We start from the raw sequence: 56255 nt of genomic DNA on the forward strand, positions 1-56255 counted from the left end.
ATGGGAATACTGCACGATCCTCGAAGGTCATGCGATCGTGACGGAAGATGGCCAACCACCGGTGACTCTGAAAGCCGGAGACCACATCGTTTTCCGCAATGGCTACCAGGGACAGTGGCAGGTAATTGAGCCGGTCTTGAAGACCTTCGTGATCATTCTGCCGTAGCGACCCGGCGCTTCATCAGCACCGACGGCGAGAAACCGGTGATCAGGGCGGTGCCGGTAATGATCAGCAATCCGCCGATGACGCTGATCCAGCCGACATGTTCATGCAGGATCAGGCTACCCCACAGGACACCGAACACCGGCACCAGGAAGGTGACGGTCGTGGCCGGCGCGGCGCCGATTTCGTCGATCAGCTTGAAATAAAGCACATAGGCGATGCCGCTGCACAGGATTCCGAGCATCAGGACACAGATGACCACCCAGATATTGGCTGCCGAAGCCGCCGGAAAGAACGGCGTGGCCGGGGCCACCATCAGCGTGGCGGCCCACATGCTGCCGTGAGCATTGGAAAAGGCATCAACGCTTTTCGCCACCTTGGAATAAAGCGCGGCTATGGCATAACAGGCCGCGGCTATCAGACCGGCACCGACACCCAGCAGGGCCGTAGGTGATAAATGGCCGCCGTCAAGCCCGACCAGAACCGCTACGCCTGTGATGCCCAGGCTCAGGCCGGCAATGGTTTTCACCGACAGGCGGTTACGCAGCCAGATTGCGCCAAGGACCGCGCCCCAGATCGGCGTGGTGGCGTTAAGGACCGACATCAGCGAGGCCGGCAGGCTCTTGGCCGCCCAGGCGAACAACAGGAAGGGTATGGCCGTATTGAACAGGCCGAGGATCAGAAAGTGCCTCCAGTCGGATTTGAGATCGAGCTTTTTCTTCGAGAGAAAAGCCAGGCCAAGCAGGAAAACCGCCGCCAGCGCCACGCGCAACTGGATCAGCAGGACAGGCCCCAGCACTGGCGCGGCGATGCGCATGAACAGGAACGACCCGCCCCAGATCGCCGCCAGTCCAATCAGTTTGGCAAGGCTGGATAAGGGCATGGCAAAACTCCTGAAGATTATGGCGGCGATATGCCATGAGATGGGGACGGAGTCCCTCCGCTTCTTGCGCGCCGGACCAATTTGTCAGGATCGTTGCGTCATTTGGCGGTTTCCCTGCCTACTCCCAGAATTCCGGCTGTTCGGGGATGCGGTTGAAGGCGATCTTGGCGCCGACAAAACCGTGCATCTTCGTGCGTGGTCCAATCGTTATCGCATCCTTGCCAAACTTTTGATTGAGCGCATCCAGTGCCGACAACAGGCTCATATGGCGGCCATCCTCCTCGCCGTCCGGTGTCCAGCCGAACAGGTCGGGCTTGGCCCCGGCCTCGATCAGATGCAGGCAGGTGACGACGATCTGCTTTACGCGCGGCGCCTTCAGCCTGCGCGCACACTGCGCCCAAAGATCGTCTGAGGCTTCGAGCATCCGAAAACTGTCCGACGTCACGGCAAAGCGGGTGGCCGCCTCCAGCCGCTCGCCGCCAGCGCCGCGCAGGTAAAGATGTAAGCCCCCGCATTTATAACCCATGCGCCGCAGCCGCGAGCCGCACTTGGCCGTCAGCCGCCGAGCCACGCCTCGCGCATGTTCCGCCGGCCTCAGCTCCTGCGCCAGGACGTGACCATGAGTGATGCTGGCGCGATGTGTCTCTATCTCCAGTGGATCGGTGCCGTGCAGCGCATACCAGAAGTTTTCCCCCATGATGCCACGCCATATCTGACGCATCCGCGATGGCGACAACTCCCATAATTGCCGGACGGTCTCAACCCCGGCCGCATTCAGCCGCGCCTTCATCGAACGCCCAATGCCGGCAAACTCATCAATCTCCAGCTCCAGCAGCGCGCCGGGCAATTCATCCTGGCGCAGCACGGTCAGGCCCAGCGGTTTTTTCATATCGGCCGCCGTCTTGGCCAGCAGGCGCGACGGGGCGATACCGATGGAGGCGGTCAGGCATTCGCCGACATTTTCCAGAATGCGCCGCTGGATGCGATGCCCCAGGGCCCGCGCCGGCGCCTCCAGTTGCTGCGGCCCCATCAGCCGGCACGCCACCTCGTCGATCGAGCAGACCTTCTCGACCGGGATGACATGATCGATCTGCGCCAGTATCTGGTTATGCAGGTCGACATAGCGATCGGGCCGCGCCTCACGAATAACCAGGCCGGGGATGCGCTCCCGCGCCTCCTTCACCTGCGTGCCCGTCTTGACGCCCAGCGCCTTGGCTTCCTTGCTGGCCGCTATGGCGCAGGTGTAATCCGACATCACCGGCACCACGATTACGGGGCGGTTGCGGATCGCCGGCTCGTCCTGCTGGGCGCAACTGGCGAAGTAGCTGTTCATGTCGAGATAGAGCCAGCGCAGGTCGCCGCCATCGCGCCAGCGGGGGTCTAGCTCCTTCATGTCAGCATTCTGCGCCATAAACAGAACATAACAAGAACAAAATTGCAGAGTCAAGCCGGGAAATCGGCGGTGATCACCACTGATAGCGCGGATCGTTTGGCGGCTCCGTGGAAGACCGCCTCGACATTGTGACCATCCGGATCGAGAAGAAAGGCACCGTAATAGCCGGGATGGTAATCACGCAGGCCCGGCGCGCCATTATCACGCCCCCCGGCCGCCAGTCCGGCTTCGTAAAAACGCTTCACGGCGGCCTCGTCCTTTGCCTGAAAGGCAATATGGACATGCGATACCGGCCCGTCGGCCGCGCTGATATAAAGCTCGTCCGCCGAAAAGGAATGCGGCGTTTTGCGAAAGGCGACATCCGGATTAACCGCGCCGATCACCGCGCGATAAAAACGTTCGCTGGCCGCCATGTCAGCGACGCGCAGATGGACATGGTCGAACAGACGACCGAGATGAAGTTGCATGGACCGGCTCCTGTAAGCCGCCTCCCCGCCTCTGCATATACCTTAACCGGCCCATTTCCGGCAGCAGGAACTTCACGCAGTTGCGATAAAGAAACTGTCGCAATCGATGGCAAATCATTTATAACCGCCGTCATGGCCAAACCCGATACCCGCATTGCGTCCACGGACGAGTCCCTACTGTCCGAACCGGATGACCTGCGCCCCGCCGAGGAAGACGCCAAAGAAGATGAGCGCGATACGCGCACCTTTTTCCGTGGCCGCCTGCTGGGCAAGGTGCGCGCCTTTCTGAACGAGAATGGCCCCCTGGCCGCCATGTTCGCTGTGGTGTTCGTCAATCTGGTCGGGTTCGGCATCGTCGTGCCGCTGATGCCCTTCTTCGCCCAGAGCCTGGAGGCGCAGGCGTGGCAGGTGACTCTGATGTTCACCACCTATTCGCTCGGCCAGTTCTTCGCCGAACCCTATTTCGGAAGGCTTTCCGACCGCATCGGCCGCAAGCCGATCCTGATCATCACCACGGCGCTCAGTGTTCTCTTCTATGTCTTGCTGGCCTTTTCACCAAATATCTGGATCGCCATCCTGATCCGCTTCTTCAGCGGGCTCAGTTCCGGCAATATCTCCACCATCCAGGGCTATGTGTCGGATGTGTCACCGCCGGAAAAACGTTCCGGTCGAATGAGTCTGATCGGCGGCGCCTTCTCGCTGGGCTTCATTATCGGCCCCTTCATCGGCGGCATACTGAGCCACGAGACCGCCGCCGGCGGCAACCAGTTCCGCCTGCCCCTGATGGGCGCCGCGCTTCTGTCGGCGCTCGCCTGCCTGGGCGTCATGTTGTTCATCCGCGAAAGCCGCGAGCGCCGCACCAAGGTTGAGGCCGCGCAACCGCACATCCTGAAGACCGCGCAGGAGGCCCTGCAAAGCCCGGTCCTCGTGCGCCTGATTCTCTCCACACTCTGCTACATGATGGCTTTCGCCGGTCTGGAATCGACCTTCGGCCTGTGGGCGGAGGCGCGCTTTCACTGGGGGCCGAAGGAGATCGGCGCTATCTTCCTGCCACTCGGTATCGCCGCCGCCCTGATGCAGATGGTCTTCATGCGGCCGCTCACCCGCCGCTATGGTGAAAGTAAGGTGCTGGCCGCGGGGCTGTTCGTCTTCGGATTGAGTTTTGTGCTCCAGGGCATGAACCATATCGGCTGGCTGATCACCCCTATCATCATGCTGGGGGCGCTCGGCCAGGCGGTGATCTTCTCCTCGATCTGCGCCATTATCTCGCTGTCGACCTCGCCGGACAAGCAGGGCGCCATGCTGGGCCTCAACATGTCGACCGGCGCCATCGCCCGCATCACCGGCCCGATGATCGCCGGCTATGTCTTCAGCCTGTTCGGGCCGGATGCCTCCGTGTGGATGGGGGCGGTGACCACCCTGCCCGCGGCCCTGCTGGCCCTGCAACTCGGCAAGTATCAGAAGCGGAAAGCGCATGGATAAAGTGGTTTTTCAGGCCGACTGGCGGCGATTTCACGCCAATACCCAGCCTGTCGGCCACCTGCTGCGCGAGGCCGAGGGCTGGAACCTGACGCGCTTCCACTTCCTGCCGAATGACCGCCGCCTGGCCGCCGATCATGATGAACTGCGCAGCCTTCTGGAACGCTATAACCGGGTGGCGACCGCCACGCTGGGTGAAGACGCCTCCTGCTGGCTGATCATCCTGCAATCGCCCAACCAGGACCGCCGGTTGGGTCAGCGTCTGGAGCGCATCAAGTCGCGCTACGGCCTCCAGCCCGGCTGGTCGTTCTTCAATGCCACCGACAACCTCAGCTATCAGGTCTGCGCCGGTGAAGTCACCTGGCGGACGGACAGCTTCAACCGCCTGCTGCTGAATGTCTATCAGACAGAACTGTGGGATGTGTTGTGGATGAACCGGGAAACCGGCGCGGTCTTCCGGCCCTATGATGCCGGCGCCGACATCTCGCAACCAACGCCGAATGACTTGATCGCGCGTATTTCCAGCTTCTATGGCTGGATGCCGACCAATGGCCACGGCTTCATCCATTTCAATGCCGCACAGATGGCGACGGCGAAGTTCCAGGTCACAAAGCCCTGCGCCGAAGCGATCCAGAAGGTTATCGCGGCGGAGAAGAAATAAAGACTCCGCTTGCACTTGCAGGCCATTTCCTGTAGTGCTCCGCCTTCCTACCGACCCGACGGGCCAAAAGGCATGCCTTGGCGGGTCTTAATCCTTATAGAGGGCGGCTTTAATCCAGCCGTACATGAAATGCCCAAGCTGAAGACCAAGTCGGGCGCCAAGAAGCGCTTCCGCATCACTGCCTCTGGCAAGGTGAAGGCCGGCGTCGCCGGCAAGCGTCACCGTTTGATCTCGCACAACGCGAAGTACATCCGCCAAAACCGGGGTACTGAAGTGATGTCCAAGCCGGACATCATCAAGATCAAATCCTACATGCCCTACGCCTAAGGAGACTGTGAACAATGGCTCGCGTTAAAAGAGGCGTAACTTCCCACGCCAAGCACAAGAAGGTTTTGAAGCTCGCCAAGGGTTTCTATGGCCGTCGCAAGAACACCATCCGCACCGCCAAGGCGGCCGTCGACAAGGCCGGCCAGTACGCTTACCGTGACCGCAAGGTCAACAAGCGTAACTTCCGCGCCCTGTGGATTCAGCGCATCAATGCCGCTGCCCGCCTGGAAGGCTTCACCTATTCGCAATTCATCCACGGCCTGAACGTGGCCGGCATCGACATGGACCGTAAGGTTCTGTCCGATATCGCCATGCACGACGCCGACGGCTTTAAGGCCGTCGCTGAAAAGGTGCGCGCGGCTCTGGGTTGATCGCAGATCGGTCCTGACTAAAAGAACCCCGCACCATTACCGGTCGCGGGGTTTTTTGTTTCCCGAAGCAAGATACCCCACCACCACGCCATAAAGAATGGCGCGGTCCCCCTCCCCGGCAAGCGGGGAGTGGGACCGCAAGCGAAGCGCAGTGGTGGTGGGGTTTCTTGCTTACTTTAATTGCGTCCGCAGCGTCTTTCGCCTAAACACTCGCATCCCCTGCTCAAAGACAAGACCATGACCGCCTATACCGACCTCCAGACCGAAATCGAAGGCGAGATTGCCGCCGCTGCTGACCTGGCCGCCCTTGACGTTGTCCGCGTCTCGGCCCTGGGCAAGACCGGCCGCATTTCCGGCCTGCTCAAGACCCTGGGTTCCCTGCCGCCGGAAGAGCGCAAAACCACTGGCGCGGCCATCAATGCCGTGCGTGACGCCATCTCCGCCAGCCTCGAAGCGCGCAAGGACGTGCTCGAAGCCGCCCATCTGGCCGAGCGCCTGGCCAGGGAACGCATCGACCTATCCCTGCCCTCGGCGCCGCGCCCGAAAGGCGGCGTCCACCCGACGCTTCAGGTCATGGACGAGATGATCGCCATCTTTGCTGACATGGGTTTCGAAGTCGCCGAAGGTCCGGACATCGAGGACGACTTCCATAACTTCACCGCGCTGAACTTCCCGGAAAAGCATCCGGCGCGCGAAATGCACGATACCTTCTTCTTTAATCCAGATGAGAATGGTGTGCGCAAGCTTCTGCGCACCCACACCTCGCCTGTCCAAATCCGCTCGATGATCTCCGGCAAGCCGCCCTTCCGCCTGATCGTGCCGGGACGCGTTTTCCGTTGTGATTCAGACCAGACCCACACGCCGATGTTCCACCAGATCGAGGGCCTGGTGATCGACAAGACCGCGCACATGGGCCATCTGAAATGGGTGCTGGAAACCTTCATTTCGCGTTTCTTCGAAACCGACAGCGTCACCACCCAGTTCCGCCCGCACCACTTCCCCTTCACCGAGCCTTCGGCGGAAATGGATGTGCGCTGCTCGTGGGAAAAGGGCGAGCTCAAGGTCGGCACCGGCGATTCATGGCTGGAAATCCTCGGCTGCGGCATGGTCCATCCGAACGTACTGCGCGCCTGCGGCGTCGATCCGGACGAATATCAGGGCTTTGCCTGGGGCATGGGCGTCGATCGCCTGACCATGCTGAAATACGGCGTGCCGGACCTGCGCGACATGTTCGCCGCCGATACGCGCTGGCTGGGCCACTATGGTTTTAGCGGTTTTGCCGCGCCGAACTCAGCTTCCGGGCTCTCGTAACAAAGAGGCCCCCTCCGGCGAGACAAGCTCGCCACCTCCCCCGCTTCGCAAAGAAGCTCGCAAGGGAGGAGAAGATGGTCGAACCTTCCTTCTCCTCCCCTGTGAAACGGGGGAGGTGGCGGGCGAAGTCCCGCCGGAGGGGGCCAACCCGATTTGAAATTTTCTCGAACGAAGTTCACACACATGAAATTCTCGCTCTCCTGGCTCAAAGACCACCTCAAGACCGACGCCACCATCGATGAGGTGGCCGCCGCCATGACCATGGCCGGTCTCGAAGTCGAAAACATCCACGATCCCGCCAAGGCGCTGACGCCCTTCTCCGTAGCCAAGGTCGTCGAAGCCGCGCGCCACCCCAATGCCGACAAGCTCCAGGTGCTCCAGGTCGATACCATCGACGGCCGCAAGGAAATCGTCTGCGGCGCGCCCAATGCCCGCGCCGGCATGACCACCATCTATGCCCCGATCGGCGCTTATGTGCCCGGCCTCGGTGTCACCCTGGTCGAAAAACCGGTGCGCGGCGTCGTTTCCAACGGCATGATGTGCTCCGGTGCCGAGCTGGAAATCGACAGTGATGCCGACGGCATCCTCGACCTGCCCGATAGCCTTGCCGTCGGCACGCCGGCCGCCGAGGTCTTCGGCGCCGAACCGGTCATCGATTTCGAAGTTACCCCCAACCGTCCCGACTGGCTGGGCGTCCACGGCATCGCCCGTGATCTCGCCGCCACCGGCCTTGGCACCTTCACCGAGACCACCATCGCGACCGTTCCCGGCACCTTCCCCTCGCCGATCACCGTCACGGTCGATGGCGACGGCTGCCGCCATTTCACCGGCCGCGTCATCCGCGGCGTGAAAAATGGCCCGTCGCCCAAATGGTTACAGGACAAGCTCAAGGCCATCGGCCTGAAGCCGATCTCGACCCTGGTCGATATCACCAACTATCTGTCCTATGACCGCGCCCGCCCGCTGCACGTCTATGATGTCGCCAAGCTCTCCGGCACGGCGATCCAGGCCCGCCTTGGCCATCACAATGGCGCGCACGACGAGCAGCTCATCGCGCTCGACGGCAAGACCTATGACATCGGCCCGGACATGTGCGTCATCGCCGATGCCGATGGTCAGCGCCCGATCGGCCTGGGCGGCGTCATGGGCGGCGAAAGCACCGGTGTCAACGAAACCACCACCGAGGTCTTCCTCGAATCCGCCTGGTTCGATCCCATCCGCATCGCCCAGACCGGCCGCAGCTTAAGCCTCAATTCCGATGCGCAGTATCGTTTCGCACGCGGCGTCGATCCGCAATCGACCCGTCCGGGTCTCGAACTGGCAACCAAACTGATCCTCGATCTGTGCGGCGGTGAAGCCTCCGAGGTCGTGGAAGCCGGCGCACCGGTCGCAGGTCGCGCCGATGTGAGCTTCGATCCGGCCTATGTGGGGCAACTGACTGGGCTGAATATACCGACCGACAAGATCGCCGAGATCCTGACCGCGCTCGGCTTTGGCGTCACCAAAGGCACGCCCTGGATTGTGACCGTGCCGTCATGGCGCCGCGATGTCGACGGCAAGGCCGATCTGGTCGAGGAAGTGGCCCGCATCTACGGCTTCAATAATATCCCCGCCACGCCGCTGCCCGTTGTGGGCCTGCGCCCCGGCGGCGTGCTGACCGGTCAGCAGGCCAAGGCCCGCACGGCCCGCCGCGCGCTGGCGGCCTTCGGCTATTCGGAAGCCGTCACCTGGTCGTTCATGCGTCAGGATTGGGCAAAGCTGTTCGGTGGCGGTGACGACACGCTCGTTCTCGCCAACCCGATCGCCTCGGAACTGAACTGTATGCGGCCATCAGGCCTGCCCAACCTGCTGGAAGCCGCCGGCCGCAACGCCGCCCGCGGGTTCGATGGTGTGCAGTTGTTCGAGATCGGGCCCATCTATCAGGGCCTGGAACCGAACGACCAGAAGACCACCATCACGGCCATCAAGGCGCCGGACAAGTCGCGCCACTGGCAAGCCCGTGGTGAAGACGCCCTGTTCGCGCTCAAGGGCGACCTGATGGAGCTGCTCGAAGCCATGGGTGCGCCGGTCGCTTCGCTGCAACTGGTCCAGGGCAACAACAATGGTTGGTGGCACCCCGGCCGTTCGGCCCGCCTGCAACTCGGCCCGAAGCAGATCGTCGCCGAGTTCGGTGAACTGCATCCGGCCGTGCTGAAGGCGCTGAATCTCGATGGCGCACATGTTGGCTTCGAAATCCGCCTCGACCTGCTGCCATCGCCCAAGGCGAAGTCCGGCAAGTCGAAGGGTGCGCTGACCATTTCCAACCTGATGCCGTTGACCCGCGACTTCGCCTTCCTGCTGCCGGCCGAGGCCGCTGCCGGCGATCTCGTCCGTGCCATCAAGGGCGCCGACAAGGTGCTGATCGGCGATGCGCAGGTGTTCGACGTCTATACCGGCGCAGGCGTGCCTGAGGGCCAGAAATCCCTGGCGGTTGAGGTCACCATCACCCCGACTGACAAGACCCTGACCGAGCCGGAGATCGAAGCGATAAGCGCCAAGATTATCGCGGCTGCCGGCAAGATCGGCGCGGCCTTACGCGCATAGGCAACCACGAAACCGCCTGTGCCCAAGGGATCGCAGGCGGGTTCCAGATCACGATTCTGTTTTTCGGAGAACGCGGTTCCCCCATTTAGGAAAACGTTAATAACTGGCCAACATAGCTTTGTTTCGCACCTGAAACAGTTACAGCATCTTGGCGAGGGTAAAGACGTGGAATTCCAGGATACGCGCCCAGTCGCACACCCAGAAAACCGAGATGAACCTGTTGTTTCGCCGCAAGCGGTTCCGGCGGCCGATAGCGTTCAAAGTTCACCCCTGCCCGGCCTCGGTCTGCTCGGCGCTCTGTCTGTAGCACTTGCCGCCTGCGGCGGCGGAGGAGGGGGGAGTGGCGGAGGCAGCACAGGCGGCGGCACCACGCCCACGCCGGTCAATTACAACTACGCCCCGGCTGATGCCGCCCGCTTCCTGCTGCAAGCGCAATTCGCCTTCAAGGACAGCGATCTGGCCGCCCTCAATGCCAAGGGATATGATGGCTGGCTGACAGCCCAATTCGATACGCCCGCCAATCAGACGGGTGTCGCCTGGATGAATGCCCAGGGCCACAATATACCGACCTCCGATGGCAACTATTTCGGTTCATCGCCAGGCGATTTCATGATCTGGCACGCCTTGATGACCGATACGGATCAATTGCGCAAACGTTGCGCCTTGGCTGTCTCTGAAATGATGGTGGCCTCCCTCAACCCGTTCGGCGGCTGGTGGCCTTCCTATGTCATTGCCGGATATTGGGATACGCTTAATGCCCATGTGTTCGGCAATTTTCGCACCCTGCTCGAACAGATCACGCTGACGCCGGCCGTTGGCGCCTTTCTGAATACCGCCGGAAACCTCAAGGAAGACCCTGCCACGGGCCGTGAACCGGATGAAAACTATGCCCGCGAGGTCATGCAGCTTTTCACTATCGGGCTGTACGAACTCAATATTGACGGCACCCCTAAGACCGACCTTCTTGGCAACAAGAAAGAGACCTACACACAGTCAGATATCAGCAATCTGGCGCGCGTCTTTACCGGTTATGACTGGGACTGGTCAAAGGTCACCTGGACCAATGTCAGTTGGCTGGATTACGACGTGCCTTCGACTGAGTTCGCCACGTCGCCAATGGCCTTCAATGCCGACAACCATTCGATGCTGGAAGTCAAGTTTCTTGGCGTCACTATACCGGCCAATACACCGGGACCGGACGCCTTGAAGATTGCGCTGGACACCCTGTTCAATCACCCCAATGTCGGCCCCTTCTTCGGCCGGCAAATGATCCAGCGGCTGGTCACTTCCAACCCTTCTCCGGCCTATGTGTCGCGCGTCGCCGCCAAGTTCAATGATAACGGCTCCGGTGTGCGGGGCGACCTGAAAGCCGTCTGGCGGGCCATCCTGCTCGATGACGAAGCCCGCACCCTGCCGACCAACAACACGGCCGGCAAGCTTCGTGAACCCATGATCCGTCTGGCGCAGTTCGCTCGCACGTTCGATGTCTACAGCACAAACGGTAAGTGGGAAATCTATGACCTGTCCGGCTCTGGTTGGGGTATTGGCCAGAGCCCTCTGCGATCGCCGTCAGTTTTCAATTTCTTCCGGCCTGGATATGTGCCGCCTCAGACGGCCATCGCGGCAAATGGCGATGTGGCGCCGGAATTCCAGCTTCACAATGAAACGACAGTTGCAGGCTTTATTAACTTCTTCACGTCGGTCATGCAGGATGGCTATGGCGACGTAAAGCCGGACTACACGGCGATGATGCCCAATATCAGTAATTCACAGGCTCTTCTTGACTGGATGAACCTGCATTTAAGCGCCAATCAGGTTTCACCCGCCACAATCGCTTTAATCAAGGCGGCGATTGACGTCCATCCGATCGATGCCAGCAGTACCGACTTCAACAAGCGTGACCGCATCTGTAACTGCATCCTGCTGCTGATGTCCTGCCCCGAATATCTGATCCAGAAATAGGAATTCACATTGTACAATAACCGAATTCCCGACCTCAACCGCCGCGCTTTCATGAAACGCGCCGCCGCCATAGCGGGTCTGGGCGCCGCCGCTCCCATAGCTCTTAATTTGGCAAGCGTGGGAGAAGCGGCGGCCATGGACGCCACCGATTACAAGGCTATTGTCTGTTGCTTCTTTTACGGCGGCAATGATTACGCCAATACGGTCATTCCCTATGACCTGCCGAATTATGATCTTTACAGCGCCATTCGCGGTGGCGCATCGGGCCGCCAGCGCGGGGGCGTTGCGCTGGGCCACAGCGAACTGGACGGCACGGTTCTGACCACCCTGACACCTCAGACCCTGACCAATGACATCCGATACGCCCTGGCACCAGAACTCACCGGTGTGGCGTCCCTGTTCAATACGGGTCATGCCGCCATCCAGCTCAATGTGGGGCCGCTGGTTGTGCCGCTCACCCTGGCGCAATACCAAAGTAACAGCAAGGCCTACCCCCAGCCCCCCAAACTCTTCTCACATAATGATCAGTCATCCATCTGGCAGTCGCTTGGCTCCGAAGGTGCGACGGTCGGATGGGGGGGACGTATGGGCGATCTGGCCATGGCTTCCAATGGCCAGAGCCTGATGACCTGCATATCAGCGTCCGGCAATGCCGTTTTCGTTTCTGGCAACGATACCCTCCAATACCAGATAAGCACGGATGGTGCGGTCCCTATCTGGCCAGCCAAAGGCTGGGTTTTCGGCTCATCCGAGACCTCCACCCTGCTGAAGCAGTTGATTACCGAGCCACGCTCCCACGTCATGGAAAACGCCTTCAATGTAGTGACCAAGCGGTCTATGGATATGGAAGCCATCGTAAATGCCGCACTCGATCCGGTTACACTGACAACTCATTTCGATCAGACCAATGATTTCGCTAAGCAGTTCGAGATCGTGGCCAGGCTGATCGCCGCTCGCAACGCGCTCGGCACCAAGCGCCAGGTATTCTTCGTTTCTATAGGCGGCTTTGACAATCACGACGGCCTGATGACGAACCACCCCAAGTTGATGGCCACCTTCAATTCAGCCATAACCTCTTTCTACAATGCCACGGTTGAACTGGGCGTCGCCAATAAGGTCACCACCTTCACGGCCTCGGATTTTGGCCGTACCCTGGCCTATAATGGCGATGGTTCCGATCATGGCTGGGGCTCGCACCACTTCGTTATCGGAGGGGCGGTCAAGGGCGGCCAGTTTTACGGGACAGCCCCGCATATTTCACTGGAAACCGACGACCAGGTCGGTCAGGGGCGTCTTTTACCATCGACAGCGGTAGATCAGATGGCAGCCACCCTTGGCAGGTGGTTCGGACTGTCGGGCTCGGAAATAACATCGGTCCTACCCAATATCGGCAACTTCGCCACCGCTAATCTGGGCTTCATGGGTTAACCCCGGTTAACCGCATCTTTAAAATTCGCCTTAAACTTTGACGCGCATACTGTGGATATGTCCGCGATCAGTACAGCCACAGCCGGGATCATCTCCGCCACGCAGCGCTTTGATAAAGCCGCCGCGAACACGGCCCGTAATGCCACCAATGGCCAGGATATCCTGAGCGACCTGGTTGATCAGATCGACTCGCGCAACGCTTTCAAGGCCAATATCAGCGTCATCAAAACCGCCGACGAGATGCTGGGCAGCCTGCTCGATATCAAGACTTAAAGCGCTCATAGGCCGCGCAGGTTCACCGCATCAGCGGCGGCGGGCCTCGCCCTTGCCAAATCAAAGACGATTTGGAGATTTCTTCCTGACTGTAGCTTCCAAGCGTTCCCTGCCTGAAACTCAAAAGCCCGCCGGATAATCCGGCGGGCTTTCTTTATAAGGCTATGACCTCCAAACGCTTTCGCGTTTGGCAAGGGCGACCGCCCGCCGCCGCTGATGCGGCGAGCCTCGCGGCACTTGAGCGCTTTAAAAGTCCTCGTCTTCTTCCGGTTCGGAGCGCTTGCCGCCGCCGACGCCGAAGACGTCCTCGACCGACAGGTCGGACTTCTTGCCGTAGGGGCTGTCTTCCTCTTCCTCGAAGGCAGGCTGAACGGTGACAGCCGGCTTCAGCGACGGATCATCGAGCGGAATGCCGAGCTTCTCGGCCTGCTTGCGCTTGGCTTCGGCACCCTTGCGCACTGCGGCGTCAAGTTCGATCTGGCCGATCAGGCCGAGCGTCACCGGATCAACCGGCTTGATATTGGCCGAGTTCCAGTGGGTGCGCGCACGGACTTGTTCGATGGTCGACTTGGTGGTGCCGAGCAGCTTGGAGATTTGCGCATCGGTGATTTCCGGGTGATTCTTGACGAACCACAGGATGGCGTCCGGGCGATCCTGACGGCGCGATACCGGCGTATAGCGCGGCGCCTTCTTCGAAGGCTTCAGCAGTTCGGCGTGGCGCGACACCAGGGCCTTCATGCGGTACTTCGGGTTTTCCTCGGCACGGGTCAGTTCCTCGCGGGTCAACTGGCCGTTGGCGATCGGGTCGGCGCCGCGGATATCGCGCGCCACTTCACCATCGGCAATGCCCTTGACTTCAAGCGGATGCAGGCCGCAGAACTCGGCGATCTGGTCGAAGGCCAGCGAGGTGTTATCGACGAGCCAGACGGCGGTCGCCTTCGGCATCAGGATATCGGACATGTGTTTATCCTTGTGTTGAGCGGTCGTTACGACCGTCCAGAAATGGCTACGCCCGGCCTTTTCGGCCGGGCGCGGGTGTTGTGGATGATGGTATAGAGCGATTTTAAGCCAAAGGGAAGCCTGTTTGACACATCCTCTGGCAGAGGCGCGGAAACATGCCTATGTAACTGGCCATGAGCGACCTGCCCGTGCCCCACATCGATCTGACGCCGCTGTTTTCGGCCTTCGACCTGACTCCCGAACGGCGCGGCGACTGGTGGCTGGTCGATGGTCTCTACCCCGCGATCCGCGTTCAGAGTACCGGCCGCTCGCTGACCATCGACCTGGCCCTGACCGAGGATCTGCGCATCAGCGAAACCTATGCGGCGGATGACGGCCTCTCCCTCTTCCGCGAGGGTGCCCTCCCCCTGCTGCTCAGCGCCTTCTGGGGGCGGCACAATCCCGGCCAGGTCACGCGCCAGATTATCAAAAGGGCGGATGGTCCCTGGCAGATCCTCACTGGCCGCTACCTGCGCCAGGTGGAGACCGGCGAACGTCCGCCGGTGCCTTACCTGCTGTTCGGCACGATCGAAGCCTTTTTGAAAGAGGCGGCACTGGAAGGCGATATCCACTGGCTGTCCATTGCCGTCTCGGTCGATGAAGATGGCGCCTATGCCGATATCCGGCTCAATAATGTCCGCCAGCCGGAACTCGAAGCCGCCATCCGCGCGCTCGACTGGTTCCATGATGGCCGCGACTACCGGCTGCGCCTGGCGGTGCTGATGATAAGGGTTTAGATGTCAGAGTGGACGGCTTCGTCACGCTTTTTTCGCAAATGATTTGGCGATGAAATCGTCCATGGCGTTCAAAGCCATCAACCGCTGCTCCGCATCGTTGGGCCCATGTCGCATGGATTTGACCTCGATGTAGGTCACATCCTTCCCCGCGGCCTTCATCGCCGCATTCATCTTTCGGCTGTGAGACACATTTACGTTGTCATCAGAGTCACCGTGGATCAGAAGCAGAGGCGCACGGATAGCGTTGACATGTTCGATAGGTGAAGTTGCGTGGATCTTGTCCGCATCCCGCCCTGGATTGCCAATGACGGCGCGCCAGTATTCCCTGCCGTAGCCTCCCCACCAGACATCATCGTCGTCGCGGAGCGAACTGAAGAGATCCGAAACGCCGGCGCCAGCGATACCGCAGGCATAGGTATCAGGTGTAAAGGCCAGAGCCGCTTCGGCAAGATACCCGCCCCATGACCATCCCGCGACACACACCTTCCGCGGATCGATCATGCCCTGGGTGGCCAGAAAACGCACGCCATCTTCAAGATCGGTCGTCATCAGGTCCAGATGAATATTCCCGGCGCGTTCAAACGCATCTCCGAAGCCGCTCGAACCGCGATACTGTGGCTGGAGGATGACATAACCTTTCGAAGCCAGATACTGCGCCTGGTAATCGAAATAATAAATATCACGCGAAGCCGGCCCGCCGTGAGGGAAAACAATCAAAGGCGCGTGGGCCGGCGTATCCTTGCGTTTGGTCACATAAGCGGGAATGTCCAGGCCATCGCGCGCCTTGTAGGTGATATAGGTCATGGGCGCCAGCGTCTGGCCGTCCAGTTCCGGATAGTTTCCGCCGATACGCACAAGGTCGTGGGTCTCGGCGCTGTAATAGTAATAGCTGTCTGGTGCCTCCGGAGCCGAAACCAGGAAAACAACGCCCTTTTGATCTTCCGTCATGTCGGCAATATCGACAAAGGAATCGGGGAACAGTTTTTCGACCGCGCTGATGATCTTAAGATGAAACGGATCGATCCATTCTGTATGGATCCGGTCGGTGATCGTGCTGATGCCGACAATATGACCGAACTTATCAAAGGTAAGGTCCATATCCTTGTTTGGTCCGCTGCGATAAAGCGACTTCTGGCTTGTGGCAATATCAAAGCGGTACATCGAACAGAGGCTTTTCGAATAGTCGAACTCCGTCCAGTAAATCGCGTTATCGTATTCGCAGTAGTTGAAGTTGATGTAATAGACCTTATCCTGCTCAGGGAGGCGCAGGACCTGCTGAGGCGCTCCTGGCTCAACCCGGTAGTGGAAAATCAGGGAAGTAGAGCCGTAGCTTATCTTCCCATCCATTATTTGCACGGCCACGCGCTCACGGCCCTGCCGGTCGATGAAATGATAATCGGCCGGTAAAAGATGTTCACCGGATGTGATCTTGCCAGTGGCAATGTCCAGATGCTGGCTGAACGTCTGGCTCAGCGTGACAGCATAGGGGGCTGCCCCTTCAACGAAGCCGCCGATCGGCGCCAGATCGCCCGCGCCGACGGGATGGCCCTCGGGCGAGAACAGAAGACGCAGAAATTTGGCGTCTTTAGTTATGACAGCCGGAGAATAGTCGATGACCCTGAGCCAGTTTGTGCTTTTCTGAATCTTGTCGTCCTTCAGATAGACAACCAGATAGTCGTTACCTACCCACTGCAGCACGTTGAACTTGTGTGTCCCGGCCTCAAGGGCTTTTTCCGAATGGGTGAGGAGGTCATGAACAATGATCCGGTTGTCCTCTACCCACGCCAGATGTGTTCTGTCCGGCGATAACTGCGGCGGACTCATGAACATGTCGCGTGTGAAGAATTCGGGCTTGGGCGGCATTGCTGCGGCATCCGCATGAGCGCGACGCGTTGCCGCAAGCGCATTGGTCATCAGTAAGGCAGCCGATGCCAGAAGCAGGTGACGCCGTATCATTTTATCCCCCCAATTTCCCCACTAATCAGAATACCACATCATACCTTCCACTTTCTTTCAATAGCATCCCTCGCTTCAGGACGATGATTAAAGCCGGCCCTTATTCAATACTCGCAGTGCGTCTCCACCCACTTGCCGCCGCTGTTGCGGCAGGCGTCATGCGGATCGAACACCTTGGCGACGCCGAAGGCCGCGCCGGCTATAATCACAACCGTCAGCCCCAGCCAGATCATCCATTTCTTCATAAGCACACCACAAATATGAACATTGTTCATATTTCTATATCATGACGAAACGCGCAGCACAACCTTGCCCTTGTGATCGCCCTTCTCGATCCATGCGTGAGCCTTATCAGCCTCTGCGAAATCAAATTCAGCCGTCAGAATGGGCCGGATAGCTCCGCTCTCGATCAGCGGCCAGACGCGTTCATGCACCTTGGCCGTAAGTCGCGCTTTTTCATCCGGCGAGCGCGGCCGCAACATGGAGCCCGTAACAATCGCCTGTTTCGCCATGATGCGGCGCAGATCGACCTCGACCACCGCGTCCTTGCCGAAACCAACCTGCACGATGCGCCCGCCCATGTTCAGGCAGGCCAGATTTTTGGCGAAGAAATCGCCGGCGACAATATCAAGCACTACATCGGCACCGCCCGCTGCCTTGACCGCCGCCACGAAGTCTTCCGCGTCGCTGTCGATCACCAGGTCTGCCCCCATCGCCTGCGCAAAAGCGCATTTGTCGGCCCCGCGCGCCGTGGCTATGACCTTCGCCCCAAACGCTTTACCCATCTGGATCGTCATGGCGCCGATGCCGGAATTGCCGCCATGCACCAGTACGGTCTCGCCCGCTTTCAGCGCGCCATGTTCCATCAGGTTGGCGTAGACGGTCAGGATATTCTCCGGCAGGGACGCGGCCTCCGCCAGGCTGAGCCCGCGCGGCACCGGCAGCAGGTGGCGGATATCGACCGAGACATATTCCGCATAGCCACCGCCATTAACCAATGCGCAGATTTCATCCCCAACTTTCCAGCCGATATCGTCCCCGAAATTCACAGGCGGGCGGATAGTTTCGATCACACCCGAGACTTCCAGCCCCAGAATCGGCGAGGCACCCGGCGGTGGCGGATAACTGCCTTTCCTTTGAAGGACATCCGGCCGGTTCACGCCGGCGAAGGCGGTCCGGATCAGCACATGTCCGGGCGCCACATCCGGCCTTTGTGTTTCATTCAGGTATAAGTCTGACGGGTTTTGGCCGTCGCCGCGGACCGAAATGGCTTTCATGACTGATTCGTTTTCCTTGATTTCTTCGCGCAAGAGGCGTTTCATCTGTGAGCGGAGGATGGCGCGGAACGCAGCCTGATGTCCATACGGGATAGATAAGCATGGCGATACAGGATGACAATGAACCCCTGGCCCGGCAGAACGCCGGACCGTTGCACGGCCTGGTCCGCGAAGACCTGGACCCTTACAGCGTAGAGGATCTCGAAGCGCGCATAGAAATGCTGCAGGACGAGATCAGCCGGGCGACCACGGCGCTGGAGCGTAAAAAAAACCGCCGTTCCGCCGCCGATGCTTTATTCTCTTTTAAGGATAACTAACGATTAATAACCGTCATGCGTCCCGGCTGAATGGCACAAGCGTTGCAGTGCCTGAGGCAGGTTTCAATGACGGTACGTTCGGCAGGCCAGGCGCCTCCGGATTTACGCAGGTCAGAACAGACCTTCGCCGACCCGATTTCAGCATAAGGCTTACAGTATATGTCCGACAGCACCGCCTCCAACGCCCGCGTCAGTATCGTGCGCGATTTCGCCTCCTCCGATCTGTTCGATCGCACCTTCAAGGAAGGCATGGCGCTGGTCGAAGAAACAGCCACCTATCTCGATGGCGACGGCCGCCGCGACTCCCGCCTGCTGCCGCGTGAGGACGCCCTGCTCTATGCCGGCGAAAGTATGCGCCTGACCACCCGCCTGATGCAGATTGCCTCATGGCTGCTGGTGCAGCGCGCCGTGCGTGAAGGCGATATGCCGGCCCAGGATGCCTGCGACGAAAAATATCGCATCGCCGCCCTCAATGCGGAAGGCGCGGAAAAACCCCAGACCCTGCCTGGCGGTCTGCTCAACCTGCTCGACCGCTCCAACCGCCTTTATGAGCGCATCTCGCACATGGACAAGCGCATGTTCATCGATGGCGAGGCCGAAAAGATTGCGGTCAATCCGGTCATGAACCAGATGGCCATGCTGCAAAGCGCTTTCGCCGGTGAAGTCTTCACTGGCCAGTAGGCCGGGCCTATAAGCCAACTTTTCTTCAACAGGCGCGCATGACATGCGAGCCTGTTTTGCATCGGAGCGGCCGTAAAGTCGGCGCCTGAATCCTCCCTCTATATATTTTGACATTTCACTGTTATTTATTAAGGTTAATATCGATACGCGGCGTGGCCGCCTGTCATGGCCTGTGGGGGGCTTCGGATTATGGTGAAATCTCGTTCAATCTGGATTTTGGGCATGGCGGTGGTGGTTGCCGCCAGTACGGGCCCGGCTGAGGCACAGACACTGCAAGGGAACAGTAGCCCGCCGGCTATCCTCCAGCGCCGCCCCCTGCCCCCGGCTCCGGTCCAGTGGCAGGCCGTCCTCGATCGGCTTGCCCGTGTCAGGGCCAGCCGCCAGGGCCCCGGCGTCGTGGCGCGCCTCGTCAAATCCGAACTCGACAAGACCGAGTTGCCGGTGCTGCTGCCGCGTGAGGGCGTGCTGGACACGGCAAAGGCCAAACTGATGAGCTTTGGCGACGCCTATGCCCTCGACCTGCCGCAGGCGAAGGGCGTCCATATCACGGCTTATGGCAATCGCACCTTCCTGCCGGCCCCCGCGGGCGCCGTGTCCCGGCGACCGATTACCCGGCTTAAGGACGTGGCGGAAGATATTCGCATCACCCAAATGGAAGACGGCTGGACGGCGACCTTCAGCCGCTACGGCATGGTCTACTCCCTCGATGTCAGTTGCGATGATGCCGCGGCGCCGGAATGCAAGACGGACGGCTACCTGAAAACGGTCATTACGCAGTTTGACGATGTCGGCCTGGGCGCCAGGGCACAGGCGGAAGCCGAACGGTTCAGGGCAAACGCCAACCAGACCGGCAGCCTGGTGGATCAGCTCACCAAGAGCTTCCGCGATCTGACGAAGGGGGGCTGATCCATGCAAACCCGGACCATTCTTCAGCCCACCCTGGCCGCCGTGCTCTTCATCCTGGCCGGCTGCGACCGCTTCACGCAAACGGCCGAGCCATCATCATCCGGCGCCGAAGCTTCGGCCCCGACCTCCGAGGCTGACGTTTCAGCCGAGGCCAGTACTGATCTGTCAGAGACGAGTGAATCTGCCTCAGACTCGGCTTCCGAAGCCGCGTTGACCGACTTCCCACATGACGACCCGACCAAACTGGTCGCCGGTTCGGGCAGCGGCTATTCCGAGGTCAGCAACTGGGCGCCGGGCATCTGCTTCCCTATACAGAGCGTGGCCTATGCCAATTCGCAGGTCTACAGCCCCGGCGGGGATCACTATCCCACCACCAGCGCCAGCAACCATGGCAGCCAGTGCGACGCGAAAAACTATGCCTATCCCTGGCATGACAATTTCTGCGAGGCGCGAAGCTGGACTAACCCGGTATGCGCTAGCGGCAGCGGCCATCAGGGCCAGGATATAAGGCCCTCGACCTGCAAGGCCAACCTGTACTGGGCCATAGCGGCGGAAGACGGCACCGTGACGCAGGTGGGCTCCTATACGGTCGCCATCACCGGCAATGCGACACCCCACCGGATTTACCGCTATCTGCACATGCAAAAGGCTTCGGTCCAGGTGGCGGTCGGCGACCATGTGGTGCGCGGCCAGAAGCTGGGACTGGTCTCGAACAATCTGGGCGTCTCCAATGGCGTCCAGCAATATACCACCATCCATCTGCATTTTGAGGTTCGGGTAGCCCAGGCCGAAACCATGAGCGATGGCAAGCAACTGGCAGCAAATGCCTTTGTCCCGCCCTATGCCGCGCTTGTCGATGCTTACCAGCGCAGGCTCTCCGGCGATTGCGCCGCCGCAACGCCATAGTCTGTATTTCCCTTCCCCGGTGCGTATACACCCCTGTTTAAACGTGTGGCACGAGTTGTGAAACCTATAAGGCGAGCTGTTTCACTCTGAGACAGCGCCACTCGTCTGTTTAGGGGTTCCAATCATGGCCACCGATATCGATCTGCACCTGGGTAAGCGTCTGCGTCGCCGCCGCCGTCTGCTCGGTTTGACGCAACAACAACTCGCGCTGGCGGTCGGCATCCGCTTCCAGCAAATCCAGAAGTACGAATGCGGCGCCAACCGCATCTCGGCCGCCCGCCTGTTCCAGCTCGCCAAGGCGCTGGAAACACCGATCAACTATTTCTATGACGGCCTGTCCGACGACAAGACCGAAGTGGCCGCCGTTAACAACGAAGGCATCGAAGTGTTCTCGCGCAAGGAAACGCTCGATCTCATCCAGGCCTATTACCGCCTGTCGGAGCGCCCGCGTCGCCGTCTGCTGGATCTGGCGAAGTCGCTCAATGGTGACAACGAACAGGCCGCGTAAGCCTTCGGCTTACACGGCTTGATTTTTTCGTAAGAGGTTACCTCGCAACGGCTCGGGCGCGCGGTCGCGCTTGCCAAAATTCATGAAGAATTTTGGAGTGCATCTGCCTCGTACCTCCCCATCTTTGATGGGGAGGGGGACCGCGCGCTTCTTCAGCGCGTGGTGGTGGGGTTTCTTTCTTCTCCTGGGATACCCGCACAAACATCTGGACCCGCATGGCTGCTCAGGCTATGCGGGTTTCATGTCAGAAAGCACCCCCGATTTCGCCGTCCTCGAAGCCTTCGCGCTCGACCTGGCCGCTGCCGCGGCCACCGTTGCCGTGCCCCTGTTCCGCCACCGGGACTTAAGCGAAATCAACAAGGGCAATGCCAGCCGCGCCGATATCCATTTCGACCCGGTGACCGAGGCCGACAAGGGCGCCGAACGCGCCATCCGCGCCCTGATCAACCAGCACTATCCCGCTCACGGCATTATCGGTGAAGAATATGGCAGCGAAAACGCCGATGCCGACTATGTCTGGGTACTCGATCCGGTCGATGGCACTCGCGCCTTCATTTCCGGCCTGCCCTTATGGACGACCCTGATCGGCCTGCGTCACCAGGGCCGTCCCGTGCTCGGCCTGATCGCCCAACCGGTGCTTCAGGAAGTCTATCTCGGCTCGCCGCTCGGCTCGCGTCTTGTGACCCCGCAAGGCAGCACATCATTAGCCGTGCGCACCTGCCCGGACCTCGCCAACGCGGTGATCGGCACCACCGATCCGCACCTCTATGCCGGTGAGGAAGTCGCCGCCTATACCGCTCTGCGCCAGGCCACAAAACTGGTCCGCTATGGCTGCGACGCCTACGCCTTCGCCATGGTGGCGGCCGGTACGATGGATATCGCGCTCGAAACCGGCCTCAAGCCCTGGGATATCGAAGCCATCATTCCGGTGATCGAAAATGCCGGCGGCGCGGTCAGTAACTGGCAAGGCGCGCCTGTCGGGCCTGAGGCTGGTCAAGTGATCGCTGCCGGGTCGCAAGCCTTGCTCGACCAGGCTTTGATGCACCTCAAACGGGCGGCCAATTAAGCGCTTTTTTGGCCTTCCGGATCGGGCACGTCCGGCAGGATCTCTTCTTCCGCGATCAGGCTTTCCGGCGAAATGCCTTCCGGCAATTCCGAAGCCACCTCGGCGACATCGGCGGCCATCAGGCCCATGCCGACGCCAACATGATTATCCTGTACATGCATATGATGGCTGATGCCGCGGGGCGCCGCAAAATCCGCCAGTTCATCGAACTCGGCCATTGCCTGGCGACGATAGTCATCGATCTCGATCAGCACCTCGTGCTCGGCGCCGGCGATCTCCAGATATTGCCCCTTGCCCAGCCTCTTGGCGAAGGTTTTGGACGGCTGCTTATTGATAACATGGTCATCACCCGAACACACAATGCTGATCGGAAGCTTGAGCTTTTTCAGCACCTTGGCCTTATCGAGCAGAAGCCCCTCGCCCAGTTTCAGCGCAAATTGCAGCCAGCCCCAGGTCGGGGACCCCACCGCGAGATGCGGACAGGCGAACAACTGCTCGTGCCACACCGCGTAACGCTCGCGGTCGTGGGTCAGGGCATCTTCCTCGAAGGTGTGCATGAACGGATCATCGAACAATTCCGGCACATAGTCCGTGCCGCGCCCATGATTGACCTGCCAGTTGACCTGGAAATTGACCGACCACAGCGAATGCTTGCCGGTTTTGACCCGCAGCATCGGGTTGGTGAAGAAGGCGCCGGAAATGCGCTGCTCCCCCTTGGTCAGGGTAGCGAGATTGAGCGCCGCACCCATCGAATGCCCCAGCATCAGCCAGGGGCGGGGCGCCCGGTTCTCGAAGGTATCGAGCAGGCGCTGATAATCGTCAAGGAACTCGTCCGCCGAACGGGCATGGCATTTCAGGCGGTCGGGCAACAGCCGGGCAGAAAGCCCCTGCCCGCGCCAGTCATGCGCCACCACGCAGAAATCGCGCGCCATCAGATCGCGGATGATTTCGTAATATTTTTCAATTGGTTCGGAACGTCCTGGCGAAATGAACACAGTGCCGCGCGCCGGCCTCACCGGCTGCCAGAAGCCCAGCCGCAGACGCAAGCCCCCGGCGCCGCGATACCATTCACCCACCCCGCCTTCGGGCACGCGCGATTCCGGCGTGAACATCAGCGGTGCGCTGGTCGAAAGGGCGGCGATACGGCTCACGGTTATAACTTCCCCATAGTTACGGCGTTACTGCGGCTTCCTGAACTTCAGCGTCATGCGGTCGCTTTCGCCAATCGATTCGTACAGGCTGCCGTCGAATTCCGGATTAGGCGCCTGTCCGCGGGGCGCTGTCAATCTCTGAGGCGGCAAAGTCCAGACGCCAAACGGATGATCCTTGTCGTCCTTGGGGTTGGCATTCATCTCGCTTTCGGCCACGAACTGGAATCCGGCCTCCGCCGCCATCTGCTTGACCAGAGGTTCCTGAACATAGCCGGTGGTAGCGCCGGGGTCCTGCACATTGCCGATATCGGCGCGGTGCTGCTCGACTCCCAGAATGCCGCCGGGCCTCAGCGCGGCAAAGGCATCCGCGAAAGCCTTTTCAGCGATGCCCTTGGCAATCCAGTCATGGATAACCAGCAGGAACAGGACGCAATCGACGCTGTCGGCTTCGGCCAAAGGACCGCTGGTCTCGCCAAAGGCGGCGTAGGTTAATTCGCCGTAACGCTTCTTGTCGGCGTCGAAATGCGCCCGGTACTTCGCCTCAAGGGAAGCGGCCGCCTCTTCGGGCACCGGCCCGGCCTCGATCAGGGCCGCGATATACTGTCCCTTGCCCTTGTTCAGGTAGGGCGCCAGGATTTCGGTCATATAGCCGGCGCCCGGCCACATATCGATCACCGTGTCCTTCGGCTTGATCTCGAAGAAGGTCAGCATCTCGACGGGATGACGGTACTTGTCCCGTCCCTTGTCGACCGCATTGCGCCAGTTGCCGCTGACCGCCCACTCCAGCGTGCCTTCCTGCGCCGCCAGCTTGGGATCTATGGGCGTGGCCGTATCGGCATCGGGGTCTATCACCACATCGTCGTCTCGCTTGCGTCCGCAGGCCGCAAGCCCTGAGCCGCCCAGCGCGAACACGCCGGCTAAACCCAGCCTGGTAAACGCTCTGCGATTATAAACGCTCAAAAGACCCGTCCGCTCACTTTACAATGCGATTTGCTGCGGCACGTTAGGAGGTTCGCCCGAAAAGGTCAAAGCTCATTTAGGGGTTTGTTAACCCTCGCCCTCGATTTCCTTCATGGCGCTTTGGATATAGTTGGCCTCGCCCATCAGCTTGATCAGGCCGAGCTGGGTTTCCAGGAAGTCGATATGGTGCTCGGTGTCTTCCAGGATGCGGCGCAGCAGTTCGCGGCTGACATAGTCCATGTGGTCATCGCAGTATTTGACACCGGCCACCAGGGTGGCGTGGCCACCGGTTTCAACGGCCAGGTCGGCCGTCAGGCACTCTGTGATGTTTTCACCGATCTTCAGCTTGTTCAGGTCCTGCAGGTTTGGCAGGCCATCGAGGAACAGGATGCGCTTGATCAGCAGATCGGCGTGCTTCATCTCCTCGATCGACTCTTTATAGACGATGCGGCCGAGGTGATACATGCCCCAGTTTTCGATCATGCGGGCGTGCAGGAAGTACTGGTTGACGGCGGTCAGCTCATTGGTGAGCACCTTGTTCAACAGCTTGATGATTTCGGGTTGGCCCTTCATGGCGCGCTCCTGCCTGCGGATTGATCAGCACGCATCCTATCGCGGCAAATCACCGCTGTGAAGACATTTTTAAATTAAAACAAAAGCTTGTGCGAATGACAATAGGATTTAGTCGCACATATAAATAGCGGAATTTAAAACCTATTCCGCAGCCATGGACATGGTGATCTGGGCGTTGTCGATCATCTCGCGGATATCGCAGACGCACTTGGCGCATTGCGGGCGCGTCTGGCAGTGATCGAAAACCGCCTTGACCGTGCAGGCGCCCGACTCGATGGCGGCATGGGCGTCACGTTCGCGGATGGCGTTACAGTTACAGACGTACACGGCAAACTCAGGCTGAATGACAATGCGAATGCGTCTCAAATAACACGCTGCCAATTCAATTGCAAGTCATTCGCACATCTCTCCCGTAAAAAAAACCTCCGGAAATCCGGAGGGTTTTTTCGAGGGGATTAGTTGTTGTTGTACCCGTAGCTCGGCGCGCCGGTTTCATGCCAGGCGCCACCGCGATCCTTGTAGCCATAGGTCTGAAGCTGACCCTCATGCCAGCGTCCCCGACTGTCCTTCCAGCCAAAGGCTGCGGGACGGCCGGTATGCCATGACCCGGCCGTATCCCGCCAGCCCTGCGTGCCATTTCGGGCATCATTATAGGCGTTGCCGCTGCCGTACTGCCCGTTATTGCCGTGTTGGCCGTTGTTATAACCGTTGCCGGAATTATAGCCGTTGTTCGAATTGTAGCCATAGGCCGGGCTGGTATGACGCTCGGCATCATAATAGACGACACTATACATTTTACTGTCCGGGCGTGACTTGTAATAAACGATATTGTAGTCGTCCGGCGCGTAGCCCGGCGAATAAGACCCGTTTTGGTAGGAATAGTATTCGCCATTCAGGCAGGTGTCGTTACGCTTGTCGACCTGATTGCCGATAACGCCCCCCAGTACCGCACCGGCAATCGTACCAAGGCCCTTTTCATTCTTGGAGACCTGGCTGCCCAGAGCACCGCCGGCAACGGCGCCTACCACCGTACCGGTGGTGTTTGATCCCTTCTTGACATAGCAGTAGCCATCATATTGCGAAGCCGTCTGGCTCTGATATGGCGTTTGCGCCATTGCCGCTGGCGCAGCGGCTGCCAACAAAATAGCCGCCCCTGTCATTAATGTCATTTGGGTCAAGGCCATCGGAAATCTCCTGGTTCGTTCATAGTCTGCCTGCCGGAATTTTCCGGCGGTCTGTGAGGCGTCATTCTAGGCTGCCAACGGCAGGGGACAATGCGGAAGGCCGCCCCCCATGTAAGCGCACGATAAGCCGCGGCCCTTAGGATTTCCTTGTGTCTTCGATCTTGCCCTCGCCAGGCATTTCAGGCAAACCACCCCGCATGACCCAAATCACGCACCAGGCCCGCCTCTATCTCATCACGCCACCAGTCATCCCGGACGTGGAGGCTTTCGCGCGCGAGTTGGAAGCGGCGCTCGATGCCGGCGATGTCGCGGCCCTGCAAATCCGCCTGAAGGATATCAATGACTATGATCTGATCGCGGTGACAAAAGTCATCGCCCCGATCGCGCAGAGCCGGGGCGTCGCCGTGCTGATGAACGATCGCGTGCAACTGGTGAAGTCATTGAAGCTCGATGGCGCCCATATCGGCCAGTCGGACATGCCGCTGAAGGAGGCCCGCGCCCTGCTGGGCAAGGAGGCCATGATTGGCGTCACTTGCCATAACAGCCGTGACCTGGCCATGGACGCGGCCGAGGCCGGGGCGGATTACGTCGCTTTCGGCGCCTTCTACCCGACCACGACCAAGACAGTCGAGCACATGGCTGATCTGGAAACCCTGACCATCTGGCAGGAAATGGTTGAAATTCCCTGCGTCGCCATCGGCGGCATAACGGCGGAAAATGCCGGAGAGGTCGCCCGCGCCGGCGCGGACTTTATCGCTGTCAGCGGCGCGGTATGGAACCATCCGGCCGGTGCGGCGGCGGGTGTAAAAGCGCTGATCGCGGCCATTTCTGCAACCTGACAGGGTTGTAACTTGGCAATTTCAGGAAACATGGCATTGTGCGCCCGAACTGGCGGGGGCCATGAATGGATTACAAACTCAAATATACGGTCGCCTTTGCGGCCCTGGGCTTTTTCTTTGTCGCCGGCCTGGTGCTGGCGGCCGGCCTGCTGTCCTATTGATCGGTATCATCCTCTGTCGGCGCCTCAGGCTTCGGCCAGCCGACAGATAATTCCTGCACCACCGGCCTCGCGGCGACAACCACCGCATCGGATGACACCAGCGTCCTTTCGCCTTCTATGGAAGCCGCCACCGGTCCTCCATTTTCCGGCAACCCCAGACGCACCCCAAAAATACAATTACCCTTGATCTTGGCCAGTTTGCCGCGATTGAAGTCACTGACATAACCGCCGTAATCCCAGTCAAATCCGCTGAGTTTGAACGGTTTTTCATTAGCCCCCTCAACATCGGCAAGGGTGCTGCCGAGATGCAGCCCCTTAGGCCCGGACCATTGCGAGTCACCGCGGATCAGCACGGTTGATACCTCGGTCAGAGCATCGTCGTAGAAAAAGACCTCGACCCGCCGGCGTGGATCATTGCCATAGAGCACCACACCCTTTTGCATGATGCCCTCGGCGCCGGGAATATCGGTCACCTGCGCATAGCTCTTGTAAGTGGCCAGCAGGCTTTCGGCGGTGTCGGTCTTCTTGACCGGCCAGTCGCAGGTCATGACAGTGGCAAGAGACGTATAGTCGGCCGGCGCCAGGCTGGAGACAGCCGCTTCAGATGAGGCCGGCGTCTCAGATGGACCACGCGGTGAACAGGCGCTAAGCGCGATCACCGCCAGACTCGCCGCTACGATCTTCGATTTCATGATGCCCTCCCCTATTCCGTGACAGCTTAACGTCGCGCGGTCATCGCGTCCACCTGTGTCTTGGTCAGGCTTTTTAAGGGAATCCACAGATTACACAGATTACGCAGATTTTTCAGAATCTTAACGGCGCATAGTTTGCCGTGTGGTGGCTTGATTCAGCGCGGTAGCGCTCTCTTAATCTGTGCAATCTGTGGATTCCTTCTTTTAATGATCTACACCCACACAGGCTGGTTGGCGCGCATGGTCTTAGCCGCCTCAACCAGACGTTCCAACGCCGGCCTTGTCTCCGCCCAGCCGCGCGTCTTGAGGCCGCAGTCGGGATTGACCCAGATCTGTTCCGGTTTCAGGCGCTGCGCCGCCCTGGCCAGCAACCGCACCATCTCCTCGGTTTCCGGCACGCGCGGGCTGTGGATGTCATAGAGGCCCGGCCCGACCTCGTTCGGATATTTGAAGTCGATAAAGGCCTCCAGCAGTTCCATGTTCGAACGAGAGGTCTCGATCGAGATGACGTCGGCATCCATGGCGGCGATGGCCCGGATGATATCATTGAACTCGGAATAGCACATATGGGTATGGATCTGGGTCTCGTCCGCTACGCCAGCCGCGGCGATGCGGAAACAGTCCACCGCCCAGTCGAGATAGGCCGGCCACCCCGCCGGATCGATCGGCAGCCCCTCGCGGAAGGCGGCCTCGTCGATCTGGATGATGCGGATGCCGGCGGCTTCGAGATCGAGCACCTCGTCGCGGATGGCCAGGGCAATCTGGCGGCACACCGTTCCGCGCGGCAAGTCATCGCGCACAAAAGCCCACTGGAGCATGGTCACCGGGCCGGTCAGCATCCCCTTCACCACCTTGTCGGTCAGGGATTGCGCATAGGCCGCCCAGTCGACCGTCATCGGCTTTGGCCGCGACACGTCGCCGAAGATGACCGGCGGACGGACATAGCGCGAGCCATAGGACTGCACCCAGCCATGTTGCGTAAAGGCGTAGCCCTCAAGCTGCTCGGCGAAATACTGCACCATGTCATTGCGCTCGAACTCGCCATGCACCAGCACATCGAGCCCGATCTCTTCCTGCCAGCGGATCGCCTTTTCGGTCTCAAGCTTCAGGAAGGCATCATAATCGGCGTCGCCGAGCTGTCCCTTGCCATGCTGCAGCCGGGCGGCGCGCACCTCGGCCGTCTGCGGAAAAGACCCGATTGTCGTGGTCGGGTAAAGCGGCAGGTTCAGACGCTTTCGCTGCTTCAGAATGCGCTCGGCGAACGGGCTTTGACGCTCCGACATCGGCGGGGTCAGGTTGGCTACACGCTCGGTCACCGCCGGATTGTGGATGCGCGGGGAGGTCTTGCGCGCGGCAATGGCAGCGGCATTTTCCGCCAGTTGCGCGCTGACATCTTCACCGGAAAGCGCCGATTTCAGGATGGCCAGTTCTTCAAGCTTCTGCTCGGCAAAGGCCAGCCACGATTTCAGGTCGCTATCAAGCTTGTCCTCCTGCGCCAGATCGATCGGCACATGCAATAGCGAACAGGATGGCGCCAGGATCACCCGGCCAAGCTGGCTCACCACCGGTTTCAGGCGCGCCAGCAGGGCGTTCAGGTCGGCCTTCCAGATATTGCGGCCATCGATCACGCCGAGCGAAACCGTCTTATCGCCTGCCAGCGACGGCAGCTTTTCCAGAACATCCGGACGGACGGTCAGGTCGACGTGGACGCCCGCCACCGGCAGCGAAAAGGCCAGGTCGAGATTGGCGTCATGGACATCAAAATAGCTGGTCAGCATCAGCTTGAGGCCCGGCACTTCGCGTACCAGATGGGCATAGGCCTCGGTCAGGGCCAGGGCGATCTGGCCACCCGGCGCATTCGCCAGCACCGGCTCATCGATCTGCACCCAGTCAGCGCCCGCATCTTGCAGCGAATGCAGCACCTCGGCATAGACTGGCAGCAGGCGCGGCAAGAGGCTAAGCGTATTGAAGCCACCGATCGCCGGCTTGGACAGGGCCAGGAAGGTAACCGGCCCGACCAGCACCGGACGCGTCTGGTGGCCGAGCGCCTTCGCTTCAACGTACTCAGCCAGAGGCTTGTTATGCGCCAATTCGAAGGTCTGGCTCGGCTTCAGTTCGCTTAAGAGGACATGATAGTTGGTATTGAACCACTTGGTCATTTCCAGCGCCGTGACACCCGAATGATTGTGCCCGCAGGCCGATACCTCGCCCGCGCCGCGCGCCATGCGGAAATAGGTGTCGAGATCGGACGCGCCCCTGTGGGTTTCAGGAACGGCGCCGACCATGAATGCCGTATCGAGCAGGTGGTCATAGAGCGAGAAGTCATTGGACGGCAGGATATCGGTGCCGAGGTCCTTCTGGCGCTGCCAGTTACGTGCGCGCAAGGCCGCGGCCGTTTCACGCAGGGCAGATTCGTCACTCTTGCCGGACCAGAAGGATTCGAGCGCGGTCTTCAGTTCGCGCCGTTTGCCGATGCGCGGAAACCCGAGATTGGCGGTTTGGATGATGGTCATGTCTTGATCCCGAAAACAGGGAGCAAGGGTTTATTGAACGCAAGAGAACAGACGCGCGGGGCCGCACGATGTCTATGCGCCCACCGGAACCCCCGCCCGTGGTGAATATGAGAACTGGGGCAGGTCTCCTGGCTCACATATCACCGCTTCCAAACGACCTTCCCAGGCTGTCACCCAGTGGTCATTCCGTTTGGAAACTCCATGCTCACAGTTGCGGGAACAGCGCCGGATTTGCACCGGCTTCCCTCTTAGCTCCGGATGCGCAAAACGCCTCCGCAGACCTCAGTCACAGATACGACTACTTCATGATCGGGATCGAGTCAATAAAGATATAAAGATATCTTTATATGATTATATAAAATTTTATTAGCAGAATTGTTCGTTCATTGCTACCTAGATTTGAGTAAGCTCAATCGATGGATTAAAAAATGCGAATTTTTCCTCCCCAGTTGGTAATCGGCGAAAATGATGGGTTTCTGCCCCGGTATGACATCTTTGAAAGAAAAAAAATTGGTCAAGGCATTACAAACCTTCTTGATAGCGTTTCAGACCCCTTAGTACTTGCACTAGACGCCCAATGGGGTTCCGGCAAAACCACGTTTCTTAAAATGCTTGCTGGCCACCTACGACAAGCCGATTTTCCTGTTATCTATTTCGACGCTTTTGAGAATGATTATCACGAGGATGCATTTCTTCCGATCGCAGGAGAAATCTTTAGTCTGATAAAATCGAAAACACATTCGAGCGAAGCTCGTTCATTTCAGAAAAAAGCTGTCAGTGCGGCGAAAATTGTACTTAGAAGCGCGTTGAAGGTAGGCATCAAAGCGGCAACAGCGGGCATTTTAGACGGAAAAGAATTTGAAAATGTGGCCGAAGATATTGGTGAGGAGTTAAGCACTTTAGAAGATAAATATATCGGAGAAATGATTACCGAACAGGAAGCGAAAAAAGAAACCGTAGAGGAATTCAAAACATCTCTATCTAAAATTTCTGAAATAATAAGAAAATCTTATGGCGATAAAACACAAATAAAGCCACTTATTTTTATAATAGATGAACTAGATAGATGTCGACCGGATTTTGCTTTAAGCGTTCTAGAAAGGATGAAGCATTTTTTCCAGGTTGACAATGTTCACTTCATTCTTGGTGTTCATATGGGCGCCCTCCAATCCTCCGTTAAAGCCGCCTACGGTGCAGATATAGATGCAAAGATTTATTTGCAAAAATTTATCAGCATTAATATCTCACTTGTAGACAATAACGATCATGAACACACAAGCACAATTAAAAAGTTCACAACGAATCTGATAGAAAATTTAGAATTAAATAACGAAGAATTTGAATATTTTAGAAAATCAAAATCATATATAGATCAAATTGCCGAAGAAAAAAACCTTAGCTTAAGAACAATAGAAAAAATTGTTACCAATATAGCAATATGTATAAATTATACAGGAGGAACAACTTTTAGACCATACCCGCTCATAATTGGCCTTTGTATTTTTAAAGCTCTAGATTCTGATCTTTTTGTTCAAGCCAAAACGGGTAAATTAAAATTTTTAACGGTCTCACAATATTTCAATTTTCAAAAAGACGCTAATGGCACTTATGAAGACGCGTGGACTGTAAATTGGTGGCGCTATTGTATGGGAGAAGAGATGACCGAAGAGGAGCTAAGTGACTATAGAAACGTGCGATTTAATTATAATTTTGGTGAACGCGCTACAATTTTAAAAGTGGTTGCCAATAACGTTGTCGACAAAATCGTCAACTCTTAGCCCCCTTGCCTTTGCGCGCCATACCGAGTAGGAACGCCGCCAACTCAAATCCTTCTTTGACAAGTTGTATCCATGCCGAAAATCAACGCCAACCAGATCAAGCCCGGTCAGGTGCTCGAATATCAGAACGGTCTGTGGACCGTGGTCAAGACCGAACACGTAAAGCCCGGCAAGGGCGGCGCCTTCGCCCAGGTCGAGCTGAAGAACCTGATCACCGGCACCAAGCTCAATGAACGCCTGCGTTCGGAAGAAACCGTCGAGCGCGTGACGCTCGAACAGCGCGAGCACTCCTATCTCTATGAAGACGGCGATATGCTCGTTTTCATGGACCAGAACAATTACGAGCAGATCAGCCTCTCAAAGGACTGGGTCGGCGAAGATCAAGTGCAGTATCTGCACGACGGCATGATCGTCACCATCGAGTTCCACGAAGAACGCGCCATCGGCATGACACTGCCGGACACCGTCGTTCTGGAAGTGATGGAAACCGAGCCGACCATCAAGGGTCAGACCGCCTCCTCCTCCTACAAGCCCGCCAAGGCTTCCAATGGTATGCGCGTCATGATCCCGCCGTTCATGGGCGTGGGCGAACGCATCGTCGTCTCGACCGAAACCGGCGAATATATGAAGCGCGCTGATTAATACGGATTTATGCCCCTTGATCCTCCCCTGCGAAGCGGGGGAGGTGGCCAGCGCGAAGCCCGGAGGGCTGGTGTCGCTGACGGAGGGGGCTTTTTGAATTCGGCGTCATCGCCCCTCCGTCACGGACTTCGCCCAAGAGGGCGAGCGCCGCGCCACCTCCCCATTTGTGAAATGGGGAGGAGATTAAATTGTAAATCCTCGTTTAAAAGGCCCGCCCCATGGTGACCGTACTACAATCTTCTCTCATCCAGGTTATGGTCGGCGCCGTGCGCAAGGCCTGCAAAGGCGTGGCCCGCGATTTCGGCGAAATCACCGAATTGCAGGTCTCGAAAAAGGGCCCCGGTGATTTCGTTACCGCCGCCGACAAGCGCGTCGAGGCCGCCCTCAAGGAAGAACTTCTGCGCGTCCGCCCCGGTTACGGTTTCCTGGGTGAAGAATCCGGCGAGGTTATCGGCACCGACAAGACCCACCGCTGGATCGTCGACCCCATCGACGGCACCACCAACTTCATGCACGGCATCCCGCACTTCGCCTGCACCATCGCCTTGGAGCGTGAAAACGAAATCGTCGCCGGCGTCACCTTCAATCCGGTGACCAACGATCTCTACTGGGCCGAAAAGGGCAAGGGCGCCTATCATAACGACCGCCGTCTGCGTGTTTCCGGCCGCAAGACCCTCGATGATGCCCTGATCGGCACCGGCCTGCCCTTCATCGGCAAGGCGGGCCACGCCCAGGCGCTCAAGGAACTGCACCAGATCATGCAGCGTACGGTCGGCATCCGCCGCAACGGAGCTGCCTCGCTCGACCTGGCCTGGGTGGCGGCGGGTCAGCTTGACGCCTTCTGGGAACGCGGCCTGAAGCCCTGGGACATGGCGGCCGGCCTGCTGTTCATCCATGAAGCCGGCGGCAAGTTCGGCTCGATCGACAATGACGAGCGCAGTCCGCTTCTCACCGGCGACCTGATCTGCGGCAATCTGGAACTCTATCCGCTGCTGCTTGAAAAGCTGCACCTGGCCAAATAGCCCATTGATATTACAAATGAAATGACTTGACGGCGGATGATTTCCGAAGGTTACTCCCTGAAAACAGAGAGGATACCATGGGAATCACCCGCCGTTTTGCTTTGGCCGCCGGTGCGGCCGCCTTCGCCCTGCCCGCCTTTGCCCTCCCCACCCTGGCACATGCCGAAGACACGCCGATTGCCCGCTCACATGGTGGGGCTATTCTCGGCGAAGGCCCGCTGTGGTCCGCCGCCGATAATACCGTCTACTGGGTCGATATCCGCGGCAAAAAGCTGAACGCTCTGCGCCTGGCCGATAACAGCGCGCAAAGCTGGGACATGCCCGACCTGATCGACTGGATCGTTCTGCGTAAATCAGGCGGCTTCCTGGTCGCCATCCTGCGCACGGTCCATGCCCTGACGCTCGATCCCTTCACCCTGACGCCGCTGTTCACTATCGAGGCGGACAAGGCCGACAATCGCCTGAACGACGCCAAGGTGGATGCCAAAGGCCGCCTGTGGACCGGCACCATGCACATGCCGTTCAAGGAAAAGACCGCCGCCTTCTATCGCATCGATCCCGATCTAAGCGTCCATGAGGTCGATGCGCCCTATCTCTGCACCAATGGCCCGGCCTTCTCGAAGGACGGCCGGACGCTTTACCACAACGAAACCAGCGAAAGCTTCGTCTATGCCTTCGATATATTGGCTGACGGGTCACTTTCCAACCGGCGCGTTTTCACAAAATTCGCCGAAGGCGTCGGTTTGCCGGACGGCATCACAACTGACGCCGATGACGGCGTCTGGGTGGCGCACTACGGCGGCAGCCGCATCAGCCGCTATAAGCCTGACGGCCAGCTCGATTTCGACATCATGATCCCGGCGAAACAGGTGACCAGCCTGACCTTCGCCGGCGCGGATCTCGACCGCCTGTTCGTCACCTCCGCCGCCCAGCCCCCGGTCGATGCCGATGATCCGCACGCCGGCACCCTGTGGGAAATTCCGAAAGCGCTGCTGCGCGGCCATAAGGGGCTGCCGACCAATGCTTTCGCCGGCTAATCCCCTAAGCGCTCGGTGACAAGCTGTACCAAAGCCCGAAGCCGCGCCAGTTTCCCCAGGTCGCGGTGATAACCAAAATACAGGTTTCGCGGTGGCGGCACCTCGCCCAGGTCAACCGGTTCCAGCCCGCCGATCTGCGCCGCGAGGCGGCAAGGCAGGACCGCAAGTCCGGCACCCATTCGGCACATGTGCGCCTGGGCCTCGCGGTTGTTGCTGCGGAATACGACTGGCGCATTCGGCCGCTTCGCCTTTAGCCAGCCGACATCCGGCAGGTGATCCAGGGCCGTATCCATCAGGATCAGCCCCATATCCCAGTGATCGCTGCCCGCTTTTTTGTAGACGCCATAGGTCTGGACCAGCAGGCGGCGCTGCCTGATATCGGGTTCATCAAAAGCGCCGATACGGAAAACCAGGTCGGCTTCGCGCCGCGACAGGCTGTAAAGCCGCGTATCGGTTACCAGTTCGATCGTCACGTCAGGATGCTGGCGGCTGAATTCGGCCAGAACCGGCGTCAGCACATAGGTGCCAAACCATTCCGAAGCCGACAAACGCAGAAAGCCGCTCAGGCGATCCGGCTGGCCGTTGACCTGGCGCGCGATGCCCAGCACCTCCTCCTCCATCCGCTCGGCATGAACCAGCACGGCCTGGCCTTCATCGGTCAGCACAAATCCGCCGGATGTGCGCTGGAAGAGGCTCTGCCCCAAAGCCCCTTCCAGCGCCCGCAAACGGCGCCCCAGGGTCGGCTGGGTTTGGCCGATTTGCCGCGCGGCCGCGCCAAGCGTGCCGGCGCGCGCAATCGCCAGAAAGATTTTCAGGTCGCTCCAGTCCATGAGGCCTCAAATATTTATGCATGGTAAATATGCATCGATAATGATTTTAAATCAAATTTGCATGAATTAAGATGCCGGCAATCACGAAAGGATACTGTCATGCGCGCTGCCCTCCTCACCGCCGCCCAGGCTGATTTCACCCTTGCCGATCTGCCCATGCCCGAACCGAAAGCCGGAGAGGTGCGCGTGCGCATCATCGCCAGCGGCGTCAATCCGCTCGATACCAAGATACGCGCCGGCGTGGCGGCCCACGCGCGACAACCCCTGCCCGCCGTGCTCGGCATGGATCTGGCCGGCGTGGTGGAAACCGTCGGCGAAGGCGTTACCGCTTTCAAACCCGGTGATGAGGTTTACGGCATGGCCACGGGCATTGGCGGCCTTCAGGGCTCCCAGGCGGAATATGCCGCCGTCGATGCGGATTTCCTAGCATTAAAGCCTGCCGCCCTTGATTTTCGTCAGGCCGCTGCACTGCCTCTGGTGGTCATTACGGCCTGGGAAGGGCTGGTGGATCACGCCCGCCTCCAGCCCGGCCAGACGGTTCTGGTTCTGGGCGGTGCCGGGGGTGTCGGCCATGTGACGGTGCAAATCGCCCTGGCATTAGGCGCCAAGGTCTTTGCCACGGCCTCCCGAAAGGACTTCGATTACCTGGCCTCGATCGGCGCCACGCCGATTGACCGCGATATGCCGGTCGCTGACCTGGTGGCGCAACATACGGGCGGCGAAGGCTTCGATATCGTCTATGATACCGTCGGCGGCCCGGCCATCGATATGGCCTTCGAAGCCGTCAAGGTGCGCGGCCACGTCACCAGCGCCCTGGGGCGCGAGGCGCATAATCTGGCGCCGCTTTCCCTGCGGGCCGCCACCTATTCGGCGGTCTTCACCCTGCTGCCCCTGCTTACAGGCAAGGGCCGCAAACATCATGGCGATATCCTGCGCGACATCGCCCGGCTCGCCGATGCCGGACAGATCGTCCCGCGCCTCGATCCGCGCCGTTTTGGACTGGAAGACGTTACCGCCGCCCATGCTGCCGTCATAGGCAAACCGGCCGGCAAGGTCATCATCAATATATAGATGCTGCGCTTGCCGGCAGGGGGCGAAACTAGGCGAGCACCAGGCTATCCGCCAGATAGCCCAGGATCGCCGTCCAGCCCTTGATATGGCCGTCGCACGCCTCTTCGCTGCGGAATTTCACCTGCTTCAGGGTAATTTCGGTCTGGTCTGGCGCCGACTCGGCGAAATCGATTGTCACCACGCTGTCATCCAGCGAATGCGGTGACTCCCAAGTGAAGGACAGCCGCGAATGAGGCGAGACTTCCAGATAGGTGCCGGAATGCGGGATTTCGCGCTCCGGCGTCACCATCACGATTCTGAAGCGTCCACCCTTGACCGGATCGGTCGTGACATGGGCGGCTTCCACGCCATCAGCGGCCGTGCGCATGAATTTCGCCAGGGTCTCGGGCGACAGCCAGGCATTGAATACGGTCTCGCGCGGGGCGGCAATGGTACGGTTTACGGTCAATTCAAGCTCACTCATCAGGCTTCTCCTTAGGTAAGAGTATGTTTTCCAGCGCAGCCAGGCGCAGGTCCCAGATCGACTTCAGTTGCCCGAACCAGCCCTCAGTCAGCCGCAAAGGTTCGAGCGCCGCGGTGAGGAAATGCTCGCGGCCCAAGGTCTGGCGAGTGACAAGCCCGGCCTCCTCCAGCACCTTGATATGTTTGGAGACGGCATTGAGAGACATGTCGAAATGCGCGGCGAGGGCGGTCACTCTCATCGCCCCTTCCTGAACAAGAAGCGTGAGGATGTGCCGTCGCGTTGTATCGCCAACGGCCTTCAGTATGCGTGACAGATCATCGTCGTTCATTTATTCACCCATTTAGTTGAATATATGAGCGCAATAAATTAGTCAACCATTTGGATGAATAATTTCAGTCGAATGGATTTAACGCGGAATCAGGCCGGCAAACGAGGCTCGGATGAGTTGCTCGACCTCATGGTCATTGACCAGGCCATGCCCGGTCAGGAGCCGCATGATCAGCGGCCCATAGATGATATCCAGCGCCAGTTCGACGCCATAGCGGCCGTCGATATCACCGCGCGCCACGCCGCGTTCATGAATGATATGCAGGCCGGCACGGCGCCGACTGAGGAACCGCTCCCGGTAAAGCGCCAGCAGGTCCGGCGAGTTCAGACACTCCCCCCAAAGCTGCATGATGCACGGGCCGATCTTCGGATCGGTATAGAAACGTGAAATACCCTGGGCATTCAGGACGAAATCTTCGACCGCCGAACCGGTATCCGGGACCATTGCCTGCACCTTGCCGCGGCTCAGCAAGGCATCCAGCCCCAGGTGGAGCTTGCTCGGCCACCATTTATAGAGGGTGGCCTTACTGACGCCGGCGCGCGCCGCGATGGCGTCCATGGTCATATCCTTGAGCCCCACCTCTATCAGCAGGTCGATCGTGGCCTGAAGCACCGCCGCCTCCACCGCCTGGCTGCGCGGACGGCCAGGCTTGCGTTTCGGTTCATTCGCCACGGGTATCGTCACAGAACATGGTCCATTGCCAGAGAGACATCGTGCCAGGCCATATGTTCCTGGCGCAGGCTTTCAAGCTTTTTCAACGCCTTGTAATAGCCCTTGTGGCCCAGGACCAGACGCAGGGGCGGTTTTTCCGCCGTCAGTGCCTCGATCACCGAACTGACGCCGGCCAGCGGATACCAGGCGGGATTGCCGAGCGGTACGCCCTGGCGCCGGCGCGTCCGGCCGGAAGTGTCGTAATAGTCGTCGATCACCCGCTGGCCCACGATCAGCGAATCGATCATGAAATCCGACCGGAAGGGCACTGGCTCCAGCAAGGTGACGCCAATACCAAGCGGCCCGACCTCCTCGGCCAGCACCTCAGAAAGCCCATCGATGGCCGACTTGGTGGCCGCGTAAACGCCCCAGCCCGGCCCCTCGCCCGTGGTGGCAAAGGTCGACATATTGACGATCTGGCCTGATCTCTGCCGGCGCATTTGCGGCAGGACGGCGCGCGTCATGCGCACCACGCCCAGCAGATTGCCTTCGACCGCCTGAAGCACTTCCGCATCGGAAACCTCTTCAATGGCGCCCAGAACCCCCATGCTGGCATTATTGATCAACAGATCGATACGGCCGAAATGCGCCACGGCCTGATCCACGGCATACTGCACTTGGCCGGCATCGGCGAGATCGAGCGACAGGGCCAGCAGTCCGGCATCGCCATCGGGGAACGCCTCCATCACCTTGTCGATATTGGGCGCAGTAACTACCACCTGATCACCGCGCGCCAGAACCTGTCGCACCAGTTCGAGCCCAAAACCACGCGTCAGGTTAGAAATGAACCAGACCCTGGGCCTTGGCGCAGGCATAGCTTCAGCCGGCACGGAGGCCGCACTCGCAAAAGATGACATTCGTTTCAGACCTTCCATCTGACGGGCTCAGGCCCGATGCCTCAAGCACGGCGGGGTCTGAATGATAGACAATATATATACTATACGTTCAGTATTATCAATTGGTATCGCTATCACGTTTTTATTCACAGGCGGAAGCACGCCGTGATAGCAAGTTAAATGATTGAAATGGTTAGCTTAGCTGTTGAACTGCAACTGCGCCAGACGCGCATAAAGGCCACCGCGGGATACCAGTTCGTCATGTGTGCCGACATCGACCACACGACCGGCGTCCATCACCACGATCCTGTCGGCCTTGAGTACGGTGGCCAGCCGGTGGGCAATGACGAGCGTCGTCCGTTCGCTCATCGCTTCATTCAGCGCCATTTGCACCAGGCGCTCGTTTTCGGCATCAAGCGCGGAGGTCGCTTCGTCGAGCAGCAGGATCGGCGCCTGGCGCACCAGGGCGCGGGCGATGGACAGGCGCTGCTTCTGGCCACCGGAGAGGGACTTGGCGCGTTCGCCCAGCGGCTGTTTAAAGCCCTCCGGCAGGGCCTCGATAAAGGCGCGGGCCTGGGCCTTGTCCGCCGCCACGCGCACCTCGGTATCGCTGGCATTTTCACGGCCAAAGCGGATATTGTCTTCGGCCGAGCCGGAAAACAGCGCGGTGTCCTGAGCCACGAGTGACAAACGTTCGCGCACAGCCTTAGGGTCGGCCGCGCGAATATCGACACCATCGATCTCGATACGTCCGCTCGCATAGTCATAATAGCGCAGCAGCAGCTTGAAGACTGTTGATTTGCCGGCGCCGGAAGGCCCGACCAGTGCCACCGTCTCGCCCGGCTGCACGATCAGTGAAAAACCATCGAGCACAATCTGGTCCGGCCGTGAGGGATAGGCGAAGGAGATATCTTGGAAGCGTATCTCGCCGCGCGCCGGCACAGGCAGCCCCACCGGCGTTTCCGGCACGGTGATGGTGGGCTGCGACTCCAGCAATTCGTCAATGCGCATCATGGCGCCGGCCGCCTTCTGAACGTCGCCCCAGGTTTCATTGAGATTGGCCACCGAACCGCCGGTGAGAATCGCCAGCATGACGAACTGAACCAGGGTGCCGTTCGACATCCGGCCGTGCAGCACGTCCTGCGCGCCCAGCCACAGCACGAAGGCAATGCCGCCAAAGACGAGCGTGATGACCATGGCGGTCATGGTGGCGCGGGTGGCCATGCGCCCAACGGAGGTGCGGTAGGTTTCCTCGACCGCTTCATCAAACCGCTTGCGAGTAAAGGCTTCGCGCACAAAGGCCTGGACGGTCTCCAGCGCATCAAGCGATTCGGTGGCAAAGCCCACCGCGCGGGCGAACCGGTCCTGCGTCTCGCGCGTCGCCTTGCCGACCTGGCGGCCGAAGACGATCAGCGGCACCAGGACGAAAGGGAAGGTGCAGAAGACCATCAGGGTCAGTTTCGGGCTGACAAAGCTCATCATCACCAGCCCGGCGAGGAAGGTCAGCAGGTTGCGCAAGGCGATGGAAATGGACGAAGCCACCAGGGTTTCGATGATCTGGATATCGGCAGTCAGGCGCGAAATCACCTCACCGGTTCGGATCTTCAGGAAATAGCCCGGATCGAGCTTGAGGATATGGGCAAAGACATCCTCGCGCAGGTCCGCCACCACGCGCTCCCCCATGCGGGTGATGCAGTAGTAGCGCAGGGCGGTGGCTATAGCCATGACCAGGGCCACGGCGCCCAGCACGAGAAACCACTGGTTCAGTACGGCGATATTGCGCGAACCGAAGCCTTCATCGATTAGCTTCTTGGCCACAAAGGTCATGGACGGCGTCGCCGCCGCCGACAGCAGCAGGAAGAGTATCATGGCCGCGCCGATGGCCTTTTGCTTCCACAAATAGGGAATGAGCCGCGCCAGCGGGCGCAGATTGCGCGTCTTGCCGCGCGTACCGGCGGCCTGGCGAATATCGGCGACCAGTTCGGCGCCCGTGCCCGGGCGACCTTCGGCGGTATCTGTCTGTGCGGGAATTGAATCAGCCATGAACCTGAGCTTTATACAGTCAGGACTTGCCTCGCAAGGAAGCTTCCTGTATGAGCCGCACCTTCGGCACTCATGCCTCACACTTTTTATGGCGTCCGCACGCTGCTGGCCGGACGTATAAAGGAACAGATCGATGAAAAAAGAAGGTCACCCCGACTATCACTGGATCACCGTCACCCTGACCGACGGTTCGACCTACCGCACCCGTTCGACCTACGGCAAGGAAGACGCCGTGCTGAACCTCGACATCGATCCGCGCACCCATCCGGCCTGGACTGGCGGCACGGGCACCCTGCTCGACCGCGGCGGCCGCGTCTCGCGCTTCAACAACAAGTTCGCCGGCTTCCTCAAGAAGTAAGGCGGGGCCGCCCCGCTGCGGTCACTTGTCAGAGTTTGGAAATCCGGTTTGGAGAAATCCGAACCGGATTTTTCTTTGGGCCGACTTAAGCCAGAAACCCCACCACCCTGCCCTTCGGGCGCGGCCCCCGGCACCGGCCGCCCGGCTCCCCGACAAGCGGGGAGGAACTCTTATTCTTGTACCTCCCCACCTCCGGTGGGGAGGGGGACCGCACGACCGAAAGGGAGATGTGGTGGTGGGGCATCTTACTTTCTGCATTTCCCATGCTAGAACCAGCTTATGCACACGCCCTACGACGGTTCCCACAAGCTCTTCACCATCGGCGTCAAGCCGCTCGATCCGGCGGGCTGGATCGATGTCGATGACAAATTGCTGCCCTATCTCGATGAAAAGGATCGTCTGGCCGAGCGGGTGCCGGAGAAAATCTTTGTCGCCGAGCCCGGCACCGAAGCGGCGCAAGCCGAAGTCCTGACCCTGCTGGCCGATCATCTGCCTGAACGCTTTCCAGATGTCTATCAGCGTCTGGGGCCGCAAATCGACATCATTCCCGCCTTCCGCCGCGTCCGGCTGGATACCCCCTATCCGCCTCTATTGATCGCCGGCGGACTCGTGCAGGAAGACCTGGTGCTGATGCGCCGGGGTGACAATGGCTGGCGACTGGCAGCGGCGCATCTCTGCTTCCCCTCCTCCTGGCGGCTGCATGAAAAGTTCGGCAAGGCCCTGCAGGATATACATGCCCCGGTGCCGGATTTCGGCCGCGACACCCGCAATGCCAATATCATCGAGCGCATGTTCGATAACCTGCGACCGGAACAGCCCGTCATGCGCTGGAACTGGTCACTGCACGCCGACGATGTGCTGCATCACCCGCATTCCGCCGGGCAGTGGAAATTCGGCGAGGAAAAGATCGATAGTCTGTTTTTCCGGCTGGAACGCCAGACCCTGCGACGGTTGCCGGAAAGCGGCGATATCATCTTCACCATCCGCATCTATCTCGATCCGCTAAAAGCCATGGAGGCGCAACCCAATGCCGCTGAGCTGGCCCAGGCCCTGATCAGCCAGTTGCGCGCCTATACGCCGGCCCAGCTTGATTACAAGGGCCTGACATCGGAACGCGATCGCCTGATTGCGCATCTCGAAGTGATAGCGGCGCGCTGACCCTCGCATTGTTTGCTTACAAATCGCCATGATAGCCTTGCGCAAATCCGCGCGGGACTTCTCATGACAAAGACGCTTTGGCCTGTTGTTTTGCTGGTGGTGCTAGGCGCCTGCCACAAGCCGACACCGGAAGAAAAGGCGGCCGCTGCCTTCACTATAAGCCCGCTTCAGCTAGGCGATGGCGCCGACCTGACCGGCTGCATCACCAAAATCGCCCGCGCCGGTCCCAGCCCCTCATATATCCTGATAGAGGATTCCCTGCAGGGCGGCGCCATGGGCTATATTCGCATCAATGGCCGGCTCACCAAGATTACCATGACCTCCGGCGGCTCGGACAGCATCCACAGCGTCCGCAGCTTTGTCGATGCCGCGAACAAACTGTCCGTGGTCGAGTCCTACGATATCAAGGATGCCGCGCCCGGCCAGACGGTACGTCCGCTGACCGGTCAGTTGATCGTTACCTGGAAGGGCGGCACCCAGACCATTGCCATAGGCGGCGCCAGGGCCTGTATCGATGCGCCTTAGAAATCTCCTCCCTACGCCCTGCGTGGGGAGGTGGCATCGAGCCTCATAGCGAGATGACGGAGGGGCGCCCCTGCACCGCTTCGCGGTCCCCGGCACCGGTCGCCCGGCTCCCCACTTCGTAGGAAGGAGATTTAAGCTGCCAACTGCTCTTTCACCCGCTCCGCCAGGGTCTTGATATCCAGCGGTTTGGGCAGGAAGGAGATATTCTGTTCGGCTTCCAGAAGGTCGGAGAATTCCGATTCGGCATAGCCGGAAATGAACATTACCGGCACATCGCCCAGGATCGGGCGCGCCAGTTTCAGCATCGACGGGCCGTCCATGCCGGGCATGATGACATCCGAGATCAGCAGGTCGAAACGGCCCTCCTCGGCCTCGATGATCGCCAGGGCTTCCTCGCCGTCCTCGGCTTCCAGCACCTCGTAACCGCGCTGACGCAGCAGGTGTGCCGCAATGCCGCGCACGATCTGCTCGTCCTCGACAAACAGGATACGGCCGACACCCGACAAATCCTTCGGCACCGGCTTGGCGGCGGGTTCGGGCTTCGCGTCGGCCTCAGGCTTTTCAGCTTCGATCCACACCGGCAGGAAGATGCGGAAGGTCGCCCCCTTGCCCGGCGGCGAGACGATCTGGATATGGCCACCGGCCTGGGCGATAATGCCGTGGACGGTCGAAAGCCCCAGGCCCGTTCCCTCGCCCAGCGGCTTGGTGGTGAAGAAGGGCTCGAACACCTGGGCCAGGATTTCCGGCGGGATACCGGGGCCGGTATCGGAGACCTCGATCAGGGCGGCGCCTTGTGCCGGCGCTTCCGGCCAGCCATAGTCCTTCGCCTCGTCCTGGGTCTGGCTGGCGGCGCGGATATTGACCTTGCCACCGCCTTGGGCGCGCATGGCATCGCGCGCATTGACCACAAGGTTCATCATGACCATTTCCATCTGCCCCTTGTCGACATGGACATTGGGCAGGTTGCGGCCATATTCGGTCTCCAGCTTGACGTCCTCGCGTACCAGACGGCGCAGCAGAACCTCGGCTTCCGAGACCATTTCGCCGACATTGAGCGTGACGCGCTTGACCGTCTGCTTACGGGCAAACGCCAGCAGGTTGCGCACCAGATCCTCGGCACGGGCAATAATCTGACGGATGCCGTTCAGGTCTTCATAGGAGGGATCACCCAGCGGGTGATTGAGCAGCAACTGATCGTTACGGAACTTGAACCCGGTGAGCAGATTGTTGAAATCGTGCGCCATGCCACCAGCGACCTGGCCGATGGCCTGCATCTTCTGCGACTGGACGAGCGTCTGTTCCAGCTTCTTCTGTTCGGAGACATCGAACAGATAGAGGCTGTAGCCACCGGAGACGTGGCTGACATAGATCTGCAATGCGCGTTCGGACTTGACGTTCAGGACGATATCGAACGGACCGCTTTTATGCGTCGCCATTTTTTCAATCAGGGCGGCGCGGGAATTTTCCGTGACCAGATCGCCAAAGGCCATGCCCACCAGCTTGTCCGGCACCTGTTCGGTCAGGGCGGCGAAGACCGTGTTGAAATCCTTGATGCGGGCCGCGAAGAGGTCATCCCCCATCACCAGCGCGGCGCCGAAAGGGGCCGCTTCGGCGAAGGCGTCCATCACGGCCTCCGGCAGGTCGGCCTTGTGGGTTTCCGTCACCTCCGGCAGGAAGGCGTCATCCTGCACAGCCGGCGGATTTTCGTGTTTCAGCATGAGGCCATTACCAAGCACGCCCTGGGAGGCCGCGCGCACCAGCACCAGGTCTTCGCCGAGGCGCGACACCACCATTTCGTAATCAAAGCCGCCGAGCCGGACCAGGGCGCGACCGGTGCCTTGTGCCTTGGCTTCGCGCAGGGCGACGAAAAGCGCGGGCGCATGTTCGCCCTGCGGCAGGCGTTTCGTGCCCCCGCCGGCATCGCTCCAGGCCGGATTGACCGCCAGCACATGGCCGTCGAAAGCCGCCACCGCGGCCGGCTCGCTCAGGGCGCCCACGATATCTGCGGCCCGGAAGCCTTCACCGCTCAAAATATCCGTCTCGCCCGTAAAGGCGAACATGCCCAGCAGGGCCACGCCCGCTACCGCCGCGATCAGGATGCCCAGCACGATGCCGACCGGCAGATGTCCGGATACCAGCCACACCGCGACGCAGGCGCAGACCACGATCACGGCGACAATGCCCGCCGTCAGAGGGTTGACGAGATCACGCAGCCGGCTGATCAGCGAGGTCGCGGTGTTTTCCGGTGCGGATACCGGCGGGGCAATAGGCGCTGCGGACAAGAGACAACCTCTCTACACGAAATGCGGATGCTGATACGCCTGTTACGCAAGCGAATCACTTCCTGAATACTAGACCATTTTGCATTCCGTGCGCAGGTTAACAAAACCATGCGTTTTCAAGGCACTGACCTTAAAAGGCACGCTTCTTCTTTGCCATGACGAAGCTGATCAGCTTGGCGACGGCGGCAAAGTGCTGTTCGGGGATCACGTCATCCACCTCCATGCTGGCGAACAGGGCGCGCGCCAGGGGCGGATCTTCGATGATCGGCACATTGTGCTTGCCGGCCTCCTCGCGGATTTTCAGCGCCACATTATCCATGCCCTTGGCGACGCAGACCGGGGCCGCCATCTCGCCCATTTCGTATTGCAGGGCCACGGCATAGTGGGTCGGGTTGGTGACCACGACCGTGGCATTTTTCACATTGGACATCATGCGCCGGCGGCTTTTTTCCATGCGCAACTGGCGCAGCTTGGCCTTGATGTGCGGATCGCCTTCGGTCTGCTTGTATTCTTCCTTTTGCTCCTGTTTCGACATCTTCATGCGTTGCAGGAAGCGGAACTTCTGCAGGGCAAAATCGGCCACGCCCTCGACGAACAGAAAAATGCAGACGGCGATCGCCAGGGCGATGACCGCCTCATGCACATAGGGCAGGATCAGCATCGGCGAAGCGGCGGTCAGGGCCAGGATGTCGGTCAGGCGGTTCTTCACCACCATCCAGACGATCATGCCGGTGATGGTCAGCTTGAGCAGGGTCTTGCCGAACTGGATGAGCGCGTCAACGCCGAACAGCTTTTTCAGGCCGTTCATCGGGTTTAGCTTGCTGAAATCCGGCGCCAGTTTCGAGGGCGTGAACATCAGGCCGGTCTGCATGACATTGCCAAAAACACCGAGCGCCATCGAGGCGCCCATGACCATCAGCAGGATGGGAATGATATCCATAACCACGGCGCGGGCAATGCCAATGCCGCCGTCGCCTTCGAGCGACCCCAGCAACTGCTCCGGATGCGCCAGGAAGGGCAGCAGGTCGCCGGTCAGGGTCTGCGCCAGTTCGGGGCCTTTCATGACCACTATGGCGCAGGCACCGATCAGGGATAGGGCTTGCGGCAGGTCGCCGGACTTGGCGACATCGCCCTTGTCCCGCGCCTGCTGGAGTTTCCGCCCGGACGCCTCTTCTGTTTTATCTTCGCCGTCCGCTTCGTCAGCCACTGCGGGCTCCCTTCAGGAACACCCCAAGATACTGCTGGTAATGGTCGATGAAGACCATGCCGATGGTGCCGAGGGAGAGGGCCAGCAAGGCCAGGCCCGCAAGGACGCTGACCGGCGTGGCGGCAAAGAAGATGGGGAAGTTGGGCATCATGCGCCCGATAAAACCGGTGGCGATATTGAAGACCAGGGCGAACACAATCACCGGCGCTGAAAGCTGAAGCGCCAGAACAAAGCTTTCGCCCAGAGTCTTGACCATCAGGGTGCCAGCATCGCCGATCATGACGGTCTTGGCTGGAGAGAATATCTGGTAAGAATCGACCATGGCGCGGATGAACAGATGGTGGGTGTTGGTCACCCAGATCATCACCAGGCCAAAAATGGCCAGAAAAGCGCCGAGGCTGGTGCTCGATTGCGCTTCGGTCGGGTTGGCGGTCTGAGCAAATGAAAGCGTGGTTTGCAACGACAGGATTTCCCCTGTCGTCACCAGGGTGAACAGCAGGACACGCATCAGGCTGCCCAGCATGAGGCCGATGATGGTTTCGTGCAGGACAATGCCGGTCAGGGCGCCCAAGGTCGGCGGCATGGCGGGAATATAGGGCCCAACGATCGGCGTGATCATCATGGCCAGCAGCAATGCGAAACACAGGCGCAGGCGCGGCGGCACGGCCGGATCACCCAGTCCCGGCACCAGCAGAACAATGCTGGCCAGGCGGATAAAGATCAGCCCCACGACCCATAACTGCGCCGACGTACCGAAGAAGGAGGTGAGATCATCACCGCCTGTATCCGGAAGACTGGAGCGCAGTTGTACGGCCTGCAACAGAAGCATGGCCTAGATGGCCGCGATCTTGTTGATGATTTCGTGCATGAATGTGGCCAGCAGCGATCCCATCAGGGGCAGGAGCAGCAGCAGGGCCAGAAAGACCGAAATGATCTTCGGCGCATAGATCAGCGTAGCTTCCTGAATCTGCGTCAGGGCCTGAAAGAGGCCGATCACCACGCCCACGACCAGCCCGACCAGCAGGATCGGCAGGCATAGCTGGATGGTCAGCCAGATAGCATCACGCCCAATTCCCAGAACCTCGGCACCCGACATTCGTTTTATCCGTTAAATCACAACACAACCCGGCAATATTTGCCGCGCGAACGGTTAATTTGCCCTTAACCTATGATGAGATTCTCGCTCACCTTAAAGCCCGAAACGACAGGGAAAATTATCGCGGCATTAACTATGGTTAAACCCCGTTCAGGCAAGTTAACGGGTAATGAGTCGAGACCGTAGACCGTCTGCAACGAATGCCGGACCTGCCGGCAGCGCGCCCTCACCTGAGCCGGCGCTTGAGCGTGCGCGCGTTTTGCTCGACGCACCGTCACCGCCCCAATCCTCTCGCCAGGCCGCCCTGCGCACCACCGCCATCTTTGCCGCCACCCTGTGCATGGGCATGGCCACCCTGGCGCTGGGGGATACCATCGCCCCGCCCCAGGTGGCGCCGCGTTCGGATATCGACATCCGCGTCGGCCGCAACAAGTCCTCCGGCCGCATCGAAATCTACGGCGCGATCGGCAGCCGCGCTTCGGTTCGCCGTGAGAAGGGCCAGGTGGTTATTCGCCTGCCGGGCCAGAAGAAGCCGGACCTTGGCGATATCCGCTCAAATCCACCGGTCGGTATCAAGGGCATCGATCTCAAGTCCGACGCCCGCGCCAGCGAACTGTGGCTCACGGTCAATGACGGTTTCGAGACCCATTTCGGCCGGGAGGATGGCGCCGTCTTCGTCCAGATCGATCCGGCAGCCGAAGACAACGCCAAGCCCGACGATGGCAAGAAGGACGGCCAGGTCACAGTCAACCTCCAGGACGTCATCAGGGGCGAAGAGACCAAACCCGCCACGCCGAATGACGCCCGTGTCAACAAGGCGGCCAAGGTGCCGGTCGTGGCGCTGGAAGTCGAGGCCATTGATGGCGGCAAGGATATCGCCTTCCCGTTTGAAGGCCCCGTCGCCAGCGCCGTTTTCCGGCGCGGCGAATCGGTATGGATCGTCTTCGATTCCGAGGTCGACCTGCGCCTGCCGCCGGAGCTGAAGGACGGCGCCATCGTCCAGGATGCCCAGTGGACGCGCAATGACGGCTTCACGGCCCTGCGCCTCAAGGCCCCGACCATCGGCGCCCTGTCCGCCATCAATGACGGGCTGGTGTGGCGCGTCCGGCTGGGTGGCCGGCCGCTGGATAACAAGGCGGTCGAGGCCAGCGTCATCCGTGACGACAGCGCGGGCGTACCGGGACTGAACATCAACCTGGCGGGCGCCACCCGCATCGCCTGGATTCGTGACCCCAGCGTCGGCGACCGCATGGCGGTGGTCCCGGCGCGCGGCCCGGTGAAAAACCTGACCACCGCCCGTACCGTGCTGGAAGCCACCCTGGCCTCGACCGCACAGGGCGCGGCGATCGTGCATATGACGCCGGATGTCAAGGTCGATGTCTCCGGCGATCTGGTCGAGATATCGCGGCCGGGCGGCCTGACGCTTTCGACGTTCGATCCCAACGCGTCGCCCAGCGATCCGACCCTGGCCTACAAGAACGCCCTTTACCCTGGCCTGATGAATGCCGACTGGTCCGCCGCGCCGGCCGAAGGCTTCCTCGTCCGCTATAATGCGCTTCAGGCCGCCGCCGCAGACGAGGCCAGCCTTGGCCCCGCGGCGGCCACCAAGGCGCGCCTGGCTTTGGCGCGGTTCCTGGTCGGGCAGAATCTCAACTTCGAGGCGCAAGGCGTCCTCGATCTGCTGATCAAGGAAAGTCCGCGCGCCCAGGATAATCCGCAGGTGCGGGGCTTGCGCGTCGTCGCGCGCATGTTGTCCGGCCGCTATGCCGATGCCACCGGCGACCTGTCCTCTTCGCAACTCGTCAACGACCCCGCCTCGCGCCTGTGGGCCGGCTATGGCGAAATGCAGTCCGGCCACCACGCCGATGCCGTCAAGGACTTCAAGTTCGGCCTCAAGGCGCTCGATCAGTTTCCGCCGGAGTGGCGCGTCAAGATCGGCTCGGCCTATGCCTATTCCGCCCTGCAACTGAACGACCTGGCCACCGCTGAAGCCATGATCGGCTACAGCCTCGCCCAGGCGGTCACGCCGCTGCAAAAGCTTCATGCGTACCTGATAGACGCCCAGATCATCGAGGCCCAGGGCGACAAGGCGCGCGCGCTGAAGGTCTACCAGGCGGTGGCGCGCGCCACGGATGACAGTATCGCTGCTCCGGCCGCCATGCACGCCGCCATGCTGAGCTATGATCTGAAAAAGGCGACTTCGGCCGATACCCTGGCCACGCTCGATTCCCTGCGCTTTCGCTGGCGCGGCGGCGACACCGAGATGAAGCTGATCAATGACATGGGCAGCATCTATCTCAGCGAAGGCCGCTACCGCGAGGCCCTGATGGTGCTCAAGAGCGGCGGCCAGACCTTCATGAATGATCCGCAGTCGATCCAGATCCAGGCGACGCTCAACCAGGCGTTCCGCGGCCTGTTCCTCGGCGGCATGGCCGACGGCCTGCAACCGGTCGAAGCGCTTGGCCTGTTCAACGATTTCAAGGAACTGACGCCCATTGGGTCTGACGGCGATGAAATGGTACGCCGGATCGTGCGCCGCCTCGTCGACGTCGATCTGCTCGATCAGGCTGCCGACCTACTGGAATACCAGGTCAGCCACCGCCTGGATGGCGTGGCAAAATCCACGGTGGCCGCCGACCTCGCCGCCATTTACCTGATGGACCATAATCCGCAAAAGGCGCTGGCCGCCCTGTGGAACACGCGCACGACCCTGCTGCCCAAATCGGTGATGGCCGAGCGTCGTGTTCTGGAAGCGCGCGCGCTCAATGAACTGAACGAACCCGACAAGGCGCTGGACGTGCTGGGCAATGACAATTCGCCGGACGCGCAGGATATCCGCGCCGATATCTTCTGGAACAAGCAGGACTATGCCCACGCCGGCGCGATTCTCGAAAAGCGCCTCGGTGACCGCTGGAAGAGCGATGCGCCGCTGACCCTGGCCGACGAAGGCCGCCTGCTGCGCGCCGCCATCGCCTACAGCCTGCAAAAGGACCAGCCGTCCCTGACCCGCCTGTCGACGCGCTACGGCAAGTTTTCCGATACGGCGGCCTCCTCCGATGCCATCCGCGTGGCGCTGGCCCCGCTTGACGGCGGCACATTGAGCGCCAAGGATTTCGCCGCCTCGACCGCCGCCACCGACAGCTTTGCCGGCTGGGTTACCGGCATGAAGAAGAAATTCCGCGAACGGGATGATGCCGCTGCCAAAGCGGCGGCGAATGCGCCAAAGGGCAAGGCAGCGTAATCCGACCGCGCACTTCCGTCCACAAAGTCACATCGGCGTGATCGATGTCGTGTTTCGCTTTAAGGAAATTCGACAAACCTGTAATATATGCAGGTCCCCAAGATTTGGGGGACGTGATTCAAATGAAGGAAAATGATCGTCAGTTAAGTCAGGCATAGCCGCAAGTTTAATGCGCGGCCATTCGTCGAAATCTCGGCACCAGCCCATATTTGCTCTTACGCGATCAAGCCCTCCCCGAAACCAAGACTATAGTCACTCTCAAATCCGAGAGCGCGCATTTCGCTTGTTCTGTTTATAGATTAACTCAACTTATGAAAGGTCGGGGGACCTGAGCCGCGTTCGTAATGGCCGCAGCCCTTGAAACAAACACATGAATACAAACAATCTCCGCACCGGTATTGCCCTGCCGGGCCGTTGGAAAGTGCTGATCCCCGCCGGGGCGGCGACCGTCTTGCTGCTGGTGTCGCTGGTTTCGTGCGGCCAGACCATCCAGCCGGGCAATGTCGGCGTCAAGATTCGTACGCTCGGCCCCAATGCCGGCGTCGACAAGACGCCGCTGCCCTCGGGCTGGCATCTGAATCTGCCAGGCGAGCGCATTGCCGAGTTCCCGGTCATCCAGCGCACCTATACCTATACGCGCGAACAGGACGAGCGCGGCCCGGAAAACGAGGAGGTCACCTTCTCGGACAACAACGCCCTGCCGATGACGGCCGATGTCCAGTTGGTCATGCGCATCGATCCGTCGAAAGCGCCGGCGCTTTATACGCGCTATCGCCTGACCTTTGACCAGCTCTTTGAAGGGCCGATCCGTAACGATGTGCGCTCAAGCATCGCGGCGGAAACCGAACTGGTCAGCGTCGAGTACCTATATCGCGGCGGCCGCCAGCAGGTGATCCAGAAGGCCCTGGCGCGCGTCAACCGCAAATGGGAGGCGCAAGGCGTCAATATCAGCCAGCTCGACTGGATCGGCACCATCCGATACCCGCAGGTGATCCTCGATTCGATTCAGGCCAAGACCAAAGCCGATGCCGACGCTTCCGCCGCCCAGGCGCAGGTGGCCGTGGCCAAGGCCCAGGCCGACGCCCTGATCGAACAGGCGCGCGGCCAGGCGGAATCGAACCGCCTGCTGGCGCAATCGATCGCCTCGTCTCCGGAGGTGGTGCAGTTGCGCGCCATCGAAAAGTGGGATGGCAAGCTGCCCACCACGACCGGCGGCGCTGTGCCATTTATCGATATCAGCAAGCGCTAAACCAAGAGGGAGGTTGCTATAGGCAGCCTCCCTTTTTCTTTATCCACCGCCTGTCGCCACAGGATGGAAGCTCTGAACCAGCGAGCCGGCGACCAGGTGCCAGCCATCGACCAACACAAAGAAGATCAGCTTGAACGGCAGGGATATCACCACCGGGGGCAGCATCATCATGCCCATGGACATCAGCACCGAGGCGACGACGAGGTCAATCACCAGGAACGGCACGAACAGCATGAAGCCGATCTCGAACGCCTTTTTCAGTTCCGAAATCATGAAGGCCGGGGTTACAACGCGCACCGGCAGGTCCATCTTGTCAGCCGGCATTTCGAGTTTTGAGAGGCCGACGAACAGGCCCAGATCCTTCTGGTCGACCTGGGCCAGCATGAAGGCTTTCACCGGCTGGCTGGCGGCGTCAAAAGCCTGCGGCAACTCCATTTCCTGATCCATCAGCGGCCGGATGCCCTGACTGTAGGCCGCCTCATAGGTCGGCGCCATGACTATGGCCGAAAGGAACAGGGCGAGCGAAATGATCACTGCATTGGGCGGGCTCTGCTGCAAACCGAGCGCCGTCCGCAACAGGGACAGCACCACCACGATGCGTATGAACGAGGTCGTCATGATGACGATCGACGGCGCAAGCGAAAGCACTGTCATCAGGCCGATCAGTTGCACCACGCGGGCGCTTAAACTGCCGCCCTTGCCGAGATCGACATTCACCGACTGCGCCAGGGCGCTGTACGGCATGATCATCATGGTGAAGCCAAGGATAAACACCACCAGCACGATGAAGTTCATCGTTTTCGGCCCTAAGGGTTTGCGGCCCTTTGGTTCAGCCTCGGAAACAGGCGCGTCAGAACAGGTCATCATTGGGGTCCAGAGGCGCTTTTGAGGAAACAGGCACAGGCTTCACGGAAACAGAGCCGGGCGCATCGAGTTCGCGCCCTTCCCCCAGCAGGATCAGGCGTTCGGTCTTATCGAGCCGCACCAGAACCAGCCGGCGGGCGGGGTCAAGCACGAGCGTCTCGATCACCTCCAGCCGCTTCGTACCGCGCTGCGCCTGCAGCTTCGCCATCAGCGCCGGCGCATAGCGGCGCAGCACATAGGCCAGGCCGAGAATCAGCCCGATAACGATGGACAGGCCGAAAAAGGCCCGCAGGATTTCTACCAGACTCATTGCATCCTTTTGCCCCCACCAGGGTTAACGCGGCGTTTACTTAAAGCCTTCATTAACCAAAAGGTGGGCATAATTTGCCCCGTAACTGTGGCATAACCTTCATTAGGTTGAGTCGCTGGATTTCGGAAAGGCCTGAGCATGACGACAAACACGGCTAATCAGGGCATAGGCTTCCTGAACGCGCTGCAATCGCGCATGAGTTGGCTGAATGACCGCCAGAAGGTTGTGGCCCAAAACGTCGCCAATGCCTCGACCCCCGGCTTCAAGCCGCGCGATCTGATGGGCCAGGATTTCGGCAAGCTGATGGCCGGACAGGACGAAGCGGCCAATGGCCTGGGCATGACCATGACCAACGCCATGCACCTGCCGTCACCGGACGGCGGCGCCACGCGGGCAAAGGAAATCGTCTCGCTCGATTCGGAAACCACCATGGACGGCAACAGCGTAGTCCTCGAAGAACAGATGCTCAAAATGGCCGAGAGCCGGATGCAGTTCCAGGCGGCGGTGTCCTTCTACGAAAAGTCCATGTCCATGCTGCGCATGGCCGCCAAAGCCCCCGGCAAATAAGTCCCCTGGAAAGTAGGAGTAAGCGATGATCAATAACGACAAGCCCCCTCAATCGAGCCAGACCATGGCGGTCGCCGCCAGCGCGCTGAAGGCGCAGCAGGCGCGGATGCGTGTTATCGCCGAAAACATCGCCAACTCCGATTCGACCGGACGCACGCCCGGCGCCGATCCTTACCGCCGCCAGACGCCGGTGTTCACCTCGGCGCCCGTTGATGGCGCCACCGGCGTCAAGCTGGCGAATGTGGTGCAGGACATGAGCGCCTTCCAGCAGGAATATGACCCCACCCATCCGGCGGCCGATGCCAGCGGCTATGTCAAGAAGCCGAACGTCAATCCGTTGATCGAAACCATGGACATGCGCGAGGCCCAGCGGTCTTATGAGGCCAACCTCAACGTGATCGAGACAGCCCGCGCCATGACCCAGAAAACCCTCGATATTCTTGAAAAATAAGGCGTAGACCATGGACCCCTTATCCGCCGCCCGCGCCTATGGCGCCGCCGTCAAACAGGCGCAGAATGCCGCCAAGGAAAGCAGCAATGACGCCGGCGCCACCTCGGCGCCCGATTTCGGCAAGATGCTGCAGGGTGCACTCGAACACACGATGAAGGCGACCCAGGGCGCCGAAAACATGATGGTGCAGCAGTCGCAGGGCAAGGCGGAACTGATCGATGCCGTCACCGCCGTTTCCAGCGCCGAAACCAGCCTGCAAACCGTCATCGCCATCCGCGACCAGGTGATCAACGCCTACCAGGAAATCATGCGGATGCCGATCTGAGCCAACAGCCCTTAGAACAAAAAAGCCTTCCCGTTCGCATCGGGAAGGCTTTTTTGTGGGCATCTGCTACAACAGAAAAGAATAAGAAATCCACAGATTACGCAGATTACGCAGATTACGCAGATTTTTCAGTGCCGCGGTGGCCAGCTTACAGCAAAGGTATTACCGCTAAAGACTGGCGCTCTGCGCAAAAGCCTTGCCTCACAGTGAAATCAATCTCGATAAGAGTCTGAAAATCTGTGCAATCTGCGTAATCTGTGGATACCCTTAACCCTTTTTCGCAGGCGTTGTGGGCTTGGCCGCCGCTGGTCCCGGCGCCGCCGGCCCGCCGGCCGTGGTCTTATTGAGCTGCTGCTGAAGGCCATCGGCACGCTGCATCCGCTTGGCCAGCTTTTCCGTCATATCCTTGGCAGCATCGGCCGACATGGCACCGAGAATAGCCGCCAGTGCCCGGTCCTTCATCTTCGAGGCGATCGGCAGACGGACATCGTCGCTCATAATGGTCATGGCGGCGGCGGCATCCTTCGGCTTCATGGCGGAATAGACGGCAACCAGACGCGTGGTGTCGTCATCCTGCACCTTGGTGGCCTGGTCGAGCAGCCCCTGGATCTGCGTTTTCAGGTCGGCCAGTTGCGTGATGCGGGCGTCGAGCTTGGAATCGGCGGCCTCGATCAATTGGGCCCGCGAATTGAGCTGCTGCTCACGCTGGTCAAGCTGGGCCCGGCGCTGGCCGAGGCTTTGCAGGATATTCAGTTCATTGGGTGAAATGCCCGCCTGCTTGGCCAGATCGTTTACAGAGGTAGCACAGATCGGCGTCATCGGCGCGGTGGCCGCCGCGTCCTTGCCCTGGGAGGCCGCATCCGCCGCCATCAGGGCCGGATCGACGCCGTAGCTCTGGGTCGGGTCATCGGCGCGATCAACCTCGCCCTTGCCGTTCGCTTTCGGCGCAACTGTCTTGGCCGCCGGCTTTTCCGCCTTTTTGCCATCGGCGGCAAAGGCAGAGGCGGCATGGAATACGTCCGGCATCACTTCCAGGCTGGTGATCGCCTTGAGGGCAAGCACACCACCGGCAGCAACGGCGATAAGCGGCAGGAAACGGGGTAAGGCCATCTAATAAATACTATCTCTTGATAT

At 59.9% G+C, this 56255-nt stretch carries 59 protein-coding genes and 1 riboswitch (2 of these 60 only partly in view); of the genes, 31 read left to right on the forward strand and 28 right to left on the reverse strand.

The window, feature by feature from the left end; genetic code table 11:
* Positions 1–166, forward strand: the 3' portion of a protein-coding gene (locus BLO49_RS05365) for a cupin domain-containing protein (RefSeq protein ID WP_090645133.1). Its footprint begins 185 nt before the window's first position; only the last 166 of its 351 coding nucleotides appear in the window; the start codon falls outside the window, past its left edge; it ends in the stop codon at positions 164–166.
* Here the strand turns inward: BLO49_RS05365 and BLO49_RS05370 are convergent.
* The 3 genes from BLO49_RS05370 to BLO49_RS05380 form a co-directional block, all read right to left on the reverse strand.
* The gene (locus tag BLO49_RS05370; RefSeq protein ID WP_090645135.1) at positions 153–1046 is read right to left on the reverse strand and encodes a DMT family transporter; all 894 of its coding nucleotides are present in this window, start codon (positions 1044–1046) and stop codon (positions 153–155) included. The genes BLO49_RS05365 and BLO49_RS05370 overlap by 14 nt on opposite strands.
* 118 nt (positions 1047–1164) lie before the next feature.
* Positions 1165–2439, reverse strand: a complete 1275-nt coding sequence (locus BLO49_RS05375) for a Y-family DNA polymerase (RefSeq protein WP_245678867.1) — start codon at positions 2437–2439, stop codon at positions 1165–1167.
* A 50-nt stretch (positions 2440–2489) separates the two neighbouring features.
* A complete protein-coding gene (locus BLO49_RS05380; RefSeq protein WP_090645141.1) occupies positions 2490–2906 on the reverse strand; it encodes a VOC family protein in 417 nt (138 codons plus the stop codon).
* A 132-nt stretch (positions 2907–3038) separates the two neighbouring features.
* Between BLO49_RS05380 and BLO49_RS05385 the strand changes: the two genes are divergently transcribed.
* The 9 genes from BLO49_RS05385 to BLO49_RS05425 all read left to right on the forward strand — a co-directional run bounded on the left by BLO49_RS05385 (position 3039) and on the right by BLO49_RS05425 (position 13301).
* Positions 3039–4388 (forward strand): MFS transporter, encoded by a 1350-nt coding sequence (locus BLO49_RS05385; RefSeq protein ID WP_090645145.1) that lies wholly within the window; start codon positions 3039–3041, stop codon positions 4386–4388.
* Positions 4381–5046: a DUF3885 domain-containing protein gene (locus BLO49_RS05390; RefSeq protein WP_090645148.1), complete on the forward strand. Its 666-nt coding sequence runs from the start codon at positions 4381–4383 to the stop codon at positions 5044–5046. Before BLO49_RS05385 ends, BLO49_RS05390 begins: the two co-directional genes overlap by 8 nt.
* A 129-nt stretch (positions 5047–5175) precedes the next feature.
* On the forward strand, positions 5176–5373 hold the full coding sequence (gene rpmI / locus BLO49_RS05395) for a 50S ribosomal protein L35 (RefSeq protein WP_090645151.1): 198 nt from the start codon (positions 5176–5178) through the stop codon (positions 5371–5373).
* Between the two features lie 14 nt (positions 5374–5387).
* The gene (gene rplT / locus BLO49_RS05400) at positions 5388–5744 is read left to right on the forward strand and encodes a 50S ribosomal protein L20 (protein ID WP_090645154.1); all 357 of its coding nucleotides are present in this window, start codon (positions 5388–5390) and stop codon (positions 5742–5744) included.
* Positions 5745–5981: 237 nt separating this feature from the next.
* Positions 5982–7055 (forward strand): phenylalanine--tRNA ligase subunit alpha, encoded by a 1074-nt coding sequence (gene pheS / locus BLO49_RS05405; protein ID WP_090645157.1) that lies wholly within the window; start codon positions 5982–5984, stop codon positions 7053–7055.
* A gap of 183 nt (positions 7056–7238) precedes the next feature.
* Positions 7239–9638 (forward strand): phenylalanine--tRNA ligase subunit beta, encoded by a 2400-nt coding sequence (gene pheT / locus BLO49_RS05410; RefSeq protein ID WP_090645160.1) that lies wholly within the window; start codon positions 7239–7241, stop codon positions 9636–9638.
* 165 nt (positions 9639–9803) lie between these two features.
* On the forward strand, positions 9804–11600 hold the full coding sequence (locus BLO49_RS05415) for a DUF1800 domain-containing protein (protein ID WP_090645163.1): 1797 nt from the start codon (positions 9804–9806) through the stop codon (positions 11598–11600).
* 9 nt (positions 11601–11609) lie between these two features.
* Complete coding sequence (locus tag BLO49_RS05420; RefSeq protein ID WP_220083696.1) at positions 11610–13028, forward strand: DUF1501 domain-containing protein; 1419 nt, start codon at positions 11610–11612, stop codon at positions 13026–13028.
* A 57-nt stretch (positions 13029–13085) separates the two neighbouring features.
* Positions 13086–13301: a flagellar basal body rod C-terminal domain-containing protein gene (locus tag BLO49_RS05425; protein WP_090645168.1), complete on the forward strand. Its 216-nt coding sequence runs from the start codon at positions 13086–13088 to the stop codon at positions 13299–13301.
* Positions 13302–13547: 246 nt separating this feature from the next.
* Here BLO49_RS05425 and BLO49_RS05430 read toward each other — a convergent pair whose 3' ends face one another.
* Entirely contained in the window at positions 13548–14261 is a 714-nt protein-coding gene (locus tag BLO49_RS05430) for a DUF1013 domain-containing protein (protein WP_090645171.1), read from the reverse strand.
* A gap of 173 nt (positions 14262–14434) precedes the next feature.
* On the opposite strand from BLO49_RS05430, the gene BLO49_RS05435 reads away from it, so the two are divergent.
* Positions 14435–15037 carry a DUF6348 family protein gene (locus BLO49_RS05435; RefSeq protein ID WP_090645174.1) on the forward strand — a complete coding sequence of 201 codons (603 nt, stop codon included), beginning with the start codon at positions 14435–14437 and terminating at the stop codon, positions 15035–15037.
* Between the two features lie 21 nt (positions 15038–15058).
* On the opposite strand, the gene BLO49_RS05440 is transcribed toward BLO49_RS05435, so the two are convergent.
* From BLO49_RS05440 to BLO49_RS05445, 3 genes are all read right to left on the reverse strand, one after another.
* A complete protein-coding gene (locus tag BLO49_RS05440; RefSeq protein WP_090645176.1) occupies positions 15059–16993 on the reverse strand; it encodes an alpha/beta hydrolase family protein in 1935 nt (644 codons plus the stop codon).
* Between the two features lie 104 nt (positions 16994–17097).
* On the reverse strand, positions 17098–17238 hold the full coding sequence (locus BLO49_RS18375; RefSeq protein ID WP_170828215.1) for a hypothetical protein: 141 nt from the start codon (positions 17236–17238) through the stop codon (positions 17098–17100).
* A 39-nt stretch (positions 17239–17277) separates the two neighbouring features.
* Positions 17278–18315, reverse strand: coding sequence for an NAD(P)H-quinone oxidoreductase (locus tag BLO49_RS05445; protein ID WP_090645179.1), 1038 nt, complete (start codon positions 18313–18315; stop codon positions 17278–17280).
* Between the two features lie 56 nt (positions 18316–18371).
* On the opposite strand from BLO49_RS05445, the gene BLO49_RS05450 reads away from it, so the two are divergent.
* The 6 genes from BLO49_RS05450 (at position 18372) to hisN (ending at position 22654) form a co-directional block, all read left to right on the forward strand.
* Positions 18372–18587, forward strand: coding sequence for a DUF1192 domain-containing protein (locus tag BLO49_RS05450; protein ID WP_090645182.1), 216 nt, complete (start codon positions 18372–18374; stop codon positions 18585–18587).
* A 159-nt stretch (positions 18588–18746) separates the two neighbouring features.
* Positions 18747–19268 (forward strand): protease adaptor protein RcdA, encoded by a 522-nt coding sequence (rcdA, locus tag BLO49_RS05455; protein WP_090645184.1) that lies wholly within the window; start codon positions 18747–18749, stop codon positions 19266–19268.
* Between the two features lie 189 nt (positions 19269–19457).
* On the forward strand, positions 19458–20174 hold the full coding sequence (locus BLO49_RS05460; RefSeq protein ID WP_139159620.1) for a hypothetical protein: 717 nt from the start codon (positions 19458–19460) through the stop codon (positions 20172–20174).
* Positions 20175–20177: 3 nt separating this feature from the next.
* Complete coding sequence (locus BLO49_RS05465; RefSeq protein ID WP_090645190.1) at positions 20178–21080, forward strand: M23 family metallopeptidase; 903 nt, start codon at positions 20178–20180, stop codon at positions 21078–21080.
* Positions 21081–21204: 124 nt separating this feature from the next.
* Positions 21205–21588 (forward strand): helix-turn-helix domain-containing protein, encoded by a 384-nt coding sequence (locus BLO49_RS05470; RefSeq protein ID WP_090645193.1) that lies wholly within the window; start codon positions 21205–21207, stop codon positions 21586–21588.
* A 241-nt stretch (positions 21589–21829) separates the two neighbouring features.
* Positions 21830–22654, forward strand: a complete 825-nt coding sequence (hisN, locus tag BLO49_RS05475; protein ID WP_090645197.1) for a histidinol-phosphatase — start codon at positions 21830–21832, stop codon at positions 22652–22654.
* Here the strand turns inward: hisN and BLO49_RS05480 are convergent.
* The 5 genes from BLO49_RS05480 to BLO49_RS05500 form a co-directional block, all read right to left on the reverse strand.
* The gene (locus tag BLO49_RS05480; protein ID WP_090645199.1) at positions 22651–23805 is read right to left on the reverse strand and encodes an alpha/beta fold hydrolase; all 1155 of its coding nucleotides are present in this window, start codon (positions 23803–23805) and stop codon (positions 22651–22653) included. The two genes, hisN and BLO49_RS05480, sit on opposite strands and share 4 nt — an antisense overlap.
* Before the next feature lie 27 nt (positions 23806–23832).
* The gene (locus BLO49_RS05485) at positions 23833–24765 is read right to left on the reverse strand and encodes a class I SAM-dependent methyltransferase (protein WP_090645201.1); all 933 of its coding nucleotides are present in this window, start codon (positions 24763–24765) and stop codon (positions 23833–23835) included.
* Between the two features lie 87 nt (positions 24766–24852).
* The gene (gene bfr / locus BLO49_RS05490; RefSeq protein WP_090645204.1) at positions 24853–25338 is read right to left on the reverse strand and encodes a bacterioferritin; all 486 of its coding nucleotides are present in this window, start codon (positions 25336–25338) and stop codon (positions 24853–24855) included.
* 141 nt (positions 25339–25479) lie between these two features.
* On the reverse strand, positions 25480–25665 hold the full coding sequence (locus BLO49_RS05495; RefSeq protein WP_090645207.1) for a (2Fe-2S)-binding protein: 186 nt from the start codon (positions 25663–25665) through the stop codon (positions 25480–25482).
* A 128-nt stretch (positions 25666–25793) separates the two neighbouring features.
* Positions 25794–26480, reverse strand: coding sequence for a glycine zipper 2TM domain-containing protein (locus tag BLO49_RS05500; protein ID WP_245678868.1), 687 nt, complete (start codon positions 26478–26480; stop codon positions 25794–25796).
* Between the two features lie 239 nt (positions 26481–26719).
* Between BLO49_RS05500 and thiE the strand changes: the two genes are divergently transcribed.
* Positions 26720–27361, forward strand: a complete 642-nt coding sequence (thiE, locus tag BLO49_RS05505; protein ID WP_090645213.1) for a thiamine phosphate synthase — start codon at positions 26720–26722, stop codon at positions 27359–27361.
* A 154-nt stretch (positions 27362–27515) separates the two neighbouring features.
* Here the strand turns inward: thiE and BLO49_RS05510 are convergent, their stop codons facing one another.
* Both BLO49_RS05510 and metE read right to left on the reverse strand, forming a co-directional pair.
* Entirely contained in the window at positions 27516–28214 is a 699-nt protein-coding gene (locus BLO49_RS05510; protein ID WP_090645216.1) for a hypothetical protein, read from the reverse strand.
* Positions 28215–28426: 212 nt separating this feature from the next.
* Positions 28427–30727: a 5-methyltetrahydropteroyltriglutamate--homocysteine S-methyltransferase gene (gene metE, locus BLO49_RS05515; protein WP_090645219.1), complete on the reverse strand. Its 2301-nt coding sequence runs from the start codon at positions 30725–30727 to the stop codon at positions 28427–28429.
* A 101-nt stretch (positions 30728–30828) separates the two neighbouring features.
* A riboswitch (cobalamin riboswitch) is annotated at positions 30829–31027 on the reverse strand.
* A 128-nt stretch (positions 31028–31155) separates the two neighbouring features.
* On the opposite strand from metE, the gene BLO49_RS05520 reads away from it, so the two are divergent.
* From BLO49_RS05520 to BLO49_RS05535, 4 genes are all read left to right on the forward strand, one after another.
* The gene (locus BLO49_RS05520; protein WP_090645222.1) at positions 31156–32505 is read left to right on the forward strand and encodes a KAP family P-loop NTPase fold protein; all 1350 of its coding nucleotides are present in this window, start codon (positions 31156–31158) and stop codon (positions 32503–32505) included.
* Positions 32506–32577: 72 nt separating this feature from the next.
* Entirely contained in the window at positions 32578–33147 is a 570-nt protein-coding gene (efp, locus tag BLO49_RS05525) for an elongation factor P (RefSeq protein ID WP_090645226.1), read from the forward strand.
* A gap of 218 nt (positions 33148–33365) precedes the next feature.
* The gene (locus BLO49_RS05530) at positions 33366–34169 is read left to right on the forward strand and encodes an inositol monophosphatase family protein (protein WP_090645232.1); all 804 of its coding nucleotides are present in this window, start codon (positions 33366–33368) and stop codon (positions 34167–34169) included.
* A 77-nt stretch (positions 34170–34246) separates the two neighbouring features.
* Entirely contained in the window at positions 34247–35206 is a 960-nt protein-coding gene (locus tag BLO49_RS05535) for an SMP-30/gluconolactonase/LRE family protein (protein WP_090645235.1), read from the forward strand.
* On the opposite strand, the gene BLO49_RS05540 is transcribed toward BLO49_RS05535, so the two are convergent.
* Complete coding sequence (locus tag BLO49_RS05540; RefSeq protein ID WP_090645238.1) at positions 35203–36036, reverse strand: LysR family transcriptional regulator; 834 nt, start codon at positions 36034–36036, stop codon at positions 35203–35205. The two genes, BLO49_RS05535 and BLO49_RS05540, sit on opposite strands and share 4 nt — an antisense overlap.
* Before the next feature lie 99 nt (positions 36037–36135).
* Between BLO49_RS05540 and BLO49_RS05545 the strand changes: the two genes are divergently transcribed.
* Positions 36136–37107, forward strand: a complete 972-nt coding sequence (locus BLO49_RS05545; protein ID WP_090645241.1) for a zinc-dependent alcohol dehydrogenase family protein — start codon at positions 36136–36138, stop codon at positions 37105–37107.
* 28 nt (positions 37108–37135) lie between these two features.
* Here BLO49_RS05545 and BLO49_RS05550 read toward each other — a convergent pair whose 3' ends face one another.
* The 5 genes from BLO49_RS05550 to BLO49_RS05570 all read right to left on the reverse strand — a co-directional run bounded on the left by BLO49_RS05550 (position 37136) and on the right by BLO49_RS05570 (position 41488).
* Positions 37136–37570: an SRPBCC family protein gene (locus BLO49_RS05550; RefSeq protein ID WP_090645244.1), complete on the reverse strand. Its 435-nt coding sequence runs from the start codon at positions 37568–37570 to the stop codon at positions 37136–37138.
* Positions 37563–37898 (reverse strand): ArsR/SmtB family transcription factor, encoded by a 336-nt coding sequence (locus BLO49_RS05555; protein WP_090645247.1) that lies wholly within the window; start codon positions 37896–37898, stop codon positions 37563–37565. The genes BLO49_RS05550 and BLO49_RS05555 overlap by 8 nt, the downstream gene beginning before the upstream one ends.
* A 78-nt stretch (positions 37899–37976) precedes the next feature.
* Positions 37977–38570 carry a TetR/AcrR family transcriptional regulator gene (locus tag BLO49_RS05560; protein WP_139159621.1) on the reverse strand — a complete coding sequence of 198 codons (594 nt, stop codon included), beginning with the start codon at positions 38568–38570 and terminating at the stop codon, positions 37977–37979.
* Between the two features lie 8 nt (positions 38571–38578).
* A complete protein-coding gene (locus tag BLO49_RS05565) occupies positions 38579–39466 on the reverse strand; it encodes an SDR family NAD(P)-dependent oxidoreductase (RefSeq protein ID WP_220083697.1) in 888 nt (295 codons plus the stop codon).
* Between the two features lie 177 nt (positions 39467–39643).
* On the reverse strand, positions 39644–41488 hold the full coding sequence (locus BLO49_RS05570; RefSeq protein ID WP_090645256.1) for an ABC transporter transmembrane domain-containing protein: 1845 nt from the start codon (positions 41486–41488) through the stop codon (positions 39644–39646).
* Positions 41489–41621: 133 nt separating this feature from the next.
* Here BLO49_RS05570 and rpmE point away from each other — a divergent pair, with 133 nt between their 5' ends.
* The 3 genes from rpmE (at position 41622) to BLO49_RS05585 (ending at position 43529) form a co-directional block, all read left to right on the forward strand.
* Positions 41622–41846, forward strand: coding sequence for a 50S ribosomal protein L31 (gene rpmE, locus BLO49_RS05575; RefSeq protein WP_090645257.1), 225 nt, complete (start codon positions 41622–41624; stop codon positions 41844–41846).
* Between the two features lie 279 nt (positions 41847–42125).
* Positions 42126–43004, forward strand: coding sequence for a heme-dependent oxidative N-demethylase family protein (locus tag BLO49_RS05580; protein WP_090645261.1), 879 nt, complete (start codon positions 42126–42128; stop codon positions 43002–43004).
* Between the two features lie 63 nt (positions 43005–43067).
* On the forward strand, positions 43068–43529 hold the full coding sequence (locus tag BLO49_RS05585) for a hypothetical protein (protein WP_090645264.1): 462 nt from the start codon (positions 43068–43070) through the stop codon (positions 43527–43529).
* A gap of 131 nt (positions 43530–43660) precedes the next feature.
* On the opposite strand, the gene cckA is transcribed toward BLO49_RS05585, so the two are convergent.
* The 4 genes from cckA to fliQ form a co-directional block, all read right to left on the reverse strand.
* On the reverse strand, positions 43661–45811 hold the full coding sequence (gene cckA / locus BLO49_RS05590; protein ID WP_090645267.1) for a cell cycle histidine kinase CckA: 2151 nt from the start codon (positions 45809–45811) through the stop codon (positions 43661–43663).
* A gap of 130 nt (positions 45812–45941) precedes the next feature.
* Entirely contained in the window at positions 45942–47018 is a 1077-nt protein-coding gene (gene flhB / locus BLO49_RS05595; RefSeq protein WP_090645270.1) for a flagellar biosynthesis protein FlhB, read from the reverse strand.
* Positions 47011–47847: a flagellar biosynthetic protein FliR gene (gene fliR / locus BLO49_RS05600; protein ID WP_090645273.1), complete on the reverse strand. Its 837-nt coding sequence runs from the start codon at positions 47845–47847 to the stop codon at positions 47011–47013. The genes flhB and fliR overlap by 8 nt, the downstream gene beginning before the upstream one ends.
* A gap of 3 nt (positions 47848–47850) precedes the next feature.
* Positions 47851–48114 carry a flagellar biosynthesis protein FliQ gene (gene fliQ / locus BLO49_RS05605; RefSeq protein ID WP_090645276.1) on the reverse strand — a complete coding sequence of 88 codons (264 nt, stop codon included), beginning with the start codon at positions 48112–48114 and terminating at the stop codon, positions 47851–47853.
* 169 nt (positions 48115–48283) lie between these two features.
* Between fliQ and BLO49_RS05610 the strand changes: the two genes are divergently transcribed.
* Together BLO49_RS05610 and BLO49_RS05615 are read left to right on the forward strand one after the other, a co-directional pair.
* Complete coding sequence (locus BLO49_RS05610) at positions 48284–51355, forward strand: tetratricopeptide repeat protein (protein WP_090645279.1); 3072 nt, start codon at positions 48284–48286, stop codon at positions 51353–51355.
* A 370-nt stretch (positions 51356–51725) separates the two neighbouring features.
* The gene (locus BLO49_RS05615; protein WP_090645283.1) at positions 51726–52604 is read left to right on the forward strand and encodes an SPFH domain-containing protein; all 879 of its coding nucleotides are present in this window, start codon (positions 51726–51728) and stop codon (positions 52602–52604) included.
* A 39-nt stretch (positions 52605–52643) separates the two neighbouring features.
* On the opposite strand, the gene fliP is transcribed toward BLO49_RS05615, so the two are convergent.
* Positions 52644–53399, reverse strand: coding sequence for a flagellar type III secretion system pore protein FliP (gene fliP, locus BLO49_RS05620; protein WP_090645286.1), 756 nt, complete (start codon positions 53397–53399; stop codon positions 52644–52646).
* Between the two features lie 55 nt (positions 53400–53454).
* Positions 53455–53778, reverse strand: a complete 324-nt coding sequence (locus tag BLO49_RS05625; protein WP_090645289.1) for a flagellar biosynthetic protein FliO — start codon at positions 53776–53778, stop codon at positions 53455–53457.
* A 138-nt stretch (positions 53779–53916) separates the two neighbouring features.
* On the opposite strand from BLO49_RS05625, the gene flgB reads away from it, so the two are divergent.
* Genes flgB through fliE form a run of 3 tightly spaced genes read left to right on the forward strand, consistent with a single transcriptional unit; the run spans position 53917 to position 55121 of the window.
* The gene (gene flgB / locus BLO49_RS05630; protein WP_090645292.1) at positions 53917–54345 is read left to right on the forward strand and encodes a flagellar basal body rod protein FlgB; all 429 of its coding nucleotides are present in this window, start codon (positions 53917–53919) and stop codon (positions 54343–54345) included.
* A gap of 25 nt (positions 54346–54370) precedes the next feature.
* Complete coding sequence (flgC, locus tag BLO49_RS05635; protein ID WP_090645295.1) at positions 54371–54796, forward strand: flagellar basal body rod protein FlgC; 426 nt, start codon at positions 54371–54373, stop codon at positions 54794–54796.
* A 10-nt stretch (positions 54797–54806) separates the two neighbouring features.
* Positions 54807–55121: a flagellar hook-basal body complex protein FliE gene (gene fliE / locus BLO49_RS05640; RefSeq protein WP_090645298.1), complete on the forward strand. Its 315-nt coding sequence runs from the start codon at positions 54807–54809 to the stop codon at positions 55119–55121.
* Between the two features lie 267 nt (positions 55122–55388).
* On the opposite strand, the gene BLO49_RS05645 is transcribed toward fliE, so the two are convergent.
* Together BLO49_RS05645 and BLO49_RS05650 are read right to left on the reverse strand one after the other, a co-directional pair.
* Entirely contained in the window at positions 55389–56231 is an 843-nt protein-coding gene (locus BLO49_RS05645; RefSeq protein ID WP_090645301.1) for a MotE family protein, read from the reverse strand.
* 10 nt (positions 56232–56241) lie between these two features.
* Positions 56242–56255, reverse strand: the 3' end of a protein-coding gene (locus tag BLO49_RS05650) for a DUF6468 domain-containing protein (RefSeq protein WP_090645304.1). The gene runs 730 nt beyond the window's last position; only the last 14 of its 744 coding nucleotides appear in the window; its start codon lies off the right edge, out of view; the stop codon is at positions 56242–56244.

It is taken from the genome of Asticcacaulis taihuensis (assembly GCF_900100255.1).
Lineage (GTDB): Bacteria > Pseudomonadota > Alphaproteobacteria > Caulobacterales > Caulobacteraceae > Asticcacaulis > Asticcacaulis taihuensis.

Bases quoted from the DNA above. Each gene is read 5' to 3' on its own strand.
- BLO49_RS05370 (WP_090645135.1), bottom strand. From the start codon at position 1,046: ATGCCCTTATCCAGCCTTGCCAAACTGATTGGACTGGCGGCGATCTGG.
- BLO49_RS05375 (WP_245678867.1), bottom strand. From the start codon at position 2,439: ATGAAGGAGCTAGACCCCCGCTGGCGCGATGGCGGCGACCTGCGCTGG.
- BLO49_RS05380 (WP_090645141.1), bottom strand. From the start codon at position 2,906: ATGCAACTTCATCTCGGTCGTCTGTTCGACCATGTCCATCTGCGCGTC.
- BLO49_RS05385 (WP_090645145.1), top strand. From the start codon at position 3,039: ATGGCCAAACCCGATACCCGCATTGCGTCCACGGACGAGTCCCTACTG.
- BLO49_RS05390 (WP_090645148.1), top strand. From the start codon at position 4,381: ATGGATAAAGTGGTTTTTCAGGCCGACTGGCGGCGATTTCACGCCAAT.
- rpmI (WP_090645151.1), top strand. From the start codon at position 5,176: ATGCCCAAGCTGAAGACCAAGTCGGGCGCCAAGAAGCGCTTCCGCATC.
- rplT (WP_090645154.1), top strand. From the start codon at position 5,388: ATGGCTCGCGTTAAAAGAGGCGTAACTTCCCACGCCAAGCACAAGAAG.
- pheS (WP_090645157.1), top strand. From the start codon at position 5,982: ATGACCGCCTATACCGACCTCCAGACCGAAATCGAAGGCGAGATTGCC.
- pheT (WP_090645160.1), top strand. From the start codon at position 7,239: ATGAAATTCTCGCTCTCCTGGCTCAAAGACCACCTCAAGACCGACGCC.
- BLO49_RS05425 (WP_090645168.1), top strand. From the start codon at position 13,086: ATGTCCGCGATCAGTACAGCCACAGCCGGGATCATCTCCGCCACGCAG.
- BLO49_RS05430 (WP_090645171.1), bottom strand. From the start codon at position 14,261: ATGTCCGATATCCTGATGCCGAAGGCGACCGCCGTCTGGCTCGTCGAT.
- BLO49_RS05435 (WP_090645174.1), top strand. From the start codon at position 14,435: ATGAGCGACCTGCCCGTGCCCCACATCGATCTGACGCCGCTGTTTTCG.
- BLO49_RS05440 (WP_090645176.1), bottom strand. From the start codon at position 16,993: ATGATACGGCGTCACCTGCTTCTGGCATCGGCTGCCTTACTGATGACC.
- BLO49_RS18375 (WP_170828215.1), bottom strand. From the start codon at position 17,238: ATGAAGAAATGGATGATCTGGCTGGGGCTGACGGTTGTGATTATAGCC.
- BLO49_RS05445 (WP_090645179.1), bottom strand. From the start codon at position 18,315: ATGAAACGCCTCTTGCGCGAAGAAATCAAGGAAAACGAATCAGTCATG.
- BLO49_RS05450 (WP_090645182.1), top strand. From the start codon at position 18,372: ATGGCGATACAGGATGACAATGAACCCCTGGCCCGGCAGAACGCCGGA.
- rcdA (WP_090645184.1), top strand. From the start codon at position 18,747: ATGTCCGACAGCACCGCCTCCAACGCCCGCGTCAGTATCGTGCGCGAT.
- BLO49_RS05460 (WP_139159620.1), top strand. From the start codon at position 19,458: ATGGTGAAATCTCGTTCAATCTGGATTTTGGGCATGGCGGTGGTGGTT.
- BLO49_RS05465 (WP_090645190.1), top strand. From the start codon at position 20,178: ATGCAAACCCGGACCATTCTTCAGCCCACCCTGGCCGCCGTGCTCTTC.
- BLO49_RS05470 (WP_090645193.1), top strand. From the start codon at position 21,205: ATGGCCACCGATATCGATCTGCACCTGGGTAAGCGTCTGCGTCGCCGC.
- hisN (WP_090645197.1), top strand. From the start codon at position 21,830: ATGTCAGAAAGCACCCCCGATTTCGCCGTCCTCGAAGCCTTCGCGCTC.
- bfr (WP_090645204.1), bottom strand. From the start codon at position 25,338: ATGAAGGGCCAACCCGAAATCATCAAGCTGTTGAACAAGGTGCTCACC.
- thiE (WP_090645213.1), top strand. From the start codon at position 26,720: ATGACCCAAATCACGCACCAGGCCCGCCTCTATCTCATCACGCCACCA.
- BLO49_RS05510 (WP_090645216.1), bottom strand. From the start codon at position 28,214: ATGAAATCGAAGATCGTAGCGGCGAGTCTGGCGGTGATCGCGCTTAGC.
- metE (WP_090645219.1), bottom strand. From the start codon at position 30,727: ATGACCATCATCCAAACCGCCAATCTCGGGTTTCCGCGCATCGGCAAA.
- BLO49_RS05520 (WP_090645222.1), top strand. From the start codon at position 31,156: ATGCGAATTTTTCCTCCCCAGTTGGTAATCGGCGAAAATGATGGGTTT.
- efp (WP_090645226.1), top strand. From the start codon at position 32,578: ATGCCGAAAATCAACGCCAACCAGATCAAGCCCGGTCAGGTGCTCGAA.
- BLO49_RS05530 (WP_090645232.1), top strand. From the start codon at position 33,366: ATGGTGACCGTACTACAATCTTCTCTCATCCAGGTTATGGTCGGCGCC.
- BLO49_RS05535 (WP_090645235.1), top strand. From the start codon at position 34,247: ATGGGAATCACCCGCCGTTTTGCTTTGGCCGCCGGTGCGGCCGCCTTC.
- BLO49_RS05540 (WP_090645238.1), bottom strand. From the start codon at position 36,036: ATGGACTGGAGCGACCTGAAAATCTTTCTGGCGATTGCGCGCGCCGGC.
- BLO49_RS05545 (WP_090645241.1), top strand. From the start codon at position 36,136: ATGCGCGCTGCCCTCCTCACCGCCGCCCAGGCTGATTTCACCCTTGCC.
- BLO49_RS05550 (WP_090645244.1), bottom strand. From the start codon at position 37,570: ATGAGTGAGCTTGAATTGACCGTAAACCGTACCATTGCCGCCCCGCGC.
- BLO49_RS05555 (WP_090645247.1), bottom strand. From the start codon at position 37,898: ATGAACGACGATGATCTGTCACGCATACTGAAGGCCGTTGGCGATACA.
- BLO49_RS05565 (WP_220083697.1), bottom strand. From the start codon at position 39,466: ATGTCATCTTTTGCGAGTGCGGCCTCCGTGCCGGCTGAAGCTATGCCT.
- BLO49_RS05570 (WP_090645256.1), bottom strand. From the start codon at position 41,488: ATGGCTGATTCAATTCCCGCACAGACAGATACCGCCGAAGGTCGCCCG.
- rpmE (WP_090645257.1), top strand. From the start codon at position 41,622: ATGAAAAAAGAAGGTCACCCCGACTATCACTGGATCACCGTCACCCTG.
- BLO49_RS05580 (WP_090645261.1), top strand. From the start codon at position 42,126: ATGCACACGCCCTACGACGGTTCCCACAAGCTCTTCACCATCGGCGTC.
- BLO49_RS05585 (WP_090645264.1), top strand. From the start codon at position 43,068: ATGACAAAGACGCTTTGGCCTGTTGTTTTGCTGGTGGTGCTAGGCGCC.
- fliR (WP_090645273.1), bottom strand. From the start codon at position 47,847: ATGCTTCTGTTGCAGGCCGTACAACTGCGCTCCAGTCTTCCGGATACA.
- fliQ (WP_090645276.1), bottom strand. From the start codon at position 48,114: ATGTCGGGTGCCGAGGTTCTGGGAATTGGGCGTGATGCTATCTGGCTG.
- BLO49_RS05610 (WP_090645279.1), top strand. From the start codon at position 48,284: ATGAGTCGAGACCGTAGACCGTCTGCAACGAATGCCGGACCTGCCGGC.
- BLO49_RS05615 (WP_090645283.1), top strand. From the start codon at position 51,726: ATGAATACAAACAATCTCCGCACCGGTATTGCCCTGCCGGGCCGTTGG.
- fliP (WP_090645286.1), bottom strand. From the start codon at position 53,399: ATGAACTTCATCGTGCTGGTGGTGTTTATCCTTGGCTTCACCATGATG.
- BLO49_RS05625 (WP_090645289.1), bottom strand. From the start codon at position 53,778: ATGAGTCTGGTAGAAATCCTGCGGGCCTTTTTCGGCCTGTCCATCGTT.
- flgB (WP_090645292.1), top strand. From the start codon at position 53,917: ATGACGACAAACACGGCTAATCAGGGCATAGGCTTCCTGAACGCGCTG.
- flgC (WP_090645295.1), top strand. From the start codon at position 54,371: ATGATCAATAACGACAAGCCCCCTCAATCGAGCCAGACCATGGCGGTC.
- fliE (WP_090645298.1), top strand. From the start codon at position 54,807: ATGGACCCCTTATCCGCCGCCCGCGCCTATGGCGCCGCCGTCAAACAG.
- BLO49_RS05645 (WP_090645301.1), bottom strand. From the start codon at position 56,231: ATGGCCTTACCCCGTTTCCTGCCGCTTATCGCCGTTGCTGCCGGTGGT.